The 56,927-nt window shown below is 73.3% G+C and carries 47 protein-coding genes (1 of these 47 running past the window's edge); 23 read left to right on the forward strand and 24 right to left on the reverse strand.

The window, feature by feature from the left end; translation table 11 throughout:
- Window positions 1–268: 268 nt before the first annotated feature.
- A complete protein-coding gene (locus tag IE330_RS12705; protein ID WP_190136057.1) occupies window positions 269–469 on the forward strand; it encodes a MarR family transcriptional regulator in 201 nt (66 codons plus the stop codon).
- Window positions 470–639: 170 nt separating this feature from the next.
- Complete coding sequence (locus IE330_RS12710; RefSeq protein WP_190136058.1) at window positions 640–888, forward strand: heavy-metal-associated domain-containing protein; 249 nt, start codon at window positions 640–642, stop codon at window positions 886–888.
- A gap of 749 nt (window positions 889–1,637) precedes the next feature.
- Here IE330_RS12710 and IE330_RS12715 read toward each other — a convergent pair.
- The 3 genes from IE330_RS12715 to IE330_RS12725 all read right to left on the reverse strand — a co-directional run bounded on the left by IE330_RS12715 (window position 1,638) and on the right by IE330_RS12725 (window position 6,882).
- Window positions 1,638–2,936, reverse strand: a complete 1,299-nt coding sequence (locus tag IE330_RS12715) for a citrate synthase (protein ID WP_190136059.1) — start codon at window positions 2,934–2,936, stop codon at window positions 1,638–1,640.
- Between the two features lie 230 nt (window positions 2,937–3,166).
- Window positions 3,167–5,422 carry an SF1B family DNA helicase RecD2 gene (gene recD2, locus IE330_RS12720; protein ID WP_190136060.1) on the reverse strand — a complete coding sequence of 752 codons (2,256 nt, stop codon included), beginning with the start codon at window positions 5,420–5,422 and terminating at the stop codon, window positions 3,167–3,169.
- A gap of 32 nt (window positions 5,423–5,454) precedes the next feature.
- A complete protein-coding gene (locus IE330_RS12725; protein ID WP_190136061.1) occupies window positions 5,455–6,882 on the reverse strand; it encodes a phospholipase D-like domain-containing protein in 1,428 nt (475 codons plus the stop codon).
- A gap of 130 nt (window positions 6,883–7,012) precedes the next feature.
- Between IE330_RS12725 and IE330_RS12730 the strand changes: the two genes are divergently transcribed.
- The 5 genes from IE330_RS12730 (at window position 7,013) to rbsD (ending at window position 12,986) form a co-directional block, all read left to right on the forward strand.
- The gene (locus IE330_RS12730) at window positions 7,013–8,071 is read left to right on the forward strand and encodes a LacI family DNA-binding transcriptional regulator (protein ID WP_190136062.1); all 1,059 of its coding nucleotides are present in this window, start codon (window positions 7,013–7,015) and stop codon (window positions 8,069–8,071) included.
- Window positions 8,055–9,623 carry a sugar ABC transporter ATP-binding protein gene (locus IE330_RS12735; protein ID WP_190136063.1) on the forward strand — a complete coding sequence of 523 codons (1,569 nt, stop codon included), beginning with the start codon at window positions 8,055–8,057 and terminating at the stop codon, window positions 9,621–9,623. Before IE330_RS12730 ends, IE330_RS12735 begins: the two co-directional genes overlap by 17 nt.
- Window position 9,624: 1 nt before the next feature.
- Window positions 9,625–11,577, forward strand: a complete 1,953-nt coding sequence (locus IE330_RS12740; RefSeq protein WP_373314632.1) for an ABC transporter permease/substrate-binding protein — start codon at window positions 9,625–9,627, stop codon at window positions 11,575–11,577.
- An 87-nt stretch (window positions 11,578–11,664) separates the two neighbouring features.
- Window positions 11,665–12,594, forward strand: a complete 930-nt coding sequence (gene rbsK, locus IE330_RS12745; RefSeq protein WP_190136064.1) for a ribokinase — start codon at window positions 11,665–11,667, stop codon at window positions 12,592–12,594.
- Complete coding sequence (gene rbsD, locus IE330_RS12750; protein ID WP_190136065.1) at window positions 12,591–12,986, forward strand: D-ribose pyranase; 396 nt, start codon at window positions 12,591–12,593, stop codon at window positions 12,984–12,986. The genes rbsK and rbsD overlap by 4 nt, the downstream gene beginning before the upstream one ends.
- A 233-nt stretch (window positions 12,987–13,219) precedes the next feature.
- Here the strand turns inward: rbsD and IE330_RS12755 are convergent, their stop codons facing one another.
- The 3 genes from IE330_RS12755 to IE330_RS12765 are packed head-to-tail and all read right to left on the reverse strand — an operon-like array spanning window position 13,220 to window position 16,601.
- Window positions 13,220–14,077 carry a sugar phosphate isomerase/epimerase family protein gene (locus IE330_RS12755; protein ID WP_190136066.1) on the reverse strand — a complete coding sequence of 286 codons (858 nt, stop codon included), beginning with the start codon at window positions 14,075–14,077 and terminating at the stop codon, window positions 13,220–13,222.
- A complete protein-coding gene (locus IE330_RS12760) occupies window positions 14,074–15,426 on the reverse strand; it encodes a dihydrodipicolinate synthase family protein (RefSeq protein ID WP_229925592.1) in 1,353 nt (450 codons plus the stop codon). The genes IE330_RS12755 and IE330_RS12760 overlap by 4 nt, the downstream gene beginning before the upstream one ends.
- Entirely contained in the window at window positions 15,423–16,601 is a 1,179-nt protein-coding gene (locus IE330_RS12765) for a Gfo/Idh/MocA family protein (RefSeq protein ID WP_190136067.1), read from the reverse strand. Before IE330_RS12765 ends, IE330_RS12760 begins: the two co-directional genes overlap by 4 nt.
- A 98-nt stretch (window positions 16,602–16,699) precedes the next feature.
- Between IE330_RS12765 and IE330_RS12770 the strand changes: the two genes are divergently transcribed.
- Window positions 16,700–17,755, forward strand: coding sequence for a LacI family DNA-binding transcriptional regulator (locus IE330_RS12770; protein WP_190136068.1), 1,056 nt, complete (start codon window positions 16,700–16,702; stop codon window positions 17,753–17,755).
- Window positions 17,756–18,172: 417 nt separating this feature from the next.
- Here IE330_RS12770 and IE330_RS12775 read toward each other — a convergent pair whose 3' ends face one another.
- Entirely contained in the window at window positions 18,173–18,811 is a 639-nt protein-coding gene (locus IE330_RS12775) for a TetR/AcrR family transcriptional regulator (RefSeq protein ID WP_190136069.1), read from the reverse strand.
- Between the two features lie 94 nt (window positions 18,812–18,905).
- Here IE330_RS12775 and IE330_RS12780 point away from each other — a divergent pair, with 94 nt between their 5' ends.
- Complete coding sequence (locus IE330_RS12780) at window positions 18,906–19,580, forward strand: nitroreductase (protein ID WP_190136070.1); 675 nt, start codon at window positions 18,906–18,908, stop codon at window positions 19,578–19,580.
- Between the two features lie 34 nt (window positions 19,581–19,614).
- On the opposite strand, the gene IE330_RS12785 is transcribed toward IE330_RS12780, so the two are convergent.
- Window positions 19,615–19,800 (reverse strand): hypothetical protein, encoded by a 186-nt coding sequence (locus IE330_RS12785; protein WP_190136071.1) that lies wholly within the window; start codon window positions 19,798–19,800, stop codon window positions 19,615–19,617.
- A 129-nt stretch (window positions 19,801–19,929) separates the two neighbouring features.
- On the opposite strand from IE330_RS12785, the gene IE330_RS12790 reads away from it, so the two are divergent.
- On the forward strand, window positions 19,930–21,918 hold the full coding sequence (locus IE330_RS12790; protein ID WP_190136072.1) for a pentapeptide repeat-containing protein: 1,989 nt from the start codon (window positions 19,930–19,932) through the stop codon (window positions 21,916–21,918).
- 156 nt (window positions 21,919–22,074) lie between these two features.
- The gene (locus IE330_RS12795) at window positions 22,075–22,875 is read left to right on the forward strand and encodes a sugar phosphate isomerase/epimerase family protein (RefSeq protein ID WP_190136073.1); all 801 of its coding nucleotides are present in this window, start codon (window positions 22,075–22,077) and stop codon (window positions 22,873–22,875) included.
- On the opposite strand, the gene IE330_RS12800 is transcribed toward IE330_RS12795, so the two are convergent.
- On the reverse strand, window positions 22,860–23,552 hold the full coding sequence (locus tag IE330_RS12800; RefSeq protein ID WP_190136074.1) for a MerR family transcriptional regulator: 693 nt from the start codon (window positions 23,550–23,552) through the stop codon (window positions 22,860–22,862). The genes IE330_RS12795 and IE330_RS12800 overlap by 16 nt on opposite strands.
- Window positions 23,549–24,472 (reverse strand): EamA family transporter, encoded by a 924-nt coding sequence (locus IE330_RS12805; RefSeq protein ID WP_190136075.1) that lies wholly within the window; start codon window positions 24,470–24,472, stop codon window positions 23,549–23,551. Before IE330_RS12805 ends, IE330_RS12800 begins: the two co-directional genes overlap by 4 nt.
- A 97-nt stretch (window positions 24,473–24,569) precedes the next feature.
- Here IE330_RS12805 and IE330_RS12810 point away from each other — a divergent pair, with 97 nt between their 5' ends.
- The 3 genes from IE330_RS12810 (at window position 24,570) to IE330_RS12820 (ending at window position 28,411) form a co-directional block, all read left to right on the forward strand.
- Complete coding sequence (locus IE330_RS12810; RefSeq protein WP_190136076.1) at window positions 24,570–25,508, forward strand: LysR family transcriptional regulator; 939 nt, start codon at window positions 24,570–24,572, stop codon at window positions 25,506–25,508.
- 255 nt (window positions 25,509–25,763) lie between these two features.
- Window positions 25,764–27,656 carry a glycoside hydrolase family 3 protein gene (locus IE330_RS12815; protein ID WP_373314631.1) on the forward strand — a complete coding sequence of 631 codons (1,893 nt, stop codon included), beginning with the start codon at window positions 25,764–25,766 and terminating at the stop codon, window positions 27,654–27,656.
- Between the two features lie 107 nt (window positions 27,657–27,763).
- Window positions 27,764–28,411, forward strand: coding sequence for a hypothetical protein (locus tag IE330_RS12820; RefSeq protein WP_229925593.1), 648 nt, complete (start codon window positions 27,764–27,766; stop codon window positions 28,409–28,411).
- Between the two features lie 125 nt (window positions 28,412–28,536).
- Here the strand turns inward: IE330_RS12820 and IE330_RS12825 are convergent, their stop codons facing one another.
- Both IE330_RS12825 and IE330_RS12830 read right to left on the reverse strand, forming a co-directional pair.
- Window positions 28,537–29,970, reverse strand: a complete 1,434-nt coding sequence (locus IE330_RS12825; RefSeq protein WP_190136078.1) for a S28 family serine protease — start codon at window positions 29,968–29,970, stop codon at window positions 28,537–28,539.
- Between the two features lie 225 nt (window positions 29,971–30,195).
- Window positions 30,196–30,588, reverse strand: coding sequence for a hypothetical protein (locus IE330_RS12830; RefSeq protein ID WP_190136079.1), 393 nt, complete (start codon window positions 30,586–30,588; stop codon window positions 30,196–30,198).
- 267 nt (window positions 30,589–30,855) lie between these two features.
- On the opposite strand from IE330_RS12830, the gene IE330_RS12835 reads away from it, so the two are divergent.
- Window positions 30,856–31,350 (forward strand): hypothetical protein, encoded by a 495-nt coding sequence (locus tag IE330_RS12835; RefSeq protein ID WP_190136080.1) that lies wholly within the window; start codon window positions 30,856–30,858, stop codon window positions 31,348–31,350.
- A gap of 39 nt (window positions 31,351–31,389) precedes the next feature.
- Here IE330_RS12835 and IE330_RS12840 read toward each other — a convergent pair whose 3' ends face one another.
- From IE330_RS12840 to IE330_RS12850, 3 genes are all read right to left on the reverse strand, one after another.
- Entirely contained in the window at window positions 31,390–35,115 is a 3,726-nt protein-coding gene (locus tag IE330_RS12840; protein WP_190136108.1) for an ABC transporter ATP-binding protein, read from the reverse strand.
- Window positions 35,116–36,624: 1,509 nt separating this feature from the next.
- Window positions 36,625–36,915 (reverse strand): hypothetical protein, encoded by a 291-nt coding sequence (locus IE330_RS12845; protein ID WP_190136081.1) that lies wholly within the window; start codon window positions 36,913–36,915, stop codon window positions 36,625–36,627.
- A gap of 169 nt (window positions 36,916–37,084) precedes the next feature.
- Window positions 37,085–38,020 carry a serine hydrolase gene (locus IE330_RS12850; protein ID WP_190136082.1) on the reverse strand — a complete coding sequence of 312 codons (936 nt, stop codon included), beginning with the start codon at window positions 38,018–38,020 and terminating at the stop codon, window positions 37,085–37,087.
- A gap of 346 nt (window positions 38,021–38,366) precedes the next feature.
- Here IE330_RS12850 and IE330_RS38850 point away from each other — a divergent pair, with 346 nt between their 5' ends.
- Entirely contained in the window at window positions 38,367–38,843 is a 477-nt protein-coding gene (locus IE330_RS38850; protein WP_229925594.1) for a hypothetical protein, read from the forward strand.
- 176 nt (window positions 38,844–39,019) lie between these two features.
- Here the strand turns inward: IE330_RS38850 and IE330_RS12860 are convergent, their stop codons facing one another.
- Window positions 39,020–39,238 carry a DUF397 domain-containing protein gene (locus IE330_RS12860; protein WP_190136083.1) on the reverse strand — a complete coding sequence of 73 codons (219 nt, stop codon included), beginning with the start codon at window positions 39,236–39,238 and terminating at the stop codon, window positions 39,020–39,022.
- A gap of 118 nt (window positions 39,239–39,356) precedes the next feature.
- Window positions 39,357–40,115 carry a GntR family transcriptional regulator gene (locus IE330_RS12865; RefSeq protein ID WP_190136084.1) on the reverse strand — a complete coding sequence of 253 codons (759 nt, stop codon included), beginning with the start codon at window positions 40,113–40,115 and terminating at the stop codon, window positions 39,357–39,359.
- A gap of 189 nt (window positions 40,116–40,304) precedes the next feature.
- On the opposite strand from IE330_RS12865, the gene IE330_RS12870 reads away from it, so the two are divergent.
- Window positions 40,305–40,757, forward strand: a complete 453-nt coding sequence (locus tag IE330_RS12870; RefSeq protein ID WP_190136085.1) for an ATP-binding protein — start codon at window positions 40,305–40,307, stop codon at window positions 40,755–40,757.
- On the opposite strand, the gene IE330_RS12875 is transcribed toward IE330_RS12870, so the two are convergent.
- The 3 genes from IE330_RS12875 to IE330_RS12885 all read right to left on the reverse strand — a co-directional run bounded on the left by IE330_RS12875 (window position 40,758) and on the right by IE330_RS12885 (window position 45,066).
- A complete protein-coding gene (locus IE330_RS12875; protein WP_190136086.1) occupies window positions 40,758–42,449 on the reverse strand; it encodes a thiamine pyrophosphate-binding protein in 1,692 nt (563 codons plus the stop codon).
- Window positions 42,446–43,420: an agmatinase gene (gene speB, locus IE330_RS12880; protein ID WP_190136087.1), complete on the reverse strand. Its 975-nt coding sequence runs from the start codon at window positions 43,418–43,420 to the stop codon at window positions 42,446–42,448. Before speB ends, IE330_RS12875 begins: the two co-directional genes overlap by 4 nt.
- Before the next feature lie 197 nt (window positions 43,421–43,617).
- Entirely contained in the window at window positions 43,618–45,066 is a 1,449-nt protein-coding gene (locus IE330_RS12885) for a sodium:solute symporter family protein (RefSeq protein WP_190136088.1), read from the reverse strand.
- Window positions 45,067–45,250: 184 nt separating this feature from the next.
- Between IE330_RS12885 and IE330_RS12890 the strand changes: the two genes are divergently transcribed.
- Entirely contained in the window at window positions 45,251–46,930 is a 1,680-nt protein-coding gene (locus IE330_RS12890; protein ID WP_190136089.1) for a PucR family transcriptional regulator, read from the forward strand.
- 82 nt (window positions 46,931–47,012) lie between these two features.
- A complete protein-coding gene (locus IE330_RS12895) occupies window positions 47,013–47,801 on the forward strand; it encodes a phosphatase (protein WP_190136090.1) in 789 nt (262 codons plus the stop codon).
- A gap of 26 nt (window positions 47,802–47,827) precedes the next feature.
- Here IE330_RS12895 and IE330_RS12900 read toward each other — a convergent pair whose 3' ends face one another.
- The 4 genes from IE330_RS12900 to IE330_RS12915 form a co-directional block, all read right to left on the reverse strand.
- Window positions 47,828–48,787, reverse strand: a complete 960-nt coding sequence (locus tag IE330_RS12900) for a cation diffusion facilitator family transporter (protein ID WP_190136091.1) — start codon at window positions 48,785–48,787, stop codon at window positions 47,828–47,830.
- A gap of 30 nt (window positions 48,788–48,817) precedes the next feature.
- Entirely contained in the window at window positions 48,818–49,741 is a 924-nt protein-coding gene (locus IE330_RS12905; RefSeq protein WP_190136092.1) for an acyl-CoA thioesterase, read from the reverse strand.
- On the reverse strand, window positions 49,738–50,895 hold the full coding sequence (locus tag IE330_RS12910) for an acyl-CoA dehydrogenase family protein (RefSeq protein WP_190136093.1): 1,158 nt from the start codon (window positions 50,893–50,895) through the stop codon (window positions 49,738–49,740). Before IE330_RS12910 ends, IE330_RS12905 begins: the two co-directional genes overlap by 4 nt.
- 147 nt (window positions 50,896–51,042) lie before the next feature.
- The gene (locus IE330_RS12915; RefSeq protein ID WP_190136094.1) at window positions 51,043–51,660 is read right to left on the reverse strand and encodes an SACE_7040 family transcriptional regulator; all 618 of its coding nucleotides are present in this window, start codon (window positions 51,658–51,660) and stop codon (window positions 51,043–51,045) included.
- An 83-nt stretch (window positions 51,661–51,743) separates the two neighbouring features.
- On the opposite strand from IE330_RS12915, the gene IE330_RS12920 reads away from it, so the two are divergent.
- The 4 genes in view from IE330_RS12920 to IE330_RS12935 are tightly spaced (at most 20 nt apart) and all read left to right on the forward strand, a layout consistent with a single transcriptional unit that may run on beyond the window.
- Entirely contained in the window at window positions 51,744–53,360 is a 1,617-nt protein-coding gene (locus IE330_RS12920; protein WP_190136095.1) for a carboxyl transferase domain-containing protein, read from the forward strand.
- A 20-nt stretch (window positions 53,361–53,380) separates the two neighbouring features.
- A complete protein-coding gene (locus IE330_RS12925; protein ID WP_190136110.1) occupies window positions 53,381–55,345 on the forward strand; it encodes an ATP-binding protein in 1,965 nt (654 codons plus the stop codon).
- Window positions 55,342–56,304 carry a hydroxymethylglutaryl-CoA lyase gene (locus tag IE330_RS12930; protein ID WP_190136096.1) on the forward strand — a complete coding sequence of 321 codons (963 nt, stop codon included), beginning with the start codon at window positions 55,342–55,344 and terminating at the stop codon, window positions 56,302–56,304. The genes IE330_RS12925 and IE330_RS12930 overlap by 4 nt, the downstream gene beginning before the upstream one ends.
- 5 nt (window positions 56,305–56,309) lie before the next feature.
- A protein-coding gene (locus IE330_RS12935; protein ID WP_190136097.1) for an acyl-CoA dehydrogenase family protein crosses the window boundary here: on the forward strand, window positions 56,310–56,927 show its 5' portion. Its footprint extends 543 nt past the window's final position; only the first 618 of its 1,161 coding nucleotides appear in the window; the start codon lies at window positions 56,310–56,312; the stop codon falls past the right edge of the window.

The raw sequence follows: 56,927 nt of genomic DNA on the forward strand, positions 1-56,927 counted from the left end.
GGGCCGGACCCGACGCAGCGGGCCCGGCCCGCCCCGGGGGCGCGCGCCTCCCGCCGCGCCCGCGCGGGGCACGAGTACGTGACAAACACTCCACTCTCGTCACACATGTGACACCTGCGCAGGTTTCTGGTCACAGCCTGTCGACAAGCCCTCCCCCGCGGTCACTCTCCGTCGTTCACGGGGCACAGGCTGAGTGACAACCAGTGCGGCGCCCAGCTCCCCCGTCGGCCGTTCGGCCGCCCTGGGCGCGCACAGGGAGGAGCCACTGATGACCGACCGCAGGCTCTGGTCGTACAAGGACATCGCCGCGCACATCCGGGTGCAGCCGGACACCGTGCGCTCCTACCGCAAGCACGGACTGCTCCCCGACCCCGACCACGTCGAGGGCGGCAAGCCCTTCTGGTACGCGGACACCATCCGCTCCTGGGTCGCGTCGAGGCCCGGCAACCGCACCCGGAAGGGCGAGTGAAACCTTCGGGCCGCGCCCCCGGACTCCCCGGACCCCCTCTTGGAAAATACCCCCTAGGGGTATAGTGTGGAGGTGTCAGGGGTTCTCCTGGGCCACCGGAGCACAAGAGCCCCTGGACCACGTCGACGTTCCGTACCCACCACCCCACACGCTGCACCGAGGAGAACGACATGACCGCCAACGCCCAGACCTCGCAGCCCGGCGCCCTCACCACCGTGTACGAGGTGAAGGGAATGACGTGCGGCCACTGCGAGTCCGCCGTCAGCAGCGAGATCTCCGAGCTCGCGGGCGTCAGCTCCGTCCAGGCGGTGGCCGCGACGGGCAAGGTGACCGTGGTCTCCGCGGCCCCGCTCGACGAGGCGGAGGTGCGCGCCGCGGTCGACGAGGCCGGCTACGAGCTGGTCGGCACCACCGCCTGACCCGCCTCCTCCCCCACGGGCCCCCGGCAGCCACTCCGCCGCGGGGCCCGCCCCTTTTCCCGGGCCCCGGACGCCCCCCGGGCCCCTGAACCCTCCGCCCCCGCGGCCCTGGTCTGTTTCGTGACCAACAGCCTTGGCTTACGGTCTTTCCCCCAGGTCCGCGATCCTTCACACTGTCTTCGCGGGACCCTCACGCAGGAGCCGTAACCCGCAAGAGGTACCTCTTGTGCGCAAACGGAACATATGCAAGAGACGCAGATCACAAGGATCGGAACGTAACCATCGAGGGGGCTCGCGAGTCTAAGAGGGCGACACCAGAGGGATCTTGGGGGATCCGTCCGGTGTCTGGGGACATCTTGGGGGATGTTCCCGGAACGCGTTGGCCGGGGCACGTGCACACCGGGGAGCTTTGAGCGGCCCTCCCGGTCCCGTACGCGTCCCGGCAGACCGCAGACCGAAACCCAGGCATGGGCCGCACCACAGACTCCCGGCCGGATCCCGTGGGGGGAATCCGCACCGGGGCACAGGAAAGCGCCCCGTCCGTCGACCCGTGGGGGGATCGACGGCGGGGCGTTTTTCATGGCGCCCTCAGCGCCCCGAAGGGGCGCGGGGAACTGCGCGCTCAGCGCGCGAAAAGCCGCAGTCGCGACTGCTGGGTCATCCGGCAGACGCGACTGCGGCTTTTCGCTGGTTGCTCGCGCAGTTCCCCGCGCCCCTTGGGGGCGCTCAAGAACAGCCGCGGCCGCAGGCTAGCGAGACTCGACCGGGACGAAGTCCCGGATGACCTCGCCGGTGTAGATCTGGCGGGGGCGCCCGATGCGCGACCCCGGCTCCTTGATCATCTCGTGCCACTGGGCGATCCAGCCCGGCAGCCGGCCGAGGGCGAACAGGACCGTGAACATCTCGGTCGGGAAGCCCATGGCCCGGTAGATGAGGCCGGTGTAGAAGTCCACGTTCGGGTAGAGCTTGCGCTCGACGAAGTAGTCGTCGGCCAGCGCGTGCTCCTCCAGCTTCAGGGCGATGTCCAGGAGCTCGTCGGACTTGCCGAGCGCGGAGAGGACGTCGTGCGCCGCCGCCTTGATGATCTTCGCCCGCGGGTCGAAGTTCTTGTAGACGCGGTGCCCGAAGCCCATGAGCTTCACGCCGTCTTCCTTGTTCTTCACCTTGCGGATGAAGGAGTCGACGTCGCCGCCGGTGGCCTGGATGCCCTCCAGCATCTCCAGGACCGACTGGTTGGCGCCGCCGTGCAGCGGGCCCCACAGCGCGGAGATGCCCGCGGAGATCGAGGCGAACATGTTCGCCTGCGAGGAGCCGACCAGGCGGACCGTCGAGGTCGAGCAGTTCTGCTCGTGGTCCGCGTGCAGGATGAGCAGCTTGTCGAGCGCGGAGACCACGACCGGGTCCAGCTCGTACTCCTGGGCGGGGACCGAGAAGGTCATGCGCAGGAAGTTCTCGACGTACCCGAGGTCGTTACGCGGGTAGACGAACGGGTGGCCGATCGACTTCTTGTACGCGTACGCCGCGATCGTCGGCAGCTTGGCGAGCAGCCGGATCGTGGAGAGGTGGCGCTGCTTCTCGTCGAACGGGTTGTGGCTGTCCTGGTAGAACGTGGACAGCGCGCTGACCACGGAGGACAGCATGGCCATCGGGTGGGCGTCGCGCGGGAAGCCGTCGAAGAAGCGCTTGACGTCCTCGTGCAGCAGCGTGTGCTGGGTGATCTCGTTCTTGAACGTGGCGAGCTCGTCGACCTTCGGCAGCTCACCGTTGATCAGCAGGTACGCCACCTCGAGGAAGGTGGAGCGCTCCGCAAGCTGCTCGATGGGGTAACCCCGGTAGCGCAGGATGCCCTGCTCGCCGTCGAGGTAGGTGATGGCGGATTTATAGGCGGCGGTGTTGCCATAGCCGCTGTCCAGGGTCACCAGACCGGTCTGGGCGCGGAGCTTGCCGATATCGAAGCCCTTGTCGCCGACAGTGGACTCGATCACCGGGTAGGTGTACTCGCCATCGCCGTACCGCAGTACTACAGCCTTGTTAGCGTTCTCGCTCACGTCATCCCTCACCGACGTTGTGCCTCTTCTTCGAGGTGCCCTGACTGTCTCTACCATCCCCCATTTGGCCCTGGAGAGTGCACTCGGGGTCGACCATTGGGCCTACTGGCGGCACTCAGTGCCGCCAACCTGCTCATCCTGCCCCTTTCGTTCCGGTTCCGAAAGTGGTGTGTGACCTTTACGACTCAAATGATCGATCACTCACCCGGCGGTGTTGACGCCGGGAGTCGTCAGGCCGCCCGCCGGCCCGCGAGCCGGTGGTCCAGGGCCGTGCAGCGCCTGCCGGCGGAGACCGTGCGCACCGCCTGACCCAGAGCCTTGCGCGAACCGACGAGGACGACCAGCCTCTTGGCGCGGGTCACGGCCGTGTAGAGCAGATTCCGCTGGAGCATCATCCAGGCGCCGGTGGTGACCGGGATCACCACCGCCGGATACTCACTTCCCTGTGAGCGGTGGATCGTCACGGCATAGGCGTGGGCGAGTTCGTCGAGCTCGTCGAAGTCGTACGCCACCTCCTCGTCCTCGTCGGTCAGGACGGTGAGGGTCTGCTCGTCCGCGTCCAGGGCGGTGACGACGCCCACCGTGCCGTTGAAGACGCCGTTGCCGCCCTTCTCGTAGTTGTTGCGGATCTGGGTGACCTTGTCGCCGACGCGGAAGACGCGGCCGCCGAAGCGCTTCTCGGGCAGGTCCGGGCGGGCGGGGGTGACGGCCTGCTGGAGCAGGCCGTTCAGCGTCCCGGCGCCCGCGGGGCCGCGGTGCATGGGGGCGAGGACCTGCACGTCCCGGCGCGGGTCGAGGCCGAATCTGGCCGGGATGCGGCGGGCCGCCACGTCCACGGTGAGCCGCCCGGCCTCCTCGGTGTCCTCCGCCACGAAGAGGAAGAAGTCCTTCAGGCCCTGCGTCAGGGGCGGCTGCCCGGCGTTGATGCGGTGGGCGTTGGTGACCACGCCCGACTCCTGGGCCTGGCGGAAGACCCGGGTCAGGCGCACGGCCGGGACGGGGCTGCCCTCGCTGAGCAGGTCGCGCAGGACCTCGCCCGCGCCGACGCTCGGGAGCTGGTCCACGTCGCCCACGAACAGCAGGTGCGCGCCCGGCGGCACCGCCTTCACCAGCTTGTTGGCGAGCAGCAGGTCCAGCATGGAGGCCTCGTCGACGACGACCAGGTCGGCGTCCAGGGGGCGGTCCCGGTCGTACGCCGCGTCGCCGCCGGGCTTCAGCTCCAGGAGGCGGTGGACCGTGGAGGCCTCGGCCCCGGTCAGCTCGGCCAGGCGCTTGGCGGCGCGGCCCGTGGGCGCGGCGAGCAGCACCTTGGCCTTCTTGGCGCGGGCCAGCTCGACGATCGAGCGCACGGTGAAGGACTTGCCGCAGCCGGGCCCGCCGGTGAGGACGGCGACCTTCCGGGTCAGGGCGAGGCGGACGGCCTGCTCCTGCTCGGGCGCGAGCTCGGTGCCCGTGCGCCCGGCGAGCCAGGCGAGCGCCTTGTCCCAGGCCACGTCCTGGAAGCCCGGCATCCGGTCCTCGTCGCTGTGCAGCAGGCGCAGGAGCTGGGCGGCCAGGGACAGTTCGGCGCGGTGGAAGGGGACCAGGTAGACGGCAGTGACGTCCGGGCCGCCGTCGGGTCCCGGCACGGACTCGCGCACCACGCCCTCCTCCTCGCCCGCGAGCTCGGCGAGGCAGTCGATGACCAGGCCCGTGTCGACCTGGAGGAGCTTGACCGCGTCGGCGATCAGGCGCTCCTCGGGCAGGTAGCAGTTGCCCTGGTCGGTGGATTGCGACAGCGCGTACTGCAGGCCCGCCTTGACGCGGTCGGGGCTGTCGTGCGGGATGCCGACGGACTGGGCGATGCGGTCGGCGGTGAGGAAGCCGATGCCCCAGACGTCGGCCGCGAGGCGGTAGGGCTCGTTCTTCACCACGGAGATGGAGGCGTCGCCGTACTTCTTGTAGATGCGCACGGCGATGGAGGTGGAGACGCCGACGCCCTGGAGGAAGACCATCACTTCCTTGATGGCCTTCTGCTCCTCCCAGGCGTCGGCGATCCGCTTCGTGCGCTTGGGGCCGAGGCCCGGCACCTCGATGAGGCGCTTCGGCTCGTGCTCGATGACGTCGAGGGTGTCCAGGCCGAAGTGGGTGGTGATGCGGTCGGCCATGACCGGGCCGATGCCCTTGATGAGGCCGGAGCCGAGATAGCGGCGGATGCCCTGGATGGTGGCGGGCAGCACCGTCGTGTAGTTCTCCACCGTGAACTGCTTGCCGTACTGCGGGTGGGAGCCCCAGTGGCCCTCCATCCGCAGGGACTCCCCCACCTGGGCGCCGAGCAGCGAGCCGACGACCGTGAGCAGGTCGCCGGCGCCGCGTCCGGTGTCCACGCGCGCGACCGTGTAGCCGTTCTCCTCGTTGGCGTACGTGATGCGCTCCAGGACGCCCTCGATGACGGCCATGCGGGGCGCGGGGACACCGGGCGCGCCCCGCCGGGCAGCAGTCGACATGATCCGACGCTACCGCCCGCCACCGACAACGCCTACGGCGTCCTCTCCGCGCAGGTGTCCCGCAGCTTCCGGAACCACTCCACGTACGCGGTGTGGGTGGCCCGGCCGCTGATCCTGACCTGGGAGTCGTCGGCGTTCTCCAGGTGCGTGAGGTTGGCGCTGCCGGTGTGGACGCGCGGCACGGTGTCGTCGTCGTAGAAGCCGTCGATCATCATCACCTTGGTGTGCGGCGTGATGTCGCCGCGGCCCTCCGCGGACGGGAAGCGGCAGGACGTGAGGTTCACGGGTTGCTCGCCGGGGCCCGGCTCGAGCGCGTTCAGGACCTCGGTGTCCGCCTTGCTGCCCGCGTACACGACGTCGACCCAGCAGCCCTGGTCGCGCAGGGCGCGCAACTGCCGGGCGACGGCGACCCGGTGCTTGTTGAAGGAGTTCAGCGCCATGCGGACGTCCGTCTGCCGGGTCACGCCGCCCTCGTCCCGGTAGCCGCACCTGACCTGCTTGAGGACGTTGGCGACCGGGTCCTTCGCGTCGGTCTGCTCGCGGGGGTAGAAGTGCCCCTTGTACGTGCCTCCGGAGGCGCTGGTCCAGAAGTAGTCGGGGTTCTGCTTCATCGCCGCGAGGTCCTTGAAGTACCTGCGGTAGTCGGCGTACACGGCGGCGTCGGAGAAGGTGACGGCGTCGTTGTAGGTGTTGTAGAGGTACCAGTCCTTGAGGTTGGACGAGGTCTGGAAGACCACGTTCCTGTGGTCGGTGCCGTTCACGCGGACCGTGGAGAACGTGGCGAACTTGCTGTGCATGTAGTCGCGCGCGATGCAGCCCGTCTTGACGAGCTTGCCGTCGACCTTCTTCTCCGGGCAGTGGACGGCCCACGAGGCCCGGTCGGAACCGGCGTCGAAGGCGGTCTTCAGGCGGGCGTGCACGGTCTTGCTCTTGGCGTCGAGCACCACCTTCACGTGCACCCCGCGCGCGTGGGCGGCGAGCAGGGCGTCGAGGACGGCCGTGGAGCGGGCGCCGGCCTCGAACTCGAACATCGCGAAGTCGATCTCGCCGCCCGCGGGGACGCCCTGGATCAGACCGATGAGCTGGTCCATGACGGCGGTCTGACGCGCGCTGGGCGTGGAGGTGCCGGAGGTGGCGGCCGGGTCGTTGAAGACCGGGGCGTTGATCACCGGGGCGGGGACCCGCATGGGCGCCGGGGCCGCGGCGGGCACCCCGGGGGCCTCGGCGCGCGCGGGGCCGCCGGTGCCCACGAGCGCGGAGGCGCACAGCGCCAGGAGGCACAGCAGCAGGGGCAGGCGGGACAGCCGGGGCAGCCGGGCGGTGGCGCACCCGCGCCGGGGCGGGCCGCCGGGCGGGGTCGTGCCGGTGAGCGGCGTCGTGCTGGTGAGCGGCGTCGTGCCGCGGGGCGGCGTCGGACCGGTGGGCGGCGTCGGACCGGTGGTGCGGGTGGGTCTGGTCATGCCGATCATTCACGCATCGCCCGGCCCGCACATCACGATCGGATTTCGGCCAACTGTCCGGGTCTTGCCAGCAGCCGTGTAATCGATTCCAATCCTCGTGTAATCGATTCCACGAGGAGGTGGCATCGGCATGGCAAGCGTCGGCATCAAGGACGTCGCGGCCCGCGCCGGGGTCTCCGTGGCGACGGTGTCCCGGGTCCTGAACGCGCACGCGTCCGTCAGCCCGGCCGCCCGGGCCCGCGTGCTCGACGCCGTGGAGGCGCTCGGGTACCGGCCCAACACGCTGGCCCGGTCGCTGCGCACGGACCAGACGCGCACGCTCGGGCTCGTCATCAGCGACGTCCTGAACCCCTACTTCACCGAGCTGGCCCGCTCCGTCGAGGAGGAGGCCCGCGCGCTCGGCTACAGCATCATCTTCGGCAACGCCGACGAGCGGCCCGAGATCCAGGACCACCACATCCGCACCCTCCTGGACCGCCGCATCGACGGCCTGCTCGTCTCCCCCACCGACGGCGGCTCCCCGCTCGTCCTGGACGCCGCGCGCGCGGGCACCCCGATGGTGTTCGTCGACCGGTGGATCGCGGGCGTGGACGTGCCCGTCGTCCGGGCGGACGGCAGCGCGGCGGTCCGCGACCTGGTGGCCCATCTGCACGGCCTCGGGCACCGGCGCCTCGCCATCATCGCGGGGCCCGCCACGACCACCACCGGCAGCGAGCGCGTGGCCGCCTTCCGCGACGCCCTCGCCGAGTACGGCCTCGACCTGCCGGACGCCTACGTGGGCCAGGGCGACTTCCAGGCGGCGAGCGGGCGCCGCGCCACCGAGCGGTTCCTGGACCTGCCGACGCCGCCGGACGTCGTGTTCGCCGCCGACAACCTGATGGCGCTCGGCGCGCTCGACGCGCTCCGCGCGCGCGGACTGCGCGTCCCGGACGACATCGCGCTCGCCGCGTTCGACGACATCCCGTGGTTCGTGCACACCGACCCCCCGGTCACCGCGATCGCGCAGCCCACCGGCGAGCTCGGCCGGGCCGCCGTACGGGCCCTGACCGACCGCATCGAGGGGCGCACGCCCCGGTCGGTGACGCTTCCCGCGCGCCTGGTCGTCCGCCGCTCGTGCGGGGAGGCGGCCGCGCCCGGGCCCCGTACCGCGCGGAAGCCGGAAGGAGCACCCCGTGACCACCGACCGTGAGCTGCTGCGCGTCGAGGGCCTCCGCAAGGCCTTCCCGGGCGTCGTGGCGCTGGACGGCGTCGACTTCGACCTGCGCGCGGGCGAGGTGCACGTCCTGCTCGGCGAGAACGGCGCGGGCAAGAGCACGCTGATCAAGGTGCTCTCCGGCGTGCACCAGCCCGACGCCGGGCGCGTCCTGGTCGACGGCGAGGAGGTCCGCGTGCAGGGCGCGCGGGACGCCGAGCGGCTCGGGATCGCCACGATCCACCAGGAGTTCACCCTCGTCCCCGACCTGACGGTGGCCGAGAACATCTTCCTGGGCCGCCAGCCGCGCCGCTACGGCCTGATCGACCGCAAGAAGATGGAGGCCGACGCGGCCGCCCTGCTCGCGCGCGTCGGCGTCGACGTGTCCCCCCGCGCCCGCTGCCGCGACCTCGGCATCGCCCGCCTCCAGATGGTGGAGATCGCCAAGGCGCTCAGCCTGCACGCGCGCGTGCTCATCATGGACGAGCCGACGGCCGTGCTCACCGCCGAGGAGGTCGGCACGCTCTTCGCCCTGGTGCGGTCGCTGCGCGCGGACGGCGTGGGCGTCGTCTTCATCACCCACCACCTGGAGGAGATCGCCGCGCTCGGCGACCGCGTCAGCGTCATCCGCGACGGCCGGAGCGTGGGCCAGGTGCCCGCGTCGACGCCCGAGGACGAGCTGGTGCGCCTCATGGTGGGGCGGTCCATCGCGCAGCAGTACCCGCGCGAGCGGCCCGAACTCCCGGACGCCGAGGCGCCGTTGCTGCGCGTGCGCGGGCTCACCCGGCGGGGCGTCTTCCACGACGTGGGCTTCGAGGTGCGCGCCGGTGAGGTCGTCGGCGTCGCGGGCCTGGTCGGCGCGGGCCGCACCGAGGTCGCGCGGGCCGTCTTCGGCGCCGACCCCTACGACGAGGGTTCGGTGGAGGTGGCGGGCCGGGCGGTGCCGCGGCACGACGTGTACGCGGCGATGACCGCCGGGATCGGCCTCGTACCGGAGGACCGCAAGGGCCAGGGCCTGGTCCTGGACGCCTCGGTGGCGGACAACCTCGGCCTGGTGACGCTGCGTTCGGCGACCCGCGCCGGGCTCGTGGACCGGGGCGCCCAGCGCGCCGCGGCCGAGCGGATCGCCGGGCAGCTCGGTGTGCGCATGGCGGGCCTGCACCAGCACGTGCGCACGCTCTCCGGCGGCAACCAGCAGAAGGTCGTCATCGGCAAGTGGCTGCTCGCCGAGGCCCGCGTGCTGATCCTCGACGAGCCGACGCGCGGCATCGACGTCGGCGCGAAGGTCGAGATCTACCAGTTGATCAACGAGCTCACGGCGGCCGGCCACGCCGTCCTGATGATCTCCAGCGACCTGCCCGAGGTGCTCGGCATGAGCGACCGCGTCCTGGTCATGGCCCAGGGCCGGCTCGCGGGCGAACTGACCGCCGCCGAGGCGACGCAGGACGCGGTGATGGCCCTCGCCGTCACCACGTACGCCGACGGGGACGCGCCCGCGGGCGACGAGCACCCCGGAACCGAGAAGGAGGCCCCCCGTGGCACCCACTGACCTGCGCCCGGGCGAGCCGGGCACCTCCCGGGCGGGCGGCCTCGACCTGCGCCGCCTGCTGCTGGAGAACGGCGCCCTGAGCGCCCTGGTGGTCCTGGTGGTGGCGATGTCGCTGCTCTCCGGCGACTTCCTGACCACGCAGAACCTGCTGAACGTCGGTGTGCAGGCGGCCGTGACGGCGATCCTCGCGTTCGGCGTCACCTTCGTCATCGTCGCCGCGGGCATCGACCTGTCGGTGGGCTCGGTGGCGGCGCTGTCGGCGACCGTCCTCGCCTGGTCCGCGACCAAGGAGGGCCTGCCCGTCTGGCTCGCCGTGCTCCTGGCCGTGGCCACCGGCCTGGCCTGCGGCGTCGTCAACGGCCTGCTCGTGTCGTACGGCAAGCTGCCGCCGTTCATCGCGACGCTCGCCATGCTGTCGATCGGCCGCGGCCTGTCCCTGGTGATCTCGCAGGGCAGCCCGATCCCGTTCCCCGACTCGATCTCCCGGGTCGGCGACACGCTCGGCGGGTGGCTGCCGGTGCCGGTCCTCGTGATGGTCGCGATGGGCCTGGTCACCGCGGTGGTCCTGGCGCGTACGTACCTCGGCCGCGCCATGTACGCGATCGGCGGCAACGAGGAGGCGGCCCGTCTGTCGGGGCTGCGCGTGCGGCGGCAGAAGATCGCGATCTACGCGCTGTCGGGCCTGTTCGCGGCCGTCGCGGGCGTCGTGCTCGCCTCCCGGCTCGCGTCCGCGCAGCCGCAGGCCGCGCAGGGCTACGAACTGGACGCGATCGCCGCGGTCGTCATCGGCGGCGCGAGCCTCGCGGGCGGCGTCGGCAAGGCCTCGGGCACGCTGATCGGCGCGCTGATCCTCGCCGTGCTGCGCAACGGCCTCAACCTCCTGTCCGTGTCGGCGTTCTGGCAGCAGGTGGTCATCGGCGTCGTCATCGCGCTGGCCGTCCTGCTCGACTCGGTGCGCAGGAAGGCCGGGGCCGCGCCGGGCGCCCCCGCCGGGAGTACGTCGTCGGGGACCGGGCGCAAGGGCCCGCAGGCGCTCAGGTACACCCTCGCGGCGGTCGTCGCGGCGGCGGTGATCGCGGCGGTGTCGCTGTGGAACAACGGCTCCTCGGGGACGTCGACGCCGAAGGTCGGCCTGTCGCTGTCCACGCTGAACAACCCCTTCTTCGTCCAGATGAAGGAGGGCGCCCAGGCGGAGGCCCGCAAGGCGGGCGTCGACCTGACCGTCACCGACGCGCAGAACGACGCCTCCCAGCAGGCCAACCAGCTCCAGAACTTCACCAGCGGCACCATGGGGGCCGTCGTCGTCAACCCGGTCGACTCCGACGCGATCGGCCCGGCCGCGCGCGCCGCGAACAAGGCGGACATCCCCGTGGTCGCCGCCGACCGGGGCGTGAACAAGGCGGACGTCGCCACGCTCGTCGCCTCCGACAACGTGGCGGGCGGCCGGCAGGCCGCGAAGGCCCTCGCCGACAAGCTCGGCGGCAAGGGCACGGTGGTGGTCCTCCAGGGCACCGCGGGCACCTCCGCGAGCCGCGAGCGGGGCCGCGGCTTCGCCGAGGGCGTCAAGGCCTTCCCCGGCATCAAGGTCGTCGCGAAGCAGCCCGCGGACTTCGACCGCGCCAAGGGCCTGGACGTGATGACGAACCTGCTGCAGGGCCACCCGGACGTCGACGGCGTGTTCGCCGAGAACGACGAGATGGCGCTCGGCGCGGTGAAGGCCCTCGGCGGCAAGGCCGGGAAGTCCGTGTCGGTGGTCGGCTTCGACGGCACGCCGGACGGTCTGGAGGCGGTCGCGGACGGCACGCTGTACGCGTCGGTGGCGCAGCAGCCCAAGGAGCTGGGCCGGATCGCGGTCCGCAACGCCGTGGCCGTGGCGGCAGGCGAGAAGGTGCCGTCGACGGTGAAGGTGCCGGTGAAGGTGGTCACCGCCGAGAACGTGAAGGACTTCCGGTGACGGCGCGGGCCCCCCGTGGCCGTACGGTGGTCGCTTCGGCCGGGTGACCAGGTGAACAGGGTGGACAGGGTGAAAGGCAGTACGGACATGCGTGAGTACGACCTGCTGGTCGTGGGGTCGGCCAATGCCGACCTGGTGACGGCCGTGGCGCGGCGGCCGGGCCCCGGGGAGACGGTGCTCGGCTCCGACCTGGCCGTCCACCCGGGTGGCAAGGGCGCCAACCAGGCGGTGGCGGCGGCCCGGCTCGGGGCGCGCACGGCGCTGCTCGCGCGGGTCGGCGACGACGCGTACGGGCGGCTGCTCCTGGACTCGCAGGAGTCGGCGGGCGTGGACACGGCGGGGGTCCTGGTGGGCGGCGCGCCGACCGGGGTCGCGCTGATCACGGTGGACCCGTCGGGCGACAACAGCATCGTGGTGGCGCCCGGCGCGAACGCGCGCCTGACGCCGGACGACGTGCGGGCGGCCGGGGAGCTGTTCGCGGCGGCGCCGGTGGTCTCGGTCCAACTGGAGATCCCGCTGGAGACGGTCGCGGAGGTGGCCCGCGCGCTGGCCCCCGGCGCCCGCCTTGTCCTGAACCCGTCGCCCCCGGCCCCGCTGCCGCCGGAGGTCCTTGAGGCCTGCGACCCGCTGATCGTGAACGAGCACGAGGCGCGGGTCGTCCTCCAGGGCGCGGGCGCCGACGTGCCGGACGCGCCGGAGGACTGGGCGCGGCACCTCCTCGGCCTCGGCCCGCGCTCGGTGGTGGTGACGCTGGGCGCGGAGGGCGCCCTGGTCGCGACGGCCGAGGGCACCGAGCGGGTGCCGTCGGTGAAGGTCGACGCCGTGGACACGACGGGGGCCGGGGACGCGTTCACGGCGGCCCTGGCCTGGCGGCTCGGCGCGGGCGAGGACCTGGCGACGGCGGCCCGGTTCGCGGCCCGCGTGGGCGCGCTCGCGGTGACGCGGGCCGGGGCGCAGGTCTCGTACCCGACGGGCGCCGAGGTGGCGGCGCTCGGCGAGGAGGGCGCGGCGCGGTGAAGCGGGCGGGCGTCCTCAACCGCACCCTCGCGGGCGCGCTCGCGGAGCTGGGCCACGGCGACCGGCTGCTCCTGTGCGACGCGGGCATGCCGATCCCGGCGGGGCCGCGCGTGGTGGACCTGGCGTTCGTGGCCGGGGTGCCGTCGTTCGCCCAGGTGCTGGACGGGCTGCTCGCGGAGCTGGTGGTGGAGGGCGCGGTGGCGGCGCACGAGGTCCGCGCGGCCAACCCGGACGCGGCCGCGCTGCTCGCGGACCGGTTCCCCGGCCCGGCGCTGGAGTTCGCGCCGCACGAGGAGCTGAAGGAGCGGTCGGCGCGGGCCCGCCTCGTCGTCCGCACCGGCGAGGCACGGCCGTACGCGAACGCGTTGCTGACCTGCGGGGTCTTCTTCTGAGGGGTTCGCTTGGCGGGTGCGCCGGGGTTGGCCCGGTAGGCGGGGTGCGGGGCGCCCGGCCCGCCGCGCGGGGCGTACGCGTTTCGAGGGGGCCCGGTCCGTGGACCGGGCCCCCTCGTGTTCCCCTCCCTCGCCGGCGCCTCGTGGATCCCCCCTCCGGGGCAACCGGCACCTACTACGACACCCGTAAGCGGAGAAGGGTTGCACGGTTTCGGAAAGTCACCTCGGAAGGGTCAGCGGGCGGGCGTCCGGGCGTGTGCCAGATAGCGGTCGACCGTCTCCGCGAGGACCTCGCGGCCGTCCCGTGCCCACAGCTCCTCGTTGAACAGCTCCACCTCGACCGGCCCGGTGTAGCCCGCCGCCGCCATCAGGCGGCGCCAGTGGCGGAGGTCGACCGCGCCGTCGCCGAGCTGCCCCCGGCCGGTGAGGACGCCGTGCGGCAGCGGCGTCGTCCAGTCGGCGAGCTGGAAGGCGTGCAGGCGGCCGGTGTCCCCGGCGCGGGCGACGGCGGCGGGGGCCCGGTCGTCCCACCAGACGTGGTACGTGTCCACGCACACGCCCACCTGCCCGGCGGGGAACGGCTCGGCCAGGTCCAGGGCCTGGTCGAGGGTGGACACCACGCAGCGGTCGGCGGCGTACATGGGGTGCAGGGGTTCGATCGCCAGGCGGACGCCCCGGTCCGCCGCGTAGGGCGCCAGCTCCGCGAGGGCGTCGGCGACGCGGGCGCGGGCCGCCGCCAGGTCGCGGTCGCCGGGCGGCAGGCCGCCGGAGACCAGCACGAGCGTGGCGGTGCCGAGCGCCGCGGCCTCGTCGACGGCCTCCCGGTTGTCGGCGAGGGCGCGGGCGCGCTCCGCCGGGTCGGTGGCCGTGAGGAAGCCGCCCCGGCACAGCGTGGTGACGCCCAGGCCCGCGGCGCGTACCAGCGCGGCCGCGGCCTCGACGCCGTACGCCCGGACGGGTTCGCGCCACAGCCCGACACCGCGGACGCCGAGCTCCGCGCAGGCGGTGACCAGCTCCGGCAGCGCTAGTTGTCTGACCGTCATCTGGTTGACGCTGAGGTCCGCCGGGGCGCGGGGGTCCGGGGCCGTCATCGGGTGCCCGCCCCGTGGACGGTCAGCAGGGCGCCCATACGGTGCTCCGCCAGGTCCGGGTCGGGGAACAGGCCGAGCCTGCCCGCGAGCTCGTACGCCCTGCGCAGATGCGGCAGCGAGCGGGCCGACTGGAGGCCGCCCACCATCGTGAAGTGGTCCTGGTGGCCCGCCAGCCAGGCCAGCAGGACCACGCCCGTCTTGTAGTAGCGGGTGGGCGGCGCGAAGAGGTGGCGGGCCAGCTCCACCGTGGGGTCGAGCAGCGCGCGGAAGGCCCGGGGGTCGCCCGCGTCCAGCGCCCGCACCGCCCGCGCCGCCACCGGGGCCAGCGGGTCGAACACCCCGAGGAGGGCGTCGCTGTGGCCGTGTCCGTCGCCCTCGATCAGCTCGGGGTAGTGGAAGTCGTCGCCCGTGTAGCAGCGGACGCCGGGCGGGAGGCGGCGGCGCAGGGCCTTCTCGCGGTCCGCGTCCAGGAGGGAGATCTTGACGCCGTCCACCTTGTCCGGGCGGGCGGCGACGACCTCCAGGAACGTGTCCGTGGCCGCGTCCAGGTCCCGCGTGCCCCAGTAGCCCTCCAGGGCCGGGTCGAACATGGGGCCCAGCCAGTGCAGGATCACTGGCCGCGCGGCCTGGCGCAGGAGTTCGCCGTACGTGTCCAGGTAGTCGTCGGGGCCCCGGGCCGCCGCCGCGAGGGCCCGGGACGCCATGAGCACCGGCTGGGCGCCCGCCTCCTCGACGACGGCGAGCTGCTCCTCGTACGCGTGGCGTACGTCCGCCGGGGTGGGCGGGGTCCCGTCCTCCGGCCGGAGCTGGTCGGTGCCCGCGCCGCACGCGATGCGGCCGCCCACCGCCCTCGCCTCCGCCGCCGAGCGCCGGATCAGCTCCCGCGCGCCCGCCCAGTCCAGGCCCATGCCGCGCTGCGCGGTGTCCATCGCCTCGGCCACGCCCAATCCGTGCGCCCACAGGTGGCGGCGGAAGGCCAGCGTGGCGTCCCAGTCGACGGCCGCGGGGTCGTCGGGCGAGACGTCGGCGCGGGGGTCGGCCACGACGTGGGCCGCGGCGAGGAGGGTGCGGGTGCGGAGGGGGTGCGCCTGCCGCGTGGGCTGCGTGGGTGGGGTCGGGTGCGCTGTGGGTGTGGGGTGTTCCGCTGTGGTGGGCTTTCGCTGGGTGGTGGGTTTTCCCTGGGTGGTGGGTTTTCCCTCGGTGGTGGGCTTTCCCTCGGTGGTGGGTTTTCCCTGGGTGGTGGGCTTTCCCTCGGTGGTGGGTTTTCCCTGGGTGGTGGGTTTTCCCTGGGTGGTGGGTTTTCCCTGAGTGGTGGGCTTTCCCTGGGTGGTGGGCTTTCCCTTGGTCACAAGGTCACCTCCGGCACCACCAGCCTGCGCCCCTCCGCCGCCGACCGGAGGCCCAGCTCCGCGAGCTGTACGCCCCGGGCGCCCGCCAGCAGGTCCCAGCGGTACGGCGCGTCCGCGTACACGTGCCGGAGGAACAGCTCCCACTGCGCCTTGAAGCCGTTGACCGGCCCCGCCGTGCCCTCGGCGCCCGGGGTGCCCTCGTTGTCCGGCACCTCCTGCCACTGCTCCCGGAAGACGTGCGGCGAGGGCAGGTCCGGGTTCCACACCGGCTTCGGCGTCGCCGCCCGGTGCTGGAAGCGGCACCCGCGCAGGCCCGCGACCGCCGAGCCCTCGGTGCCGTCCACCTGGAACTCCACCAGCTCGTCCCGGTGCACCCGCACCGCCCAGGAGGAGTTGATCTGCGCGACCACCCCGCCCTCCAGCTCGAAGATGCCGTACGCCGCGTCCTCCGCCGTCGCGTCGTACGGCTTGCCCCGCTCGTCCCAGCGCTGCGGTACGTGCGTCGCGGTCAGTGCCTGGACGGTGCGGACCCGGCCGAACAGCTCGTGCAGCACGTACTCCCAGTGCGGGAACATGTCCACGACGATGCCGCCGCCGTCCTGTGCCCGGTAGTTCCACGACGGCCGCTGCGCGGGCTGCCAGTCGCCCTCGAACACCCAGTACCCGAACTCCCCCCGCACCGACAGGACCCTGCCGAAGAACCCCCCGTCCACCAGGCGCTTCAACTTGCGCAGCCCCGGCAGGAACAGCTTGTCCTGGACCACGCCGTGCCGGACGCCCGCCGCCCGCGCCCGGCGCGCCAGGTCCAGCGCGCCCGCCAGCGTCGTCGCCGTCGGCTTCTCCGTGTAGACGTGCTTGCCCGCCGCGATCGCCGCCCGCAGCGCCTCCTCCCGCGCCGAGGTCACCTGCGCGTCGAAGTACACCTCGATCGTGGGGTCCGCCAGCACCTCCGCGAGCTCCGTCGACCAGTGCTCCAGGCCGTAGCGGTCCGCCAGCGCCCGCAGCGCCGCCTCCCTGCGGCCGACCAGGACCGGCTCCGGCCACAGCACCGTGCCGTCGCCCAGGTCGAGCCCGCCCTGCTCGCGCAGCGCCAGCAGCGAGCGGACCAGGTGCTGGCGGTGGCCCATCCGTCCCGTCACCCCGTTCATGGCGACGCGGACCGTCGTACGTGTCACGTGTTCCTCCGCGGGGCAACCAGGAATAGCAAGCGCTTTCTACTGGGGAGAAGCTAGCCTGCGGGCAACGTTCGTACAAGACCACCGGAGGACTGTGGATGACCGTGACCCTGGCGGACGTGGCGGCTCGTGCCCAGGTGTCCCCCGCCACCGTCTCCCGCGTGCTGAACGGCAACTACCCCGTCGCCGCCGCCACCCGCGAACGCGTGCTGCGCGCCGTGGACGAGCTGGACTACGTCCTCAACGGCCCGGCCAGCTCCCTCGCCGCCGCCACGTCCGACCTGGTCGGCATCCTCGTCAACGACATCGCCGACCCCTTCTTCGGCATCATCGCGAGCGCCGTGCAGTCCGAGATCGGCGGGCCCGGCGGGCGGGCCGGGGGCGAGCGCATGGCCGTCGTCTGCAACACCGGCGGCTCCGCCGAGCGCGAGCTCACGTATCTGACGCTGCTTCAGCGGCAGCGGGCCGCCGCCGTGGTCCTCACCGGCGGGGCCAGTGAGGACCCGGAGCACGTGGCCGCCATCGGCGCGAAGCTGCGGCGGCTGGGGGAGGCGGGGTCGCGCGTGGTCCTGTGCGGGCGGCCTCCGGCCGAGGGGGCGCCGGACGCCGTGGCCCTCACCTTCGACAACCGCGGCGGCGGGCGGCGGCTGACCGAGCACCTGCTGGGGCTCGGGCACCGGCGCATGGGGTACGTCGCCGGGCCCGTGGGGCGCACCACCACCCGGCACCGGCTGGAGGGGCACCGGGAGGCGCTGGCCGCCGCCGGGGTCGCCGACGATCCCCGGCTGACGCTGCACGGGCCTTACGACCGGCGCTCGGGGTACGACGCCACGGTCGAACTCCTGCGGCGCGAGCCGTCGTTGACGGCCGTCGTCGCCGCGAACGACACGGTCGCGCTGGGGGCGTGTGCCGCGCTGCGGGACCGGGGGCTCTCGATCCCCGGGGACGTGTCGGTGGCGGGCTTCGACGACCTGCCGTTCAGCGTGGACGCGGTGCCGGCGCTGACCACCGTGCGGTTGCCCCTCGCCGGGGCGGGGGCGCGGGCCGGGCGGATCGCCATGGGGCGGGAGGAGGAGCCTCCTGGCGGTATTGCCACGATCCAGGGGGAGTTGATGGTGCGGGGGTCCACGGGGGGTGTGGGCTCGGGGGGCTGAGCGATCGCCTGGGCCGGCGTTCTCTGCGGCTGCGGTGCATCCACCGCTTCCTTGTCCTCACTTCCGCCGCGTTCGCCGTTTCCCGCCGTTTGCTTGTCCTCACTTCCGCCGCGTTCGCCGTTTCCCGCCGTTTGCTTGTCCTCACTTCCGTCGCGTTTGCCGTTTCCCGCCGTTTGCTTGTCTTCGCTTCCGTCGCGTTCGCCGTTTCCCGCCGTTTGCTTGTCTTCGCTTCCGTCGCGTTCGCCGCCTCCCCGCCGTTCCGGTACGCCTGGGTCGTCCCTGAGTCGGGGCCGCGGCGGTATGTCCGTCCTCGCCGTCATGTGCGCGGGGCGGTGCCTCGTGCGGGGCGGTGTCGTTGCTGTGCTGCGGGCGGACATACCGCCGCGTCCCCTTCTGTTTCGTCGGCGTCCGACGGTGTCAGTCGGTGATCGCGCGCGAGCCCGCGGCGGTCGCCCCGGCGCCTTCCCGCAGGGCGTGGTCGAGCAGGACCTCCGCCGCCGCCCGCGCGTGCCGGCCGTAGTCCGCGTCGTCCAGCACCATGGCGCGGCTGGCCGCCCCGTCCGCGAGCGTGGCCAGTTGTTCGGCGAGCAGGAGGGGTTCGCGGCAGCCGAGCCGCGTCACCAGATCGGCGATCAGGGCCACCATGCGCAGCTTCTGCTCCCGGGCGTAGGCGTGCACCGCGCTCTCCGGGTCGGGGAACTCCGCGGCGGCGTCGATGAACGGACACCCGCGCACCGGAGCGGCGTCGGCCACCGGCTGGTCGAACAACCTGCGGATGCGGTCACGCGGAGGGATGTCCTCGCGGGTCAGCACGTCCTCCAGGGTGGCCCCTGACAGTACGAGGCCCTGCAAGTGGGCCATGACCAGGTCGTTCTTGGTGCGGAAGTGGGCGTAGAGCGTCCGCTTCGATACCGGCGCCTGTTCGGCGACCTGCTCCATGCCGGTCGCGCTGATGCCCTGGGTCGCGAACAGCCGGGCGGCGGCGGCCAGGATGCGCTCCCGGCCGCCGCGCCCCCGCCGGGGCGCCGTGGCCGTCGTACTCGCGGTCGTGTTCATGGGGTAAGTATACGCGCGCGTTTACTTGGATGAGCCTTTCGCGTTAGGGTGTGGTTCGCATGTAAACGCATGCGTTTACCTTCTGAGGAGTGCCATGAAGTCCGTTGCCACTTACGCGGAGAAGCTCATACGCGGCCGTCACGCGACCCGTGCGTTCCGGCCGGAACCCGTGCCCGAGGACACGCTGCGCAGGATCTTCTCGCTGGCCGGAACCGCGCCGTCCAACTCCAACGCGCAGCCGTGGCAGGTGGAGGTGGCGAGCGGCGCGGTCCGTCAGCGCCTGGCCGGGGCTTTGGTGAGGGCCCACGCCGAACGGCGTACTTCGGTGGACTTCCCGTATTCCGAGGGGATGTACACGCAGGTGCACCAGACGCGTCGGGCGGCGTTCGGTGCCGAGCTGTACGGGGCGCTGGGCATCGGCCCGGACGACCACACGGCACGTGCGGCCTACGACTCGGAGAGCCTGCGCTTCTACGGCGCGCCGCACGTGGCCTTCCTCTTCGTCCACGGTGACGGGGAGACCCGGCTGGCTGCGGATGTCGGCGCCTATATGCAGACGCTGCTCCTGGCGATGGCCGCGTACGGCGTGGACAGTTGCCCGCAGGGGCTGTTGAGCTTCTACGCCGACACCGTCCGCGGTGAACTCGGCGTGGAAGGCGGCAAGTTGCTCGTCGGTATCTCCTTCGGGTACGCGGACGAGGCGGCACCCGTGAATCGGGTGAAGGCCGGGCGGGCTCCGCTCGAGTCGACCACGACCTTCCACCACTAGGCGGCCCCGCCCGCGGCGCGCGGCCTGGGCTGTGTCAGTCGGTGATCGTCCAGGAGCCGGCCTTGGCGTACGTGGAGTCGTGGATGTCCTCCGTGGTGCCGGGGGTCAGGTCGTAGTGGTGGAGGTTGCCCGCCCAGTAGCGCAGGATGCGCGACAGTTCGCGGGTGGTGGTCTCGGGGGTCGCCGCGTCGTCGAGTTCGACCTGGAGGTGGAATCTCATGCCTTCCATCGTTTCATTGAAGTTGCTCTGGGGACTTTTGGTGCGTGATGGCGGTGGGGTGGGGTGGAAGTCCCAAGTGGGTGGGGGGCTCGCGGCAACTCCCACCCGCCTCATCGCGTCGATGAGGGCATGGCCACCATCACGGAGTCCGAGGCCCCTGACTATCCGTGCTGCGGGTACGGCACCGACCTGGAGCGCGACCCTGTGGGCTGTCGAGGGCGGCGCGTCGAAAGCAGTGACGACCGGCAGGAGCCGTACGAGGCGTGTCTGGCCCACCTCGATGACATAGCCCTCCAGGCCTACCTGACCGCACTGCGTCCTGGCAGCGATCTCGACCACCGCGGCACCACCATCGGCACAGCCTTGCTGGAACGCCTGCTGAACGCCCTGCACGCTCCGGACACCGGCCATCCCTCCGTGGGAGCCGCGCGTTTCGACGGGGCGGTGTTCGACGGCGGGGCCCGGTTCGGGAGAACAGCCTTCGCGGGCCGCGCCGAGTTCAACGGGGCGGACTTCCGGGGCCTCGCCGTGTTCGGGGCGGACTTCCAGCGCGAGGCGGGATTCGCTGGGGCAACCTTCCAGAGCGACGCTGTCTTCGAGGGCGCGTCCTTCGCACGCGACGCCGAGTTCGATGGCGCGGTCTTCACGGGCAACGCCCGGTTCACCTGGGCGGCCTTCAAGACGGGTGTCACCTTCGACGGTGCGGTCTTCCATGGCGGGGCCGCCTTCGGCGGGGCGACGTTCCGCGGTGTCACCGACTTCGGCGGGGCGGCCTTCGCCCACGACGCCTGGTTCGACGGGGCGGCCTTCCACGGGGTCACCGTGTTCGCCGGGGCGACCTTTGAGGGTGTCGCCGGGTTCGCCGGTGCGGCCTTGCGGGGCGACGCCAGGTTCGGCGGGACTGCTTTCGCGGACGGTGCCAGGTTCGCCGGTGCTGCGTTTACGGGGAACGCCAGTTTCCGCGGGGCGACGTTCTCCCGCGGCGCCTGGTTCGACGGGGCGGTCTTCCACGGCGCCGCCGACTTCGCCGGTGCGGTCTTCGAGCGCGCTTCCGTGGTCGGGCCGCTGGCCTGCCGCGGGACGGTGGACCTCTCCCGGGCGCATTTCGCCGGTGCGGTGACACTGGAGATCGCTGCGAGCGGGGTCAAATGCTGGCGCACGCGGTGGACTTCCACGGCCGTGCTGCGGCTGAGGCACGCGGCAGTGGGTTTCAGTGACGCCGTGTTGGAATCCCCGGTGAGCGTCAGCGCCCATCCCGTCCCTTTCACCCAGCGGGACGGCGCGCCCTTGGACGAGACCGCGATCGCCCACCGCCCGGTGCGGATACTGGGCCTGCTGGGGGTAGATGCCTCCCACCTGACACTCAGGGATGTCGACCTCACCACGTGCCGGGTCGTCGGCACCTTCCATCTGGACCAGTTGCGTCTGCACGGCCGCTGTCCCCTGGCCCCTGTCCCGACGGGGGTCCGCCGCAGCGGCCTGCTGCCCCTGCGGCACACCACCCGCCGGACCCTGGTCGAGGAACACCACTGGCGCGCGGCCCGCGAACGCGCGGCGGAGGGCTGGACACCGGCCCCCGCCGGCCGTACTCCGCTGCAGCCTGCCGCCTTGGCACCGGTGTACCGGGAGCTGCGCAAGGCATTCGAGGACAGCAAGAACGAGCCCGGGGCGGCGGACTTCTACTACGGCGAGATGGAGATGCGCCGCCACGACACAGAAGCCCCCGCGGCCGAGCGGTTCATGCTCTGGCTGTACTGGGCGGCCTCCGGTTACGGGCTGCGGGCCTCTCGGGCTCTGAGCTGGTTGCTGGCCGCCATGACAGCCACGGTCGTCCTGATGCTCGGCTTCGGACTGCCGGACACGCCGGCCGAGGCCTTCCCACCCGACGCCGGAGTCATCGGCAAGCAGAACCCGGAGCTGCACGCGGCCTTCACCGACCGCTTCACTGCCGCCCGCGCGCAGAAGGCTGCCGATGTCGTCGTGAACTCTGTCGTCTTCCGCTCCAGCGGCCAGGACCTGACCACCGCCGGTCGCTATACGGAGATGGCCTCCCGGCTGACCGAGCCCGTCCTGCTCGCCCTGGCGCTCCTCGCCGTTCGCGGTCGCGTGAAGCGGTAGGGGATCGATCGCGGGCTGTGACGTCCCTCCTCACCATCGGTCACGCTTCGGGGGGCTTTCGCCCGTGGTGTCGGTGGCGTGGGGTGGGCGTCTCAAGTGGGTCGGGATGGGCCGCGCCGGCCGTTTGCGGGGCGGGTTCGGGGGCAGGCCCTCGCCATGAAACTCGCCTTCTCCACGCTCGGTGTGCCCGGCTTGCCCGTCGCGGACGTCCTTGGTCTCGCCACCACGTACGGCTACCACGGTGTCGAGTTGCGGGCGCATCGGGAGGAACCCGTCCACGTCGGCCTCGGGCTCGCCGAGCGGGCCGACGTGGCCGACGCGTTCAAGGCCGCGGGGGTGGCCGTCACCGGGGTCGCCGGGTACGCGCGGGTGGCCGCTCCCGGGGAGGACGCGGCGGTGGTGGAGGAGGTGCGTGGGCTGGTGGAGCTCGCGCGGGACCTGGGGGCGCCGTTCGTGCGGGTGTTTCCCGGGGGCGAGGAGCCGGACGCCGACGAGGTGGCCGCGCGGCGGCTCGGGGTGATCGCCGAGCACGCCGCCGACGCGGGGGTGCGGGTGCTGATGGAGACCCACGACTCGCACCGCACCGGCGCGGACGCCGCGCGGGTGCTCGGCGCCGTGGGGCATCTGCACGCCGGTGCCTTGTGGGACCTGCTGCACACCTGGCTCGGGGGCGAGGACGTCGCCGATACGGTCGCCGCGCTCGGACCCTATCTGGGGTATGTGCAGGTCAAGGATGTCGCCGGGGTGGACGACACCACTCCGCTGGGCCTGGGGGACGGCGTGCTGCCGCTGGCCGAGTGCGTGGACGTGCTCAGCCGGCAGGGGTGGGACGGCTGGCTGTGCTGGGAGTACGAGAAGCGGTGGTACGAGGACGCCGTGCCGCTGCCCGACCTGCTGGGCCGGGGGCGGGAGTTCCTCGCCCGGCTGTTGAGCGAGGCCGGTCAGTCGCCAAGGTAGGCGTGCAGGCGGCTCGCCCCCTCCAGCGCCGCCCGGGAGGTGCGGGTCAGCGTGCGGGAGTGCTCCGCCAGCGCCTCGCGCAGGGCCTCGCTGGAGCCGGTGGCCCGCAGCTCGGCCAGGACCGGGCGGATGCGGGACAGCAGATAGCCGGCCTGGCGGAGCAGGCTGATCACGCGGGCGTCGCGCAGGTCGGCCGCGCCGTAGCGGCGGTGGCGGGTGCCGCGCTCCCGGGCCGGGGCGAGCAGGCCCGCCGCCTCCCACACGCGCAGCGCCGAGGGGCGTACGCCCACGTGCGCGGCGGCCTCGCCGACCGTCAGGGGAGCCCGTGGAGCCGGGGCGGCCTCGCCGGTGACCGCCTCCAGCGCCTCGGCGGTGGCCCGCAGGGCCTCGCGGCGGGCGTGCAGCGCGGCGTGCGCGGCGTCCACCAGGGCGAGGGCGGCGGCGGTGTCGCCCGCGTGCACCGCCCGCAGCACCGCGCGGGCGGTCTCCGCGCCGAAGCCCCTGGCCAGCGCCCGGTACGTGAGCAGGGCGTCGGCGTGCGCCCGGTGGAAGCGGCGGTAGCCGGACGGGGTGCGCTCGGTGGGCGGCAGGATGCCCGCGTCGGCGTAGTCACGGACCAACTGGGTGGACACGCCCGCCAGCCGGGCCAGGTCCACGGGGCGCAGGGCTCGGGTCATACCGGGGTGGCGGGTTCCTTCGTCGGGGCGGGCACCGGTGCAGCGTATGCCTCCTCGGGACGGCGCGCCGGGCGGGCCAGGGACGTGAGGGCCACGCCCGCCACGAGCAGCGCCCCCGCGCACAGTTGCAGGCCGCTCACCGACTCCCCCAGGAACAGCGCCGAGGACGTCATGCCGAACACCGGCACCAGGAGCGTGAAGGGCGCCACCGCCGACGCCGGGTGGCGCCGCAGCAGATAGCCCCAGGCGCCGAAGCCGAAGACCGTCGCCACCCAGGCCACGCAGAGCAGCGCCGCCACCCCCTGCCAGTCCAGGGAGCGCAGCGCCGCGAGGTCGCGGTCCGGACCCTCGAAGAGCAGGGACAGCGCCGCCAGGGGCAGCACCGGGACCGTGCTCACCCACACCATGAAGTTCAGGGCGTCGGGCGGCGCCGCCTTGCGGGTGAGGACGTTCGACACGCCCCAGCAGGCGGCCGCCGTGACGGTCAGGCCGAAGGCGGTCAGCGGGCCCGACGCGCCCTCGTCGACCGCCGCCACGCCGATGCCCGCCAGGGCCACGGCCATGCCCGCGACGCGGACGCGGGAGGGCACCTCCCGCAGGAACACGAAGGCGAACAGGGCCGTGAAGACCGCCTGCACCTGGAGGACCAGCGAGGACAGGCCCGCCGGCATGCCCGCGTCCATGCCGATGAACAGCAGGCCGAACTTCGCCACCCCTAGGGCCAGGCCCACGCCGATCAGCCACTTCCACGCGACCTTGGGACGGCCGACGAAGAACACGGCGGGCAGCGCCGCGACCAGGAACCGCAGCGCCGAGAAGAGCAGCGGCGGGAAGTGGTCGAGGCCGATGTCGATGACGACGAAGTTCACGCCCCAGACGGCGGTGACGAGCACGGCGAGGCAGATGTGGGAGGGACGCATGCGTCGAGGATCACGCCCCGGGAGTGTGTAGCACCAGCGCGGATTTCTACATGATTGGGTTTAGTGCTGCTTAGTTGTGCGGAGGGGTGGGGGTCTCGTGCTGGATCTGGGGCGCTTGAAGGCGCTGCACGCGGTGTCCGTGCACGGGTCCGTGGGGGCCGCCGCGGCCGCGCTCGGCTACACCCCCTCCGCGGTGTCGCAGCAGATCGCCAAGCTGGAGCGGGAGACCCGCACCACCCTGCTCGAACGGCGGGGCCGGGGCGTCGCCCTCACCGAGGAGGCGCTCCACCTCGCCGCCACCGCACGGGAGTTGCTCGCCATCATGGAGCGCGCCGAGACGGACCTGGAGGAGCGGCGCGGCGTCCCGGCCGGGCGCCTGGACGTCGTGGCCTTCGCCTCGGCGGCACGGGGACTGCTGCCCGGCGTCCTCGCCGACCTCGGCCACCTGCACCCGGCGCTCGACGCGCGCCTCACCGAGGTGGAGCCGCACCTGTCGGTCGACCTCGTCGCCAAGGGCGCCGTGGACCTCGCCGTCGCGCACGACTGGGACATCGCCCCGCTGCCCGCGCCGCCCGGCGTCGAACAGGCCGTCATCGGCGACGACTTGTGTGATCTGCTCGTACCGGTCGGCCATCCGCTCGCCGGGCGTGACGCGGTACGGCGGGCCGAGCTCAAGGGCGAGCGGTGGATCTCGCAGCCGGCCGGGCGGGTCTGCCACGACTGGCTGGTGCGCACGATGCGCGCCGCCGGGTGCGAGCCGGACATCGTCCACCGGGCCGAGGAGAACCCGACGCTCATCGCGCTCGTCGCCGCCGGGCTCGGCATCGCGGTGGCCCCCCGCCTGGGCCGGGGGCCGCTGCCCCCCGGCGTGGTGGCCGTGCGCCTCGACCCGCTGCCGGTGCGCAGGCTGTACGCGATGTGGCGGACGGGCGCGGCACGGCGGCCCGCGATCGCCGAGACCGTACGGGCGCTGCGCGCGGCCTGGCCCCGCGTGTGCGCACCCGCCCCGCCGCTCTTCGACGGGATCGGGGTCTGACTCCGCCGTCTTCTCCTCGTCCTCCCCCGTGCCGCCTTCCCGGCGAGCCCGGCCGTGGGGGCGTACCTCCAGCCCCACGGTCCCCGTACGCCCCGACTTTCCGCCGTCCGGACGCCCCGGGGAACCCGGACGGCGGCCCGCTCGTCCAACGAACACGCTGTCGGAGAGTCACCGCGAGGCGGTGTCGGCATCGCTGCTGGCTGCGAACGCTGACCACCCTCTCCGCCGCCCGCGGCCGGCAGCGCGCCGCCACCGGTGCGCCCCCTCCATAGCGCCGGTGGCGGCCCCTTCTCCGCGGGGGCCGGTCCGCGCGGGGGAGGCGGCGGAGCCCTCCGTCGGCGACGGCCCGGTTCCGGCGGGCCCTTGACCCGTCGCACGCCACGGGATAACCGTGGGCAGGTGCCTCACGACTCCCACAGCGCCCCTCAAGCCCCGGCGGACCTCCGCTCCCTCGTGTCCCGTATGACCCTCGAAGAGAAGGTCGGCCAGCTCCTCGTCCTGCACGTGTACGGGCACCACGCCACCGACCCCGACCCGGCCGACATCGAGGCCAACGAGCGGGAGCTGGGCGTCCGCACGGCCGCCGAGGCCATCGCGAAGTACCGGCCGGGCGGGCTGATCTACTTCGGCTGGGCCCACAACACCCGCGACCCGCGCCAGCTCGCCACGCTCTCCAACGACGTGCAGCGCGCCGCCCTCGGGCAGTCGCCCGGCGTGCCGCTGCTGCTGACCATCGACCAGGAGCACGGCGTCGTCGCCCGCGTCGGGGCGCCCGCCACGCTGCTGCCCGGCGCGATGGCGCTGGGCGCGGGCGGGTCCCGCGACGACGTGCGCGAGGCGGCCCGCATCGCCGGGGCCGAACTGCGCGCGCTCGGTGTCCGCCAGAACTACGCGCCCTCCGCCGACGTGAACGTGAACCCGGCCAACCCCGTCATCGGCGTACGGTCGTTCGGGGCCGGGCCCGACGCCGTCGCGGACTTCGTGACCGCGCAGATCGAGGGCTACCGCGCCGCCGGGATCGCCTCGGCCGCCAAGCACTTCCCCGGCCACGGCGACACCGAGACCGACAGCCACAGCGCGCTGCCGACCATCCACCACAGCCGCGAGCAGTGGGAGGAGCTGGACGCCCCGCCGTTCCGCGCGGCGCTCGCCGCCGGGGTCGACGCCGTGATGACCGCGCACCTCGTCGTCCCCGCCCTCGACCCGGCGATGGAGCCGGCCACGCTCTCGTACCCGATCGTCACCGGCGTGCTGCGCGAACAGCTCGGCCACGACGGTCTGATCGTCACGGACTCGCTGTCCATGCAAGGTGTGCGCACCACGTACGGCGACGACCGGGTCGCCGTGCTCGCCCTCAAGGCGGGCGTCGACCAGCTCCTGCACCCGCCGCGGCCCGAGCTCGCCCGGAACGCGGTCGTGGAGGCCGTGCGCGAGGGCGAGCTGAGCGAGGAGCGCCTCGACGCGTCCGTGCTGCGCGTCCTGGAACTCAAGGCGCGGCTCGGCCTCTTCGAGGACCCGTACGTGCCGCTGGACGGCCTGGACGAGGCCGTCGGCGGTGGCGCCCACCGCGCCGCCGCCGACCGCATCGCCGAGGGCACCACCACGCTGCTGCGCGACGACGGCGGCCTCCTTCCGCTGTCCCCCGACCGCCACGTCGAGCTGCTCGTCGTCGGCGCCGACCCGGTGTCGCCGACCGGCACGACCGGGCCGCCGACCGCCGTCCTCGCCACCGCGCTCGGTGAACTCGGCTTCCGGGCCGAGGCGGTGAGCACCGGCATGGAGCCGTCGAAGGAGGCCGTCGAGGCGGCGGTCGCCGCGGCCGCGGGCCGGGACGCGGTGCTCGTCACCACGTACGACGTCACGGCCGGGGACGCGCAGCACGGCCTGGTCAGCGCGCTCGCCGCGACCGGCGTGCCCGTCGTCACCCTCGCGGTCCGCACCCCGCAGGACCTCCCCGCGGCCGCCGCGGCCCTCGCCACCTACTCCTGGACGGACGTCGAACTGCGCGCCGCCGCCCGCGTCCTGGCGGGCCGCGCCCGGCCCCGGGGCCGCCTGCCGGTGCCCGTGCCGCACCCGGACGACCCCGGGCAGGTGCTGTACCCGATCGGCCACGGACTCTCGTACGAGCCGTACGCCACCGCCGACTGACGGGCGTACGGGCGGTACGCCGCCCGCGCCCGGCGCCGCCGCCAACGAGCGCAAAGCCCCCGGAGCGCCTGGCGTGGCCCCGCCCGCCGGGGTCACGCTGGGTGCACATGGCCGGGGAGCGGGGGGCTGCCATGCGGGCGACCGGGGCGACGGCGGCGTGCGGGGGCGCGCTGCTGGCCGCCGCCCTGCTCCTTACGGGGTGCCAGGGCTCCGGCGCCTCCCGGGCGGCCTCGGAGAAGCCGGTGCGCACCGTTGGGCCCGTCGGCACCAGCGGGGTGTTCCTCGGCGCCGACGCCTGCGCGTCGCGGGGGCGCGAGCGGGTCACGGAGGTGCCGTGCGGCAGCGAACGGGCCGCCGCGCGCGTCATCGCCCGCCACGCCGGGCGCGTCGGCGAGGGCCCGGCCTGCCCCGCGCGCACCGACTTCGTCCTGCACATCAGCCAGGCCCGGCCGGCCGCCGACGAGGACGGGGACGGCGAGGTGCCGCGGGGCTACGCCTGCATGCGGAACCTGGAACCGCCGCACCCCGGGGACCCCGGCGGCGGGGGCGGGCCGCGCACCGTCGCCGGTGACTGCGTGTACGGGTCCGGGCGGGGCGAGGTACGGGAGACCGCCTGCGACGGTTCGGGGCGGCGGCGCCCGGAGTACCGGGTGGCGGCCGTCGTCCGCGCGCGGGCGGCGTGCGCGCCGGGCACGGACCTGTACGTGGCGGTGGGCGGGACCCGGCCGGTGGGCTGTGCGGTGCGGCTGCCCTAGCGGGGGCTCCACGACGTCGAACGCCGGAGAGGCTGGGAACAGCCTCTCCGGCGTTTGAGGAGCGGGGGCCCGGGGGCGGAGCCCCCGGTTCGGGAAGGGGTGGGCCTGGGGCGCCCCCGCGCGGGCTACGGCCGCAGCGTGTTGTGGCGGTCGCGGCGCTCGCGGTCCAGCTTCGCGTCGTACGGCGCGGGCTTCGCCGCGGGCACGCCGGCCCAGGCGAGGATGCGCTGCGTGGCCTTGGCCTTGTCGGCGGCGGTGAGGCCGGCGACGTTCGCGCCGTGGTTGGCGCCCGGCGCCGTGAAGACGTGCGAGTCGTGCTTGGCCCCGCGGGCGGGGCGGAACGGCTCGGCGCCCCACGGGTCGTTCTCGCCGTACACGAACATCATCCGGTGGGAGTGGGTGCGCACCCAGCGGTCGACGTCCTTCATGGCGTGCTTCTGGAAGCGCATCGGGATCTCACGCGGCACGAAGTTCCGCGGCGGCTGGTAGCCGTAGCGGCTCAGGCCGACCAGCCAGGGCTGCTCGATGTCGGGCGAGCCGAGCTGCGTACCGGCCTGGTAGTAGTACGGCGTGTAGTACTCCAGACCCTGGTCGGTGTAGGAGGACCAGCCGCCGACGCGGTCGATCCAGTCGAAGAGCTCCTGGTCGCTCGCGCTCGCCGCGGCCGGCACCTCGGCGCAGGCCGTCGTGGACTGCTGGTACTGCCAGAAGCCCCAGTTCACGTCGAGGACGACGGCCTCGAAGGCCTTGTCGAGGGTGCCGACGGTCTTGAAGGTGTAGTTGTTCTCGGCCGCGTAGGCGGCGTACTTCTTCTTCAGCGGCTTGCGGCGCTCCAGCGCCTCGCGCTGCGCGGCCTCGAGCTTCGTGCGGCACTCCTTGGTGCCGACGGTCTCGAAGAAGCGGTCGTAGGCGGAGTCCTCGTCGTTGTTCACGTCGTTCGGCGCCACGTAGGCGACCACGCCGTCCATGTCGCGCGGGTAGAAGCGCTCGAAGTACGTGGCCGTCATGCCGCCCTTGGAGGCGCCGGTGGACAGCCACTTCTTGGTGTAGAGGGGCTTGAGGGCCTTGAAGATGCGGTGCTGGTCGCTGGCGGCCTGCCAGATGTCGAGCTTCTTCCAGTCCGCGGGGTCCGGCCGCGAGGGGCTGAAGAAGCGGTACTCCATCGACACCTGGTTGCCGTCGATGATCCGGGTCGGCTCGGAGCGGCCCGGGTTGGTGTTCAGGCCGTAGCCGGAGGTGTGGAAGACGGTGGGGCGGGCGGTGTCCTTGTGCAGCACGGTGATGCGCTGCTGGAAGGTGCCCTTGGAGGGGTGCCGGTGGTCGACCGGCTGCCGGTAGTTCAGGACGAAGAAGCGGTAGCCGTCGTACGGCTTCTCCTCGATGAGGCTCATGCCCTTGATCGCGAGGAGCCGGTCCTTGATGTCGGTCGTGGCGGCCGGTGCCCCGGAGCCGGTGGCGGGCGTCCCGGCCTCGTCGGCGGTGGCCACCGTGGTTCCGGTGTAGCCCGCGGTGCCTATCAGCACCGTGAGCGACAGCACCCATCTGAGCGCCTTGCGCATGCGTCCTCCCCTGTCGGCGCGGCGGTTCCCCGGAACCTAACGGAGCAACCGGCCGCACACCAGGCCGCATTGCGCGCATATGAGCGATACGCCGCCAACGCCCCGGCAGGGAAATTCACTTACGGGACAGGGGCGTCCGGTGAGCGGACGACCAGGGGGACGGCGGGCCTCACCGACGCCTCGCCCCAGGACCGCCGCGCCTCAGCGCCCCAGGACCGCCGCGCCTCAGCACAGGGTCCAGCCCGTGCTGACCCCCCGGCCGCTCACGTTGCCCTTGACCCAGACGCAGCGGTGGCCCGCGTGCACCTTCACCGGGCCCGCCATGCGCACGTAGCGGCCCGCGTCCCGCACCGGGCGGCTGCCGCGCGCCTGCACGCTGATCGCCATGGACTTGCGGGCGCGCGTGTTCTTGGCGTACGTCACCGCGCAGACGAAGCCGCGCTTCTTGTAGAGGACGACCTTGCCGGTGGCGAAGGTCAGGGTGCGAACCTTGTGGCCGGGGCAGGGCGTCGCGGCCTGGGCGGTGCCCGCACCGGGGCCCGCGAGCGCGCACAGCAGGGCGACGGCCAGCGCGGCGGCACCCGCCGCGAGGCGGCTCCGGATCCGACCACTGTTCACGACGAGCCCTCCCGTCACCCCGGCATCAGCGTACTGACGTACGGACGCCGGACACGCACGCGACGGTTGCGGAATCGTCCCTGCCAGTTTTCAGGTTTGACACAACTCGCGGCAGATACCCGTGCCCGTACGGAGCAGAACGCGAGTACCGCGAGTACCGCGAGTACCGCGAGTACCGGGCAGAGCGCGAAAGGTGAGATTGTCATGACCTCGATAAGTTCCTCACGGCGTCCGTCACGGCGTGCGTCCCGGCGTCCGGCACGCCCCGTGCGCCGCCGCTTCGGCCCCCGTGCGGCCCTCGCCGCCGTCGTCCTCGCCGCCGTGGCCGCCGTGCCGTCCTCCGCCTCGGCCACCGCCGACACCGGCACGGCCTCCGTCGGCGGGCCGGGCCAGGCGCCCGCGCGCAGCGGCAGCCCGGGCCCCGCCTACGAGCGGGTCGCGCACTTCTACGGCGCGTACGTCGACATGGCCGACGAAGGGGGCTCCGCGCAGGCCGCCGCCGAGCTGCGCGACTTCTATCTGACCGCGGACCTGCGCGACCGCCTCGCCACCTGGGAGCGGCGCCACGACGCGGACGGCGTGCTGCGCGCGGCGCACGCGCCCACCGCCTGGCGCGTGACCGCGGGCGACAGCGGCATGGGCAGGACGACGTCCATGGTGCGGCTGACCTGGGGCACCGGCGAGGAGCGCACGTACACGTACCTGACGGTGCGGTCCGACCTCGCGACCCGGAAGATCACCGACATCGAGTCGACGTACTGAGCCGCGTACCGGCCGCCGGGCCATCGGGCCGTCGGGCCGTCAGGCCTCCACCGGCTCCCCCACGAACGTCCGCCACAGCTCCGCGTACCGCCCGCCGCGCGCGAGCAGCTCGGCGTGCGTGCCGTCCTCCGCGACGCGGCCGTGGTCCATGACGACGACGCGGTCCGCGCGGGCGGCGGTGGTGAGCCGGTGGGCGACGACGAGCGTCGTGCGGCGGCCCGCGATGCGGTCGGTGGCCTGGTTGACCTGGGCCTCGGTGGCGAGGTCCAGGGCGGCGGTGGCCTCGTCCAGGAGCAGGATGTCGGGGTCGACGAGTTCGGCGCGGGCCAGGGCGATGAGCTGGCGCTGGCCGGCGGACAGGTTGCGGCCGCGCTCGGCGACCTCGTGCAGGTAGCCGCCCTCCAGGGTGGCGATCATGTCGTGCGCGCCGACCGCGCGGGCCGCCGCCTCGACCTGGGCGTCGGTGGCGTCGGGGCGGCCGTAGGCGATGGCGTCGCGGACCGTGCCCGCGAACAGATAGGCCTCCTGCGGCACGACGCCGAGGCGGTGCCGGTACGCGGTCAGGTCCAGGGCGCGCAGATCGGTGCCGTCGACGGTGACCCGGCCTGCCGTCGGGTCGTAGAAGCGGGCGACGAGCTTGACGAGGGTGGACTTGCCCGCACCGGTCTCACCGACGAACGCGACGGTCTGGCCCGCGGGGATGCGCAGGTCGATGCCGCTGAGCGCGGTCTCCCCCGCGGGGGCACCGACCGGGGCGCCGTCCTCGGCCGGGGCCGCGCCGTCGGCCCCGTACGCGAACTCGACGTCCTCGAAGGCGATCTCGCCGCGCAGGGAGAGCACGTCCAGCGGCTCGTCGGGGGCCTTGGTGGAGGTGGGCTCGCGCAGCAGCTCCTGGATCCGGCCGAGCGACACGGTGGCCTGCTGGTAGCCGTCGAAGACCTGGGAGAGCTGCTGCACCGGCGCGAAGAACAGGTCGATGTAGAGCAGGTACGCGACCAGCGCGCCGGTGGTGAGCGTCCCGGCGTCCACGCGGTGCGCGCCCACGACCAGCACGGCCACCACCGCCACCGAGGACAGGAGCTGCACGAACGGGAAGTACACGGAGATCAGCCACTGGCCGCGCACCCGCGCCTCGCGGTAGGCGCGGCTGTGGTCCGCGAACCGCTCGCCGCCCGTGCGCTCACGCCGGAACGCCTGCACGATCCGCAGCCCGGCCACGGTCTCCTGGAGGTCGGCGTTGACCACGGACACGCGCTCGCGGGCCAGTTCGTACGCCTTCACGCTCGCCCTGCGGAAGAAGTACGTGGCGACGGCGAGCAGCGGGAGCGTCGCGAAGACGACGAGCGCGAGCTGGACGTCGATCACGAGCAGGGCGGCCATGATGCCGAAGAAGGTGACGACGGAGACGAAGGCGGTGACGAGACCGGTCTGCAGGAACGTGGACAGGGCGTCCACGTCGGTCGTCATCCGCGTCATGATGCGCCCGGTCAGCTCGCGCTCGTAGTAGTCGAGCCCGAGCCGCTGCAACTGCGTGAAGATCTTCAGGCGCAGTGCGTACAGGACGCGCTCGCCGGTGCGGCCCGTCATGCGGATCTCGGCGGTCTGCGCCGCCCACTGCACGGCGACGGCGGCGAGCGCCAGCCCGGACGCCGCCCACACGGCGCCGAGCGCGAGCTGGGTGACGCCCTCGTCGATGCCGTGCCGGATGAGCACGGGCAGCAGCAGGCCCATGCCCGCGTCCAGGGCGACGAGCACCAGGCTGAGCAGCAGCGGCGCCCCGAAGCCGCGCAGCAGCCTGCGCAGGCCGTACGACTCCTCGGGGGCGACGGCGCGTGCCTCGTCGATGCCGGGGGTGTCGGTGGCGGGCGGCAGCGCCTCGACCTGGGCGAGCAGTTCGGGGGTGGCCGGGGAGCCGGACAGCGCGGTGTCCTTGGGCTCGCGGTCGCCCGTCCACAGCCTGGGGGTGATGCCGCGCTCGGCGTCGAACTCGGCGTCCAGCTCGTCGCGTACGGAGGTGTCCTCGGGGCTCTCCGCCGTCCGGGGCGCGGTGTGGCCGGGCGAGACGCCGCCCAGCTCGTCCGGGTCGGTGAGCAGCCGCCGGTACAGCGGTGAGGTGCGCTCAAGGTCGGCGTGCGTGCCGATCGCGGCGAGGCGGCCGCCGTCGAGGACGGCGATGCGGTCGGCGAGGTTCAGGGTGGAGCGGCGGTGCGCGATGAGGAGGGTCGTCCGGCCCTCCATGACGTGCTGGAGCGCCTCGTGGATCTCGTGCTCGACGCGGGCATCGACGGCGGAGGTGGCGTCGTCCAGGACGAGCAGGCGCGGGTCGGTGAGGATGGCGCGGGCGAGCGCGAGGCGCTGGCGCTGGCCGCCGGAGAGGGTGAGCCCGTGCTCGCCGACCTTCGTGTCGTAGCCCTCGGGCAGCTCCGCGATGAACCGGTCCGCCTGCGCGGCGCGCGCGGCCCGCTCGATCTCCTCGTCCGTCGCGTCGGGCTTGCCGTACGCGATGTTGGCGCGCACGGTGTCGGAGAACAGGAAGGAGTCCTCGGGCACGAGGCCGATGGCGGCGCGCAGCGACTCCTGCGTCAGCTCGCGCACGTCGTGGCCGCCGATGAGGACGGCTCCGCGCGTCACGTCGTAGAACCGGGGCAGCAGCAGCGAGACGGTGGACTTGCCGCTGCCGGACGACCCGACGACGGCGAGGGTCTCACCGGGCCGGATCTCGAAGCTGAGCCCGTCCAGGACGGGAACCTGCCCCCCGTCGTACCCGAACGACACGTCGTCGAACTCGACGGTCGCGGGCGCGTCGGCGGGCAGCTCCTTCGTCCCGTCCTTGATCGCGGGCCGGGTGTCGATGAGCTCCAGGACGCGCTCGGCGCCGGCGCGGGCCTGCTGCCCGACGGTGAGCACCATGGCGAGCATCCGCACGGGGCCCACGAGTTGCGCCAGGTAGGTCGAGAACGCCACGAACGTCCCGAGCGTGATCTTCCCCTCCACCGCGAGCCAGCCGCCGAGCGCGAGCATCGCGACCTGCCCGAGCATGGGCACGGCCTGGAGTGCGGGGGTGTAGCGGGAGTTCAGGCGGATGGTGCGCAGCCGCCCGGCGAACAGCCTCCGGCTCACCTCGCGCAGCTTGCCGGTCTCCTGCTCCTCCTGCCCGAAGCCCTTCACCACGCGCACGCCGCTGACGGCGCCGTCGACGACGCCCGCGACGGCGGCGGCCTGCGCCTGCGCGTACCAGGTGGCGGGGTGCAGTTTCGTACGGCTGCGGCGGGCGATCCACATCAGCGCGGGCGCGACGGCGAGCGCCACCAGGGTGAGCGGCAGCGACAGCCACGCCATGATCACCAGGGACATCAGGAACAGCAGCACGTTCCCGATGGTCATGGGCAGCATGAACAGCAGCCCCTGGATCAACTGCAGGTCACTGGTGGCCCGCCCCACGACCTGCCCGGTCGACAGCTCGTCCTGCCGCCGCCCGTCCAGCGCGGTGATCGTGTCGTACATCTCCGTCCGCAGATCGTGCTGCACGTCGAGCGCGAGGCGGCCGCCGTAGTACCGGCGGACGTACGTCATCACGTACACGAGCACCGCGGCCCCGACCAGGGCCCCGGCCCACGGCGCCATGTCCCGGCTGTGGTCCCCGATCACGTCGTCGATGACGACCTTGGTGAGCAGCGGTACGACGGCCATGACGGCCATGCCCCCGAGCGAGGACCCGAGCGCCAGCACGACGTCCTTCGGATACCGCCAGGCATAGGCCCACAGCCGCTTGGCCCAGCGGGGCGGCTGGGCTTGGGGGGTGGGCCGCGCTTCGGCCGGGGCGTCGGCTTCGGCGGGCCCGGCCGGGGCCTTGGCTGCGGCCTGCCCGGCCGGGGCCTTGGCTGCGGCCTGCCCGGCCGGGGCGCCGGCTGCGGCTTGGTCGGCCGGGGCCTTGGCTGCGGTCGGGGCGTCGGCTTCGGCCGGGGCGCCGGCTGCGGCCTGCCCGGCCTGAGCCTTGGTTGCGGCTTGGTCGGCCCGGTTCCCGGCTTCGGCCTGGTCGGCCGGGGCCTTGGCTGCGGCTTGGTCGGCCTGGTTTCTGGCTTCGGCCTGGTCGGCCGGGGCCTTGGCTGCGGCCGGCTGCGGCTGACTGGGCGGCTGCTCGGCTTGGCCTTCGGCCGGGCTGACCGAGCCCTCGGCTGCGTCCTGACCGGTCGGGCCCTTGGCCTCCGGCTGGTCGGGGTGGCCTTCGACTTTCGGCTTGGGCCGGGCTTCGGCCTTCGGGTGGCCGGGCTGGTCCGCTTGGCCGTGCTGCTTCGGCTGCTGCTGTCGCGCGGCCTGCTGCGGCTGATCGGCGTGGCCTTGCCGCTTCGCCTGGCTCTGCGGCTCGGGCTGCGGCGGCCGCTCAGCCTGGCTCCGCGGCTCGGGCTCCCTCGGGTGCCCTGCCCGGTTCCGCTGCTCCGGCTGCTCCGGCCGCTCCGTCACGTGTCCGCCTCCCACCGTCTGACCTGCCGAGAGGCCCAACACGGGACGCTGCGCTTTTCATCCCGCCGCAACAAAACGATGGCTCTGCGCTTGAGCGGGGCTCCAGGCGTGGCGCGCCTCGCCCTCGCTCACCGGCGGGCTCCTCCCCCACCCACCCGCCCGCCCACCCCGGCTGACGCGCTCGACGCCTTCGGCCTCCGCACGAGGTCCGCCGTCGCCTCGGCCTGCTCCTGCACCGCGCTGACGCGTTTGTCCTCAATCGCCGGACGGGCTGACGCGCTCACCCCGACATCAGCAGGGGTCTCTCCCCACCCACCCGCCCATCCATCGCGCTGACGCGCTCGTCCTCAAACGCCGGACGGGCTGACAACCAACCGCCGCGAAGCCGCACGGCAACAGGCTGCGGCACGCTGAGCACAAACCGCGAACCGCTAGGCCGGGGCTGGCCCCGGACACCAGGGCCGCACGGGTGGACGGGCGGAACACACCGACGACGAAGCGGAAAGCCGCCAGGCCGGGGCCGAGCCCCGCCACCGAGGTAGTACGGACGGGCAGGCGGGAAACACCGCCACGCCAGCGGCGGAACACCCGACAACGGACCGGGAAGCCGCCAGGCCAAGGGCGCACGGGTGGGCGGGTGGGAGATACCGGCGACGGGCCGGGAAGCCGCCAGGTCGGGGCCAGGCCCGGTCACCGGGGCGGTACGGGTGGGCGGGCGATCCGGCGGAACGCCCACCCGCCCCGGAGGGGCGCGGGGCACCCCGGGCCTGGGCAGAGGCCCAGCGACACCCGCCCAAGGCGCCCCCGCCAGCCCTAGCCCTGCACCATCCCCAGCACCGGCAACGCCGGAGCCCCGGCGTCACTCACGTACCGCGACTTCTGCCGGATCTCGTTGCACTGGAAGGCCCGCGCCTGGTCCAGCACCTCGATGGTGATGACGGCGTCGATGTCGTGCACGGTCGGGCAGAGGTCACGGATGATCTCGATGTTCTGCGTGGAGTGGCCGTGAACCTCCTCGTCGGCCGTGGCCGGCGTGACGGCCATACCCGTCGCGGCCAGCGTCAGCACCGACCCGGCCAGCACCTTCTTGTTCGTAGAGCTCATGGACACTGAGCGCCCCTTCCCGCGAATGCCACGGCACCCCGTACGGGTGCCCATACCGGCCCAACCGGGATGCCGCGGCATAAGTTGCGCGAAGGGTCAGACTTTTCACCCGGTCGCCAGGCCCGGTACGGACGTGGCGACCGGAGCCGCGCGAAGCGAAAGGCCCAGGTCAGCCCTGCGGCGGCGCGGGAACGGCGGCTTCCTTCGGCGTGTCCGTGGGCACGTACCGCAGCGCCCCCGAGGCCCGGGGCGCCAGGTCCTTGTGGATGGCCTTCGACACCTTCTGGATGGTGTCGACCCCGTACTGCATGCTGCCGTTGCCGTGCGTGAGCACGGAGATGGTGTAGTCGTGGCCGCCGCCCTTGAAGGCGCCGACGCTGTGGACGCGCCACCCGTGCGTGGCCCGCGGCAGCCACCCGTTCTTGACGTGGATCTTCACGCCGGAGGGCGCCCCGGCCGGGGTGCCCCAGCGCTGGTCGCGGACGACCTTGTTCATGAGCTTGAGGATGTAGGCCCGGGCGTTGTCGCTGAGGACGGAGTTCTTGGCGGTGACCAGCGCGAGGAGCTTCTGCTCGTCGGTGACGTTGATCCGGGTGAGGCCCCAGTAGCCGTCCGCGCCGGGCACGGTCTTGGTCATCTTGGCCGCGGCCAGGAACTTCTTGATCTTGCCGACGCCGAGCTGGCGCCACAGCGTGCTGGTGGCGTTGTTGTCGGACCTGGTGATCATGGCGGTGGCGAGGTCGGCCTCGCGGTCCGTGAGGTACCGGTCGTTCTTCTTGGCGTCCCACAGCAGCGCCGCGAGGACGGTCACCTTGACGACGCTCGCCGAGTCGAACGAGGTCGAGCCGCGCAGCGCGCACGTCGTCTTGGTGGTCTTGTCGTGCAGCCCGACCGCGATGGTGCCCTTGCGGTTCTTCAGGGCGGCGGTGATGTCCTTCTCCAGCTTCGCGGCCAGGCCGGCCTGCGCGGAGGTGCACTTCACCTTCGGCGCCGCGGCGGCGGCGGGGGCGGCGACGGCGACCGCGCCGAGCGGCGCGAGCACGGCGACGGCCGCTCCCGCGCTCAGCACGCGGGCACGCCGGGATATGGACAGGTGGTGCGTCATGGAGGTTCCCCCTCGAAGTACGTACACGTGCGCCCCCAGCGCACTCGCCTCACATGACTCACCGATGTGAGTGAAGGTTGTACAGAGATGCGATTCTGTCACCGTGACCTTCACCGCCCGACGCCGGGCCACCGGGCTCGCTCCGGGCGGCTCGCAAGCGGGCAGCGCCGGACGCCGGCACGCGAGCCCGGTCGAAGGCTCGACTCCCGCTCAGAGAGTGATCACCGGCCTTCACCTGGAGCAACCGTTCCCTTACGGTTCGGTGACCAGCCGTCCAGTCGATGACGGCTCATCGGGGAAGGCGCCGCGTGGGCATCAGAGCAGCCAAGAGAGGCGCAGCGGCGCGATGAACACGAAGCACGACGGGACGGTCACTGTCGGGGTCCTGCTTGCGAGCGTCGCGCTCACCGCCTGCTCGGGTTCCACAGACACCCCGGACGAGTCCGAACCGACCCGGTTGGCATTCGCAGCGCCCGCGAAGGAACAGGGCAGGCCGGAGCACATCCCGGGGGAATCCGTCACCGCGGCACCCCGGCTTCCGGAAGGCAAGGCGCTGGCCGAGATCGCCGCGGCCGAGGGCAGCCGGACCGTTCCCCTCGGCCGCATCGGTGAAGGCCCGCTGTCCGTGCTCGTGAACTGCCAGGGCAGGGGCACACTTGAGGTCACCCTTCAGCCCATGGGCATGAAGTTCCCCCTGAGCTGCGTGAAGGGCGAGGTCAGCAGCACGTACAACGAACTGCGCCTGAAGAAGCCCAGGGCCGAGGCCACCCTCAAGGTGACCGTCCCCTCCACGGTGAGGTGGTCCCTCACCGCAGGCCAGTAGCGACAGGCGCCGGTATCCCATCAGCTCCTGTCGGTGCTGCCGACTGATTCCGCCCCGCTGGATCTGGCCCTGTGCCGAGCCAGGCGGGGCGGAATGCTGAGACATGCGAGGCTGCGCGCATGCCGGTGAGCTACGGCCGAGCACTTCACCCCCGGGGGCCAAAGCCCGGTTCGGGATCAGCACCTACGCGATGGACGAGATCCCGCGCCAGGGGCGCCCGCCTTGACGCCGACGAGGAAGGCGGTCCAGGCAGGAGTGGCGAAGGTCAGCATGGGCTCCGCGGGACATTTGGAGTCACGTACGTCGAGGCCGCGGACGGCCGAGCGGACCTCCACACACTCGCCGTTCTGCTGGCTGTAACTGCTCTTGAACCACTCAGACGGGAGCACCGACATCTCTTCTCTCCCCCAGCCCGCTGCCCAGTTCTCCGCGCCATACGGAAGTTGCGCACCCTCCAGCAAGTGAAGCAGCCACTCCCGCAGTACGTCCCCCTCACGCAAGCACGGGCTGCCGTCACGCCTCGAAGTTGTACTCCAAGACGTACGCCGAGGCGTCGAGGACCATCTCGTTGACTTCGACGGCACGCCCCTGGTCGTCGAATGCGGTGCGGCCGATGAGCATGACCGGCATGCCGGACGACATCCGCAGGTGAGCGGACTCTTCGGCGTTGGGCATGCGTGAGCGCACCTCCTCGCGGAACCGGACCGGCCGGCGCCCGAGTTCTTCGAGCCTCGCGTACGTGCCGCCGGGGCCGGTGTCCGGCTGGGCGATCGGTGTGCCCCTGACCAATTCTGCCGAGAGGTACGAGACGGAGAGCAGCACCGGCTCGCCGTCGAGCACGAACCGCCGCCTCCGGACGCAGGCTCGGTCCTCTTCACCGAGTCCCAGGATCTCCGCCACCGCTGCCGGAGCCTCCTCCTCGGTCACCGCGACGGAGTCGACCACCAGGTCACGCCCACCGATGTCCGCGGCCCAGATGGAACGTCCCGAACCCCACTGCGCGCGAGCAAGGCGTTCGACACCGAGCCGACGGATCGGCTTGAAGTCCCGGACGAACACCCCGGCGCCTTTACGGGCTTCGACAAGCCCCTCCGCCTGCAGGAGCGCGAGCGCCTGCCGAGCCGTCATGCGCGCGACGCCGTGGGCGGCCATGAGGTCGTTCTCACCAGGCAGCCGTTGCCCCGGCTCGTACTCACCGGTTTCGATCCCTGCCCTCAGCTCGGCGGCAATGCGCTGGTACTTGGCCTGGCGTTCCCTGCTGCGCCCGCTCATCCGACCTCCTCCTGTCGTCTCTGGACACCTTAAGTACCGCGCGTGGCATGACGTAGCCGAGCAAGGGCCTCACCGGCACAGGCGTACATCTCTAGAGATGTATTGACACCCCCCGACGGCTCCGCTTCACTGGCGACATCGCAACATCTCTAGAGATGTTGTGCGGCCTACGTCGCCCTGGAGGTACCTGTGTCAGCCCACACCGCGTCCGCGCAACCGGCAGACCCCGAGAGCTTCGAAGCCAAGTGGCAACTACCCCGCACCCCCCGCACCGCAGGCCGCGCCCGGGCCCTGCTGCGCGCGCAGCTCGCCGCCTGGAAGATCGACGGTGACGTGGCGGACACCGCCGAGTTGGTGCTCTCCGAGCTGGTCACCAACTCCGTCCGGCACGCGTACGTACCCGCGGGCCGGGAGATCGGCGTACGGGTTGCCCGACGTGACGGGTGTTTGCGGATCGAGGTCGCCGACGCGGGCAGCGGGCGGCCCGCGCCGTGTGTGGCGCGGGCCGACGACGAGCACGGCCGGGGCCTGGCCCTCGTGGTCGCCCTGGCGGAGCGGTGGGGCTGCCGCCCCCGTGCGTACGGGATCGGCAAGGCGGTGTGGGCGGAACTCGGGCTGCCGCGCGGGCAGCCGTACCAGTGATCAGCCCGTGCCGAGGTGTGTCGGTGCGAACATGCGCAGCACCGCCGGCAGGACCACCACCGACGGGCCCGGTTCCGACAGGGCCTTGGTCAGGTCGTCGCGCAGGTGCTCGGGGGTCGTGCGGGCACCCGGGACGCCGAAGGACTGTGCGAGCGCGACGAAGTCGGGGCGCGTGAGCTCGGTGGCCGTGGCCTCGCCGAAGGCGTCGGTCATGTACTCGCGCAGGATGCCGTAGCCGCCGTCGTCGACGATCAGCCAGGTGACGTTCAGGTCGTACTGGCGGGCGGTGGCCAGCTCGGCGATCGAGTACATGGCGCCGCCGTCGCCGGAGACGGCGAGGACCGGGCGGGTCGGGTCGGCCGCCGCCGCGCCGAGCGCCGCCGGGAAGCCGTAGCCGAGGCCGCCCGCGCCCTGGGCGGAGTGCATGGTGTTGGGGCGGCGGGCGTCGAACGCCGACCACGCCCAGTACGCCAGGATCGTCATGTCCCAGAAGGACGGGGAGTCGTCGGGCAAGGCCGCCCGGACCGAGGTCAGGACCTGCTGTTCCAGGGTCAGGTCCTGGGCGGCGATGCGCGCGCGGACCGCCGCGAGGACCTCGCGCGCCCGCCCCGGGGCCGCCGGGTCCGACCGCTGCCCCACCGTCTCCAGGAGCGCCGAGAGTGCCAGGCGGGCGTCCGCGTGGATGCCGAGTGCCGGGTGGTTGGACTCCAGCTTGCCGGGGTCGGCCTCGATCTGGATGACGCGGCCGCGCGGAGCGAACGTGTGGTAGTTCGAGGAGAGTTCGCCGAGGCCCGAGCCGACCACGAGGAGGACGTCCGCGTCCTCCAGGAAGTCGGTGGTGTGCCGGTCCTCCAGCCAGGACTGGAGGGACAGCGGGTGCTCCCAGGGGAAGGCGCCCTTGCCGCCGAAGGTGGTGACGACGGGCGCGTCCAGCTTCTCGGCGAGGGCACGGAGCTTGCCCGCGGCGTCGGCGCGGACCACGCCGCCGCCCGCGACGATCACCGGGCGCTCGGCCCGGGTCAGCAGGTCGGCGGCGACGGCGGTCAGCTCCGGGCGCGGGACGAGGTCGCGTGGCGTGGCGTCCACCGCCGTGACGACGGGCAGGGACGTCTCCGCGAGGAGGACGTCCTGGGGGATCTCCACCCACACCGGCCCGTGCGGCGCGGTGAGCGCCGCCTCCCAGGCCGCCGCGAGCGCGGACGGGATCTGGGACTGCGTACGGACCGTGTGGACGGACTTGACCACGTCCCGGAACGAGGCCTGCTGGTCGCGCAGCTCGTGCAGATAGCCGTGGCGCCCGCCGCCGAGCCCGGCGACGGGGACCTGGCTGCCGATCGCGAGCACCGGCGCGCTCGCGGCCGCGGCCTCCTGGAGCGCGGCCAGCGAGAGCAGCGCGCCCGGCCCGGTGGAGAGCAGCAGCGGCGCCACCTCGCCCGTGATCCGGCCGTACGCGTCCGCCGCGAATCCCGCGTTGTTCTCCACCCGCAGCCCGACGTACGCCAGGTCCGAGCGGCGCAGCGCGTCGAACATGCCGAGCGCGTGCTGCCCCGGCAGGCCGAAGACGGTCGACGCGCCGAGACCGCGCAGGGTCTCGACGACCAGGTCGCCGCCGGTCCTCCCGGCGGGCGGGTTGAGGGCGGCCTCGGTCTGCGCGGGCGTGGGCCGCAGTTCCAGGTCGTGGTCGTGGGTCACTTCGAACGGGCCTCCGCGATCTGGCGGGACATGATCGTGGTCAGTTCGTACGCGGTGTGGGACGCGGCCACGGCGGTGATCTCGGCGTGGTCGTAGGCGGGCGCGACCTCCACGACGTCGGCGGAGACGAGGTTGCAGGAGGCCAGGCCGCGCAGGATCTCCAGGAGCTCGCGGGAGGTCATGCCGCCCGCCTCGGGGGTGCCGGTGCCCGGGGCGTGGGCCGGGTCGAGGCAGTCGATGTCGATGGAGATGTACAGCGGCCGGTCGCCGATGCGCTGGCGGAGCTGGTCGGCGACCTCGTCGGCGCCCCGGCGGTAGATGTCGGCGGACGTGACGATGCCGAAGCCCATCTTCTCGTCGTCGGTGAGGTCCTGCTTGCCGTACAGCGGACCGCGCGTGCCGACGTGGCTGAGGGCCTCGGTGTCGAGGATGCCCTCCTCCACGGCCCGGCGGAACGGCGTGCCGTGCGTGTACTCGGCGCCGAAGTACGTGTCCCAGGTGTCGAGGTGCGCGTCGAAGTGCAGCAGCGCCACCGGGCCGTGCTTCTTCGCCACCGAGCGGAGCAGCGGCAGGGCGATGGTGTGGTCGCCGCCGAGCGTCATCATGCGGGCGCCGGTGGCGAGCAGGTCGTCGGCGGCGGCCTCGACGGTCTCCACGGCCTCGTTGATGTTGAACGGGTTCGCCGCGATGTCGCCGGCGTCGGCGACCTGGGCGAGCGCGAACGGGGAGGCGTCCTGCGCCGGGTTGTACGGCCGCAGCAGGCGGGACGCCTCGCGGATGGCGTTGCCGCCGAAGCGGGCGCCCGGGCGGTAGGAGACGCCCGAGTCGAAGGGGACGCCGACGACGGCCACGTCCGCGGTGCCGACCTCGTCGAGGCGGGGCAGGCGGGCGAAGGTGGCGGGGCCCGCGTAGCGAGGGATCCGCGAGGAGTCGACGGGGCCGCGCGGGGTGGTGTTCTCGGGGGTGGTCATGGTCGGTGTCTCCAGGTGTAACGAATGTGCGTAAACAGTGTGAACCCTCGCGGGGCGCCCCGGACCCGCCCCTTCCCGAACCGGGGGCTGCCGCCTCCGTGCCCCCGCTTTTCGGCGCTTCGCGCCTCGTCCTCAAACGCCGGACGGGCTGGAAACCGGGCGGGGCCCGACGGCTCGGGGAGGGCCGGGGGAGGAAGTCAGGCCGTCACGGGCACCTCCGCCTCGGGCTCGCGGCCCGCGACCCGCTCCCGCCACGCCGCGAGCGTCGCCGCGTCGGTGGGCCGGGTCACCAAGGACCCCACCACGTACACCAGCAGCGAGGCGAGCAGCCCGTAGTAGATGGGCTCGTTGGCGAGGATGCCGTAGTGCCACATCAGGCCGATGACCGAGACGCCGCCGGCGACGACGGCGGCGAGCGCCCCGGCCCCGGTGCCCCGGCGCCACAGCAGGCCGCCGAGGATCGGCACGAGCAGGCCCGCGACGAGCAGGTTGTAGGCGACGGTCAGGGCCTGGACGACGTCGTCGATGGCGATGGCGACGCCGATCACGGCCGCGCCCATGACGAGGATGAAGGCGCGGTTGCCCTTCACCTCGTCGTGCGGGCCGGCCCCCGCTGCCGCGCCCCGCAGCCGGGCCCAGATGTCGTTGTTGGCCACGGTCGCGCAGGCGATGAGCGCCCCGGACGAGGTGGACATCACGGCGGCGAGCGCCGCGGCGAGGACGAGGCCGCGTACGCCGACGGGCAGTTCGTCCTTGACGACGGTCGCGAAGGCGGAGTCGGCGCTGGGCAGGTTCGGGTACATGACCTTGGCCGCGGTGCCGATGACGGCGCCCGCGAGCGCGTACACGAGGCAGTACGTGCCGGCCACCGTGCCGCCCCAGCGGGCGACCTTGTCGCTGCGCGCGGTGAACACCCGCTGCCAGATGTCCTGCCCGATGAGCATGCCGAAGGTGTAGATCAGTACGTACGTGAAGATGGTCTCGCCGCCGACGCCGAAGGGCTCGAAGTAGTCGCCGGGCAGCTCGTCGCGCATCGCGCCGAAGCCGCCCGCCTTGACGACCGCGATCGGCAGGAGCAGGAGCAGCACGCCGATGGTCTTCACCACGAACTGCACCATGTCGGTGAGCGTGATCGACCACATGCCGCCGAGCGTGGAGTACGCGACGACGACGGAGCCGCCGATGACGACGGCGAGCGTGCGCGGCACGTCGAACAGGACGTCGAAGATGGTGGCGTACGCGATGGTGGAGGTCACCGCGAGCATCAGCGTGTAGCCCCACATGACGACGCCGGACAGGACGCCGGCGCGGCCGCCGTAGCGCAGGTCGAGCATCTCGGAGACGGTGTAGACCCGCAGGCGGGCGATGCGGGCCGAGAAGAGGACCGACAGGGCCAGCAGGCCGAGGCCGATGGTGAAGACCATCCAGGCGCCGGACAGGCCGTGGGTGTAGCCGAGGCCGACCCCGCCGATGGTGGAGGCGCCGCCGAGGACGATCGCGGCCATCGTGCCGGAGTACATCCACGGCCCGAGGCGGCGGCCCGCGACGAGGAACTCGCTTTTCGACTTGGCGCGGCGCATGCCCCACCAGCCCATCGCGAGCATGCCGGCGAGGTAGAGGACGATCACGGTGTAGTCCACGGCCATGGCGGGCCTCCTTGCGCTCTCGGTCGGTGGCGTGTCGTGCGGGTGGAGCCGGAAGGCGACCGGCCGCGGGGACATCCGCCCGTACCCGCGGCGCCCGGTCGGCACGACCCTAGGTGGCCGGAAAGCGACGCTGAAGTGTACGTTTCCTCCACCCTCCGAGTCGGAGATGGAGGAAACGTCCACCATGCCGTCCGCCCCGCCGCCCCCACCGCCCCCCTCGTCGTCCGCCGTGCCGGACCCGCCGCCCCTCACGCCGTCCGCCGTGCCGGACCCAGCGGCCGCGGCCGGTGCCGGTCCCGCGGCCGGTGCCGGTGCCGCGCCCCCGCCCACCCCCGCCGTCCCCCTCGCCGCCCTCCTCGCCCACGAGGAGCTGGGCCTGCGCCGGATCGCGGGCCCGGACGCGGCGGGGACCGCCGTGCACTGGGTGCACACCTCGGAGATGAGCGACCCGTACCCGTACCTGCTCGGGGGCGAGCTGCTGCTCACGGCCGGGGTGCACGTACCGCACGGGGCGGACGCGGGTCCGCACCTGGACGCGTACGTGTCCCGCATCGTCGCGGCGGGCGGCGCCGCCCTCGGGTTCGGGGTCGCGCCCGTGCACGCGGCGGTGCCGCCCGCGCTGGTGGCGGCCTGCGACCGGTACGGGCTCCCGCTGCTCGAAGTGCCGCCCCGGACGACGTTCAGCGGGGTCGCGCGCGCCGTGTGGCAGCTCATGGCGGAGGCCAGGCACACCGAGCTGCGCCGCGTCGCGCAGGCGCAGCAGGGGCTCGCGGCCGCCGCGGCCCGGCCCGACCCGGTGCCCGCGCTGCTGCGGCAGCTCGCGACGCGCCTGGACGGGTACGCGGCCCTGCACGCCGCCGACGGCACCCCCGCCCAGAGCGCGGGCACCCCGCCGGGCGAGGCCGCGCGGGCCGCCCTGGCCCGGCTCGCGGGCGTGGTGCTGCACCCCGCCGGGCCCCGCCCCGCGCCCGCCCCCGCGTCCGGCACCGACACCGTCGCGGGCACCCACCTGGCCGCCTACGCGCTCGCCGGGCCGCAGGGCCTGGCCCTAGGGGTGGCGACCCGGCGCCGCGAGCCGGGCGACCACACCGTCGCCCAGGTCGCCGCCGTGCTGCTCGCGCTGCTCGCCGCGCCCCTCCAGGGCGCCACCGAGGCGGCGCGCTCCGCCGCCCTGGTGCGGCTGCTGCTCGGCGCGGCCCCGCACGAGGTGGCGCCCCTCCTCGGCGCCGGGCCCTGGACGGTGGTCCACGCCCGCGTGCAGCGCGCCGCCGCCGACGGCACCGCGCCGACGGCGGCGTCCCTCGCGGCGGCCCTGGGCAGCACGCTGGTCGACCCGGGCCGGGACGGCAGCAGTAGCGGCAGCGGCAGCGGCAGCGAGGGCGGCAGCGGCAGCGAGGCCGAGGGGGACGGGAGCGGCGCGCGGGACACCACCCTCCTCGTCCCCGCCGACCGCGAGGTCACCCCGCAGCGCGGCTGGACCCTCGGCGTCTCCGCCCCCGCCGGGGCCGACGCGCGCGCCGCCGCCGACACGCAGGCCGCGCGGGCCGCCCGCCGGGCCGCCGCCACCCGCGTCCCGCTCGTACGGCACCACGGGACCGGCCTCGCCGCGCTCGTCGCGCCCGCCGAGGCCGACGCCCACGCCCGGGCGCTGCTCGCCCCGCTCGGCGGCAGCGCGCCGCTCACCGAGACCCTGCGCACCTGGCTGTCCCTGCACGGCAGTTGGGACCGCACGGCGGCTGCCCTGGCCGTGCACCGCAACACCGTCCGCCAGCGCGTCGCGCGCTGCGCCGCCCTGCTGGACGCCGACCTGGACGACCCGGACGTCCGCATGGAGCTGTGGTTCGCGCTGACCCGCACCGTCTGAACGACACCCCTCGGCGTCGGCTCCCCGAAGGGACGCGCCGAACCCCGACGGAGCCGCACCCGGCCGACGGCACAATGGACCCATGCCGATACCGACCCGCGCAGCGCTCGTAGACCACCTCGTCCGCACCCGCATTGCGGGCAGCGTGGCGACCCCCCGCGAGAACAACCTCTCCCACTACCGCAAGCTCGCGAACGGCGACCGGCACTACTGGCTGGGCCTGGAACTCGGCGACCGCTGGAGCGACGAGCAGGACGTGCTCGCCGTGATGGCCGAGCGCTGCGGCGTCATCGACGACCCCGGGCACCGGCAGGGCCAGGACACCATCGACCCGGAGCTGACGGTCGACGCCCTGGAGCGGATGGCAGGCCGTCTGCGCAAGGCCGCCGACGCCAAGGAGCGGGTCCTGTTCGCGACCGGGCACCCCGGCGGGCTGCTCGACGTGCACCGCGCGACGGCCGCCGCGCTGCGCGCCGCGGGCTGCGAGATCGTGGTCATCCCGGACGGCCTGACGGCGGACGAGGGCTTCGTCTTCCAGTTCGCGGACGTGGCGGTCCTGGAGCGGGGCGCCACGCTGTGGCACACCCACTCCCCCGAGCCGATGAACGCCATCCTGGACGGGCTGCTGCGCGCCGAGCGCCCGCTGCCCGACCTGGTCGTCGCCGACCACGGCTGGGCGGGCCGCGCGGGCCAGCGGGGCATCGACGCCGTCGGCTACGCGGACTGCAACGACCCGGCCCTGTTCATCGGCGAGGCCGAGGGCACGGTCCAGGTGACGGTCCCCCTGGACGACCACGTGACCAGCCCCCGGTACTACGACCCGCTGACGGCCTACCTCCTGGGAGCGGCGGGGCTGGCCGGGGACAGGTGAGCCCCGCCGGATGACGGCCCCCGCGGTCAGCGGGGCCCCGGCGTGGGGTCCAGGTACACGCGCCGCACCGCGGGGAAGCGCTCCCGGACGCGCCGGGCCATCCGGTCGCAGGCCTGCTCGACCTCGGCGGCGGTGGACACGTCCCGGAAGTTCACCTTCGCCGCGACCAGTGCCTCGTCGGGCCCCTGGAGCAGGGTGGTGAGCTCCAGGACGTCCACCACGTGCGGGTCGGCGAGGAGTTCGGCCCGCACCCGTTCCCGTACGGGGCGCGGCAGGGGCCGGCCGATGAGCAGGTCCGCGTTGGCCCGCCCCAGGACCCAGGCCACGTACACCAGCAGGACGCCGATGGCGAGCGACGCGACGCCGTCCCAGACGCCCGAGCCGGTGAGCTGGCCGCCGAGCAGGCCGCCCGCGGCGAGCACGAGGCCCGCGAGCGCGGCCGAGTCCTCCATGACCACCGCCTTCACCGCGGTGTCGGGCGTGTGCCGCAGATAGCGCCCGATCTGTACGTCGAACCGCGCCGCCGCCCCGCGCGCCTGTTTCAGGCCGGTGCGCAGGGAGTAGCCCTCCAGCAGGAAGGCGATGCCGAGGACGGCGTACGAGAGCAGCGGGTCCCCGGGCTCGTGGCCGTGCGTGAGGGTGTGGACGCCGTCGTACACGGCGAAGACGCCGCCGCCGACGAACGTGGCGACGGAGGCGAGCAGCGCCCAGACGTAGCGCGCGCCGCCGTAGCCGAGGGGGTGGTCCTCGTCGGCGGGCCGCTCGGCGCTCTTCAGCGAGACGAGCAGCATGAGCTCGGTGACGGTGTCGGCCACGGAGTGCGCCGCCTCGGAGAGCATCGCGCTGGAGCCGCTGACCGCGCCGGCCACGGCCTTGGCGGCGGCGATCCCGAGGTTGGCGAGCGCGGCGACGACGACCGTGACGGCGCTCTCGCCGCCCGCCGCGCCGTCACCGTCTTCCGCCGTACATGAGGAGGTTTCGCCCATGTCGGGGCAGTATGCCCGATAAGCCGACGCCTATCCGTTCCGCGGGACCCGGACGACGCCCTCCTGGATGACGGTGACGGCGAGCCGCCCGTCCCGGGTCCAGATCCGCGCCTGGCCGAGGCCGCGGCCGCCGCCGGACGTCGGGGACTCCTGGTCGTACAGGAGCCACTCGTCGGCCCGGAACGGCCGGTGGAACCACATGGCGTGGTCGAGCGAGGCGCCCACCACGTCCCCGACGGCCCAGCCGCCGCGCCCGTGCGCGAGCAGCACGGAGTCGAGCAGCGTCATGTCGGAGACGTACGTGGCCAGGCAGACGTGCAGCAGCGAGCCCGCGTCCTGCCCGTCGAGCTTTCCCGCGGTGCGGAACCAGACCTGGGAGCGCGGCTCGCGGGGGCGCCCGACGGTGGCCCAGGGCGGCGCCTCGGCGTAGCGCAGGTCGACGGCGGCGCGCGCCTCGACCAGCCGGGCGGCGACGTCCGGCGGCAGGTCGCGCGGCAGCGCATCGGCGGCCGTGGGCAGCGTCTCCGGGTCGGGCGCGGCCGGCATCCGGACCTGGTGCTCCAGGCCCTCCTCGTACGCCTGGAACGACGCCGACAGGTGGAAGATCGGCTGCCCGTGCTGCACGGCGACGACGCGGCGGGTGGTGAAGGAGCGTCCGTCGCGGATGCGGTCCACGGTGTAGACGATGGGCGCGCCGGGGTCGCCGGGGCGCAGGAAGTACGCGTGCAGGGAGTGCGCGGATGGGGTCTTCTCTGGTCGAGTGGGGCCGGGACCTTGGGGAAGGCCGTCGGGCACGGTGCGGCCCGCGGCGACCAGGGCCTGGGCGGCGACCTGCCCGCCGAAGACGCGCGGCACGAGCGCGGAGCGGCTCTCGCCGCGGAAGATGTCCTGCTCGACCCGCTCCAGGTCGAGCAGGCCGAGCAGGTTCTCCAGCGGGCCCGAGGGCTCGCTCACAGGCCCATGTCCTTGGCGATGATCATCTTCATGACCTCGCTGGTGCCGCCGTAGATGCGGTTGACGCGGTTGTCGGCGTACAGACGGGCGATCGGGTACTCGTTCATGAAGCCGTAGCCGCCGTGGAGCTGGAGGCAGCGGTCGATGACGCGGTGGGCGACCTCGGTGCAGAAGAGCTTCGCGGACGCGGCCTCGGCCGGGGTCAGCTCGCCCGCGTCCAGGGCCTCCAGGGCGCGGTCCGCGACGGCCTCGGCGGCGTCGACCTCGGCCTGGCAGGCGGCGAGCTCGAACTTGGTGTTCTGGAAGGAGGCGACGGGCTTGCCGAAGACCGTGCGCTCCTGGACGTACTCCTTGGCGAACCGGACGGCGGCCTTGGCCTGCGCGTAGGCGCCGAAGGCGATGCCCCAGCGCTCGGAGGCGAGGTTGTGGCCGAGGTAGGCGAAGCCCTTGTTCTCCTCGCCGAGCAGGTCCTCGACGGGGACCTTGACGTCGACGAAGGCCAGTTCGGCGGTGTCGGAGACCTTCAGGCCGAGCTTGTCGAGCTTGCGGCCGACGGAGTAGCCCTCGGACTTGGTGTCGACGGCGAACAGGGAGATGCCGAAGCGGCGGTCGTCCTCGCGCGGGGCGGAGGTGCGGGCGCAGACGATCACGCGGTCGGCGTGCACGCCGCCGGTGATGAAGGTCTTGGCGCCGTTGAGGACGTAGTGCGTGCCGTCCTCGGAGAGCCTGGCAGTGGTCTTCATGCCCGCGACGTCGGAGCCGGTGCCCGGCTCGGTCATGGCGAGCGCCCACATCTCCTCGCCGGTGACGAACTTCGGCAGGAAGCGCTTCTTCTGCTCGTCGGTGGCGAGCATCTGGAGGTACGGCAGGCCGAGCAGCACGTGCACGCCCGAGCCGCCGAAGGTGACGCCCGCGCGGGCGGTCTCCTCGTACATGACGGCCTCGAACTTGTGCGAGTCGATGCCCGCGCCGCCGTACTCCTCCTCGACGCGGATGCCGAAGACACCCAGCTCGCCGAGTTTGCGGTAGAAGTCGCGGGGCGCCTGGCCGGCCGCGTACCACTCGTCGTACACGGGGACGACCTCGGCCTCGATGAAGGCCCGGATGGTCTCCCGGAACGCCTCGTGGTCCTCGTTGAAGACGGTACGCCGCACGGTGTGGCTCCCTGGGTCACGGATCCGACTAAGCGCTTGCTCAGGCCGAGGTTACCCGTGGGTTGTGTGACCGTCCAGGGTCAAACGCGTGACCGGCGGGGCGGTAGCCGGGGCCGGGGCTGTCGCGGCCTTCGGCCTTCCTCGCCCTCAAGCGCCGGACGGGCTGGGACCGCCCGCCCCCGCTGCCGCCGCCAGGGCGCCCCTGCTCAGGCGGTGGAGGAGGTGGGCCGTGGCGTCGCGGTCGGGGAGGGTGCCGGGGCGGGGCAGGTGGGGGGTGGAGTTCAGGAGGCCGAAGACCGCGTGCACGGAGGCGCGGGCCTCCGCCTCGGCGAGGGCGGGGTAGACCTCGCGGACGGCGGCCACCCACAGCTCGACGTACTGGCGCTGGAGCTGGCGCACCCTCTTGCGGTCGGTGTCCCGCAGGCGGTCCAGCTCGCGGTCGTGCAGGGTGATCAGGGGGCGGTCGTCGAGGGCGAAGTCGATGTGCCCCTCGATGAGCGAGTCGAGGGTGGCCTCGGGCGCCCCCGCCGTCTCCGCCGCCCGGCGCCTGCCCCCGGTGAGCAACTGCTCGCTGATGCCGACGAGCAGCTCGGCGAGCATCGCGTCCTTGCCCGCGAAGTGCCGGTACAGGCCCGGCCCGCTGATGCCGACGGCCGCCCCTATCTCGTCCACGCCCACGCCGTGGAAGCCGCGCTCGGCGAAGAGCCGGGCGGCTTCCTTGAGGATCTGCTCGCGGCGGGTGGGGGCGTCGGTCCTGGTGGCCATGGCAGCAATTCTAGACAGGGCGGTTAGCGGTCGTTAACCTGAGGACCACACGTTAACGCTCACTAACCCGGGGAGCTCAGCGGATGCAACAGGCACCAGTCCTCACGAGCGCGGCGGACCCCGCCTCGGACGCCTGGCGGGCCAACGAGGCGGCGCACCGCGCGCTGGCCGAGGAGCTGCGCGGCAAGCTCGCCGCGGCCCGCCTCGGCGGCGGCGAGAAGGCCCGCGCACGCCACACCGCGCGCGGCAAGCTGCTGCCGCGCGACCGCGTGGACGCCCTGCTCGACCCCGGCTCGCCCTTCCTGGAGGTCGCGCCGCTGGCCGCCGACGGGATGTACGACGGGCAGGCCCCGGCCGCCGGGGTCATCGCCGGGGTCGGCCGGGTCAGCGGCCGCGAGTGCGTGGTCGTCGCCAACGACGCCACCGTCAAGGGCGGCACGTACTACCCGATGACGGTCAAGAAGCACCTGCGGGCCCAGGAGATCGCCCTGGAGAACCGCCTGCCGTGCGTGTACCTGGTCGACTCCGGCGGCGCCTTCCTGCCGATGCAGGACGAGGTCTTCCCCGACCGCGACCACTTCGGGCGGATCTTCTACAACCAGGCCCGGATGTCCGGCGCGGGCATCCCGCAGATCGCGGCGGTCCTCGGCTCCTGCACGGCCGGAGGGGCGTACGTCCCGGCGATGAGCGACGAGGCCGTGATCGTGCGCAACCAGGGCACGATCTTCCTGGGCGGCCCGCCGCTGGTGAAGGCCGCCACCGGCGAGGTCGTGACCGCCGAGGAGCTGGGCGGCGGCGAGGTCCACTCCCGGGTCTCGGGCGTCACCGACCACCTCGCCGAGGACGACCCGCACGCGCTGCGCATCGTGCGCACGATCGTCTCCACGCTGCCCGCGCGCGGGGCGCCGCCCTGGGAGGTGCGGCCGGTGGAGGAGCCGAAGGTCGACCCGTTCGGCCTGTACGGCGCGGTGCCGGTGGACCCCCGTACGCCGTACGACGTGCGCGAGGTCATCGCGCGCGTGGTCGACGGCTCGCGCTTCGCCGAGTTCAAGGCGGAGTTCGGGCAGACCCTCGTCACCGGCTTCGCGCACCTCCACGGCCACCCGGTGGGGATCGTCGCCAACAACGGCATCCTGTTCGCGGAGTCCGCCCAGAAGGGCGCCCACTTCATCGAGCTGTGCGACCAGCGCGGCATCCCGCTGGTCTTCCTGCAGAACATCTCCGGCTTCATGGTGGGCCGGGACTACGAGGCGGGCGGCATCGCCAAGCACGGCGCCAAGATGGTCACCGCCGTGGCCTGCACCCGCGTGCCGAAGCTGACCGTCGTGGTCGGCGGCAGCTACGGCGCGGGCAACTACTCCATGTGCGGCCGGGCCTACTCGCCCCGCTTCCTGTGGATGTGGCCGAACGCCAAGATCTCCGTCATGGGCGGCGAGCAGGCCGCGTCCGTCCTCGCCACGGTCAAGCGCGACCAGTTGGAGGCGCGCGGCGAGGAGTGGTCCGCCGAGGACGAGGAGGCCTTCAAGGCCCCGGTCCGCGCGCAGTACGAACAGCAGGGCAACGCCTACTACGCCACGGCGCGGCTGTGGGACGACGGCGTCATCGACCCGCTGGAGACCCGCCAGGTGCTCGGCCTGGCCCTGACCGCCTGCTCGGGCGCCCCGCTGGGCGACCGCGGCTTCGGCGTCTTCCGGATGTGAGGGGTACGGACGCGATGAGCATGTTCGACACGGTCCTTGTGGCCAACCGGGGCGAGATCGCCGTCCGCGTCATCCGCACGCTGCGCCGTCTCGGCGTGCGCTCGGTGGCCGTCTTCTCCGACGCCGACGCCGGCGCCCGGCACGTGCGCGAGGCCGACACCGCGGTGCGGCTCGGCCCCGCGCCCGCCGCCGAGAGCTATCTGTCCGTGGAGCGGCTCCTGCAGGCCGCCGCGGTCTCCGGCGCCCGGGCCGTCCACCCCGGCTACGGCTTCCTCGCGGAGAACGCCGCCTTCGCGCAGGCCTGCGCGGACGCCGGCCTGGTCTTCATCGGGCCGCCCGCCACGGCGATCGACCTGATGGGCGACAAGATCCGCGCCAAGGAGACGGTGCGCGCGGCCGGGGTCCCGGTGGTGCCCGGCTCCTCGGGCAGCGGCCTCACCGACGCCCAACTGATGGCCGCCGCCCAGGAGATCGGCACCCCGGTGCTGCTCAAGCCGTCCGCGGGCGGCGGCGGCAAAGGCATGCGCCTGGTGCGGGACGCCGCGCTGCTCGGCGAGGAGATCGCCGCCGCCCGGCGCGAGGCGCGCGCCTCCTTCGGCGACGACACGCTGCTCGTGGAGCGCTGGGTCGACCGCCCCCGGCACATCGAGATCCAGGTCCTCGCCGACGCCCACGGCCACGTCGTCCACCTCGGCGAGCGCGAGTGCTCCCTCCAGCGCCGCCACCAGAAGATCATCGAGGAGGCGCCCAGCGTCCTGCTCGACGAGGCCACGCGCGCCGCGATGGGCGCCGCCGCCGTGGACGCCGCCCGCTCCTGCGGCTACGTCGGCGCCGGCACGGTCGAGTTCATCGTCCCGGGCGGCGACCCGTCCTCGTACTACTTCATGGAGATGAACACCCGCCTCCAGGTCGAGCACCCGGTCACCGAGCTGATCACCGGCCTGGACCTGGTGGAGTGGCAGCTCCGGGTCGCCGCCGGGGAACCGCTGCCCTTCGCGCAGGAGGACGTGCGCCTGACCGGGCACGCGGTGGAGGCCCGCATCTGCGCCGAGACAGTGTCCTTCAAAGAGGGCGCCCGCGGGTTCCTGCCCTCCGGCGGCACAGTCCTGGCGCTGCGCGAGCCCTCCGGCGACGGGGTGCGCACCGACTCCGGCCTCAGCGAGGGCACGGAGGTCGGGAGCCTGTACGACCCGATGCTCTCCAAGGTCGTCGCGTACGGCCCCGACCGCGCGACCGCGCTGCGCAAGCTGCGGGCGGCCCTCGCGGAGACGGTGATCCTCGGTGTGCCGACGAACACCGGCTTCCTGCGGCGGCTGCTCGCCCACCCCGCGGTGGTGGCCGGAGAGCTGGACACGGGCCTCGTGGAGCGCGAGGCCGAGGCGCTGGTCGACACGGACGTCCCCGCGGAGGTGTACGAGGCCGCCGCGCGGGCCAGGGCGACGGCCCCCGCGCGGGACGGGAACGCCTGGACCGACCCGTTCTCCGTACCCAACGGCTGGCGCCTGGGCGGCGAACCCGCCTGGACGGTGCACCACCTGCGGGTGCCGGGGCACGACCCGGTGACCGTACGGACCCGCCTCACCGCGGACGGCACGGTCGAGGTCGACGCCGACGGGACCCGGGCGCCCGGTCCCGTCACCCCCTTCCACCACGCCGGTGACTGGCTCGGCCGGGACGGCGACGCCTGGGAGGTCCGCGACCACGACCCGGTGGAGGCCGCGCTCACCGGCGCGGCCCACGCGGGCGCGGACGCGCTGACCGCGCCGATGCCCGGCACCGTCACCGTCGTCAAGGTCTCCGTGGGGGACCGAGTGGCGGCGGGGCAGAGCCTCGTCGTGGTGGAGGCGATGAAGATGGAGCACGTCATCGCCGCCCCGCACGCGGGCACCGTCACCGAACTGGACGTCACCCCCGGGACCACGGTCGCCATGGACCAGATCCTCGCCGTGGTGGTCCCCGACGCGTCGGCTCAGGAGGAGGCATGAGCGACACGACCGGCCTGCCCATGGCCGTACCGGCGGAGGGGCTGCCGCCGCGCGTCCGCATCCACGAGGTCGGCCCCCGCGACGGCCTGCAGAACGAGAAGGGGGCCGTCCCCACGGAGGTGAAGGCGGAGTTCATCCGCCGCCTGGCCGGTGCCGGGCTCACCACCGTCGAGGCCACCAGCTTCGTGCACCCCAAGTGGGTGCCCCAACTGGCCGACGCGGAGCAGTTGTTCCCCCAGGTGCGGGACCTGGCGGGCGTGCACCTGCCGGTGCTCGTGCCGAACGAGCGCGGCCTGGACCGGGCGCTCGCGCTCGGCGCCCGCCGGGTCGCCGTGTTCGCCAGCGCCACCGAGTCCTTCGCCAAGGCCAACCTGAACCGCACGGTCGACGAGGCACTCGCCATGTTCGCGCCGGTGGTGGCCCGGGCGAAGGCCACCGGGACCGGGGCCGACCAGGTGCACGTGCGCGGCTATCTGTCGATGTGCTTCGGCGACCCCTGGGAGGGCCCCGTGCCGATCCCCCAGGTCGTCCGCGTCTGCCGGGCGCTGCTCGACCTGGGCTGCGACGAGCTGAGCCTCGGCGACACCATCGGCGTCGCCACGCCCGGCCACGTCCGGGCCCTGCTGACCGCCCTCAACGACCAGGGAGTGCCCACCGACCGCGTCGGCGTGCACTTCCACGACACGTACGGCCAGGCCCTGGCCAACACCCTCGCCGCGCTCCAGCACGGCGTCACCACCGTGGACGCCTCCGCGGGCGGCCTCGGCGGCTGCCCGTACGCCAAGAGCGCCACCGGCAACCTCGCCACCGAAGACCTCGTGTGGATGCTGCACGGCCTCGGCATCGAGACCGGGGTCGACCTCGGCCGTCTCACCGCCACGAGCGCGTGGATGGCCGACCGGTTGGGCCGACCGAGCCCGTCGCGCACCGTGCGCGCCCTCTCCCACCAGGAGCCGTGAGAACGATGGACCACCACCTGACCCCCGAGCACGAGGAACTCCGCCGCACCGTGGAGGAGTTCGCCAACGACGTGGTCGCCCCGAAGATCGGCGACTACTACGAGCGGCACGAGTTCCCCTACGAGATCGTGCGCGAGATGGGCCGTATGGGCCTGTTCGGCCTGCCGTTCCCGGAGGAGTACGGCGGCATGGGCGGCGACTACCTCGCGCTCGGCATCGCCCTGGAGGAGCTGGCGCGCGTCGACTCGTCCGTGGCCATCACCCTGGAGGCGGGCGTCTCGCTCGGCGCGATGCCGCTGCACCTGTTCGGCACCGAGGAGCAGAAGCGGGAGTGGCTGCCGCGGCTGTGCGCCGGGGAGGCCCTCGGCGCGTTCGGCCTCACCGAGCCGGACGGCGGCTCCGACGCGGGCGGCACGCGCACCACGGCCCGCCTGGACGAGGCCACGGACGAATGGGTGATCAACGGCACCAAGTGCTTCATCACCAACTCCGGCACCGACATCACCGCCCTGGTCACGGTCACCGCCGTCACCGGCCGCACCGCCGAGGGCAAGCCGCTGATCTCCTCGATCATCGTGCCGTCCGGGACGCCCGGCTTCACCGTCGCCGCCCCGTACTCGAAG

Origin of the sequence: Streptomyces longispororuber (assembly GCF_014656095.1) — a bacterium.
In the GTDB taxonomy this organism is placed as follows: Bacteria; Actinomycetota; Actinomycetes; order Streptomycetales; family Streptomycetaceae; genus Streptomyces; species Streptomyces longispororuber.

What these genes read in the sequence shown, in the direction of transcription:
- IE330_RS12885 (WP_190136088.1), bottom strand. Translation starts at nt 45,066, where the DNA reads ATGGCCGTGGACTACACCGTGATCGTCCTCTACCTCGCCGGCATGCTC.
- recD2 (WP_190136060.1), bottom strand. Translation starts at nt 5,422, where the DNA reads ATGTCGACTGCTGCCCGGCGGGGCGCGCCCGGTGTCCCCGCGCCCCGC.
- IE330_RS12930 (WP_190136096.1), top strand. Translation starts at nt 55,342, where the DNA reads ATGAGCGACACGACCGGCCTGCCCATGGCCGTACCGGCGGAGGGGCTG.
- IE330_RS12755 (WP_190136066.1), bottom strand. Translation starts at nt 14,077, where the DNA reads ATGACGGCCCCGGACCCCCGCGCCCCGGCGGACCTCAGCGTCAACCAG.
- IE330_RS12790 (WP_190136072.1), top strand. Translation starts at nt 19,930, where the DNA reads ATGGCCACCATCACGGAGTCCGAGGCCCCTGACTATCCGTGCTGCGGG.
- speB (WP_190136087.1), bottom strand. Translation starts at nt 43,420, where the DNA reads ATGACCACCCCCGAGAACACCACCCCGCGCGGCCCCGTCGACTCCTCG.
- IE330_RS12725 (WP_190136061.1), bottom strand. Translation starts at nt 6,882, where the DNA reads ATGACCAGACCCACCCGCACCACCGGTCCGACGCCGCCCACCGGTCCG.
- IE330_RS12860 (WP_190136083.1), bottom strand. Translation starts at nt 39,238, where the DNA reads ATGTCGGTGCTCCCGTCTGAGTGGTTCAAGAGCAGTTACAGCCAGCAG.
- IE330_RS12920 (WP_190136095.1), top strand. Translation starts at nt 51,744, where the DNA reads ATGCAACAGGCACCAGTCCTCACGAGCGCGGCGGACCCCGCCTCGGAC.
- IE330_RS12915 (WP_190136094.1), bottom strand. Translation starts at nt 51,660, where the DNA reads ATGGCCACCAGGACCGACGCCCCCACCCGCCGCGAGCAGATCCTCAAG.
- IE330_RS12770 (WP_190136068.1), top strand. Translation starts at nt 16,700, where the DNA reads ATGACCGTGACCCTGGCGGACGTGGCGGCTCGTGCCCAGGTGTCCCCC.
- IE330_RS12820 (WP_229925593.1), top strand. Translation starts at nt 27,764, where the DNA reads ATGGCCGGGGAGCGGGGGGCTGCCATGCGGGCGACCGGGGCGACGGCG.
- IE330_RS12775 (WP_190136069.1), bottom strand. Translation starts at nt 18,811, where the DNA reads ATGAACACGACCGCGAGTACGACGGCCACGGCGCCCCGGCGGGGGCGC.
- IE330_RS12710 (WP_190136058.1), top strand. Translation starts at nt 640, where the DNA reads ATGACCGCCAACGCCCAGACCTCGCAGCCCGGCGCCCTCACCACCGTG.
- IE330_RS12925 (WP_190136110.1), top strand. Translation starts at nt 53,381, where the DNA reads ATGTTCGACACGGTCCTTGTGGCCAACCGGGGCGAGATCGCCGTCCGC.
- IE330_RS12900 (WP_190136091.1), bottom strand. Translation starts at nt 48,787, where the DNA reads ATGGGCGAAACCTCCTCATGTACGGCGGAAGACGGTGACGGCGCGGCG.
- IE330_RS12895 (WP_190136090.1), top strand. Translation starts at nt 47,013, where the DNA reads ATGCCGATACCGACCCGCGCAGCGCTCGTAGACCACCTCGTCCGCACC.
- rbsK (WP_190136064.1), top strand. Translation starts at nt 11,665, where the DNA reads ATGCGTGAGTACGACCTGCTGGTCGTGGGGTCGGCCAATGCCGACCTG.
- IE330_RS12865 (WP_190136084.1), bottom strand. Translation starts at nt 40,115, where the DNA reads ATGAGCGGGCGCAGCAGGGAACGCCAGGCCAAGTACCAGCGCATTGCC.
- IE330_RS38850 (WP_229925594.1), top strand. Translation starts at nt 38,367, where the DNA reads ATGAACACGAAGCACGACGGGACGGTCACTGTCGGGGTCCTGCTTGCG.
- IE330_RS12800 (WP_190136074.1), bottom strand. Translation starts at nt 23,552, where the DNA reads ATGACCCGAGCCCTGCGCCCCGTGGACCTGGCCCGGCTGGCGGGCGTG.
- IE330_RS12780 (WP_190136070.1), top strand. Translation starts at nt 18,906, where the DNA reads ATGAAGTCCGTTGCCACTTACGCGGAGAAGCTCATACGCGGCCGTCAC.
- IE330_RS12785 (WP_190136071.1), bottom strand. Translation starts at nt 19,800, where the DNA reads ATGAGATTCCACCTCCAGGTCGAACTCGACGACGCGGCGACCCCCGAG.
- IE330_RS12805 (WP_190136075.1), bottom strand. Translation starts at nt 24,472, where the DNA reads ATGCGTCCCTCCCACATCTGCCTCGCCGTGCTCGTCACCGCCGTCTGG.
- IE330_RS12825 (WP_190136078.1), bottom strand. Translation starts at nt 29,970, where the DNA reads ATGCGCAAGGCGCTCAGATGGGTGCTGTCGCTCACGGTGCTGATAGGC.
- IE330_RS12845 (WP_190136081.1), bottom strand. Translation starts at nt 36,915, where the DNA reads ATGAGCTCTACGAACAAGAAGGTGCTGGCCGGGTCGGTGCTGACGCTG.
- IE330_RS12730 (WP_190136062.1), top strand. Translation starts at nt 7,013, where the DNA reads ATGGCAAGCGTCGGCATCAAGGACGTCGCGGCCCGCGCCGGGGTCTCC.
- IE330_RS12795 (WP_190136073.1), top strand. Translation starts at nt 22,075, where the DNA reads ATGAAACTCGCCTTCTCCACGCTCGGTGTGCCCGGCTTGCCCGTCGCG.
- IE330_RS12850 (WP_190136082.1), bottom strand. Translation starts at nt 38,020, where the DNA reads ATGACGCACCACCTGTCCATATCCCGGCGTGCCCGCGTGCTGAGCGCG.
- IE330_RS12890 (WP_190136089.1), top strand. Translation starts at nt 45,251, where the DNA reads ATGCCGTCCGCCCCGCCGCCCCCACCGCCCCCCTCGTCGTCCGCCGTG.
- IE330_RS12705 (WP_190136057.1), top strand. Translation starts at nt 269, where the DNA reads ATGACCGACCGCAGGCTCTGGTCGTACAAGGACATCGCCGCGCACATC.